Source organism: Campylobacter concisus (assembly GCF_902460415.1).
Taxonomy (GTDB): Bacteria; Campylobacterota; Campylobacteria; order Campylobacterales; family Campylobacteraceae; genus Campylobacter_A; species Campylobacter_A concisus_Y.
Map to the genome: position 1 here is coordinate 411134 of NZ_CABPTY010000002.1, position 55839 is coordinate 466972.

Here is a 55839-nt window from a genome sequence, read left to right on the forward strand (position 1 = left end):
ACTCGATACATTTAGGCAGCCAAATATATTAGGAAAATGGCAAATAACTACACCGGAAAAAAACAAAATTTTATTAATGGGAAAAATGAGAAACGACGTTATAGTAGATTTTAAATTTGACGGAAGTTTATATGTGGAAAATGAAAATTTTTCAAGTTATCTTTGGGAAAGCGGATTAAATGATACGATAATCACATATAGTAGAAGCGACAAATTTAAAAGCCAAAAATTTTCAGAAAAAAGATTTAAAATAATAGATCAGATAAATAATAATTGCTACCTGGCAAAGATGTATCAAACGAATGATAATATAGTTTTATGCAGATACTTAGAAAAACCAAAACCACAGCCAATACAACAGAAAAAGAAAATAGAAATAATAATGAAAAATAAGTAGTTATTTTTTAAGCATAAACAAGTTTAATATCAAGAGCATTTACAACCTTAAATATGCTTTCAAATCTAGGTTTTGACTTTGCTATATAAAACAAAGCCCTTTTAAATTCTTCGATATCGCCATAAACCAAAACTTGATTTAAATATTCTTTTCTAAGTTTATCGGTTGTTAAATAGTCTTCTAGATTAAATTTTGTAAATTCTTCTTTCAAGATCAAACCTTAGATATTTTTACACCAGCCCAAGTTACTAAAACAGCAAAAACAACTATTAAGAATAAACCAAATATTGACATTATAATAATCCTTTCATTTCTTTTAATACGTCTAAACATGCTTTTAAAAGATAACAAAATAAAATACTTACCAAAAAGATTGCAATGGTAGAGCAAAAATTTAAAATAAACCCATTTTTATCAAAATTAAGAAAGATAAAACCTATTAAACCAGCATCTAAAAGTAAAAGCGTGGTAAGAAAAGGCTTTAAGAAATCGAGTTTAATTTTTAAAAACTCCCATAAATTCTTATTTTCCATAACTATCCTTTGCAAACATTATAACATAAAATAAGTCCTTAACGCTCATAACCCGAAGGTCGGCGGTTCAAATCCGTCCTCCGCAACCAAATGCCTCATATCTTTATCATCTAAAAACTAAACGCCAACTCCCATACCGTCACGTATATCATCAACATTGAGATGAACGTAGTGTAGGCTACTTTTGATATCTGTATGACCCATAAAAGCCATCAGTTTATGAGCATTAAATCCCTTTAAACTCACTAACCTAGAAGCCACTGTATGGCGTAATACGTATAGTCCGTGAGTGTTGTTTTCTCCCTTATATCCTAGATGGTTTCTTACAGCCCACCACATACTATTTGCTGTATCGTGGTTTAGATGAGTTATGGGGCACTTGTTTAAGGGTAGGTCTTTGCAGTTATCATAAGCCCCTCGAGATACCCAGTAGTAAGCCATACGAAGCACTTGGTCGTCTTTTGTTTCAGTAAAGAGTTTGCGAGCCTTTAGCTATCTCTAAGCGTTGTTTTATGGCTTTGAAGACTAGAATAGTTTTGTTTTAATATGTAAAAAGAAAGATTAGTAAAAATAGGTTTCATAACTTTTAAATATAAAAAGAGAAATTCCCATCTACTATATGTTTTATGGATTATTAGTATAAATTTAAAAATGCAGGAGGGGCGAATGCCCCTAATTATTATTTTAAAGTTTGGATGTATTCAGCTACTGCTTTTACATCTTCGTCGCTCATTGGAGTAGCGATTGGTTTCATCATAGCGCCAAGACCAAATTTATTTGCTCCTGTTTTATAACCCTTTAGTGCCTCTTCGATAGCTGCTGCATCAAGAGATGTTAAAGCTGGAACTTTATTATTAAACATTTTTTCAGCTTTTGCACCATGACAGGCGATGCATTTTTTGTAGATAGCAGCACCATCTGCAGCAAAGGCAGCAGTTGAAAGTAGAGCCGCAACGCTAGAAACAATTAGTAATTTTTTCATTTTTCATCCTTTGTAAAAAAGTTTATGCATTATAGTACAAAAAGGTAAATTCGCAAGAAGCTAGTTAAAATATTTTGGCTATAATCACCAAATGAATAAAAATGAGCCTATTAAAGCACTTTTTCTAGATCGAGACGGCGTAATAAACGAAGATGCTGGATATGTTTACGAGATAAAAGATTTTAAATTTATCGATGGCATTTTTGATGCGTTAAGAGAATTTGCCAAGGCTGGCTACAAGCTCTTTGTCGTGACAAATCAATCAGGTATCGGAAGAGGCTACTACACGCAGGAGCAGTTTGAGACTCTAACTAAATTTATGCTAGAAATTTTCAAAAAAGAGCAAATTTTTATCACCAAAATCTACTTTTGCCCACATGCCCCAGAGATGGATTGCGCTTGTAGAAAACCAAATCCAAAGATGATACTTGATGCTTGCAAAGAGTTTAATATAGATATTAAAAACTCGCTCATGATAGGCGATAAGTCAAGCGACGTTGAGGCTGGCAAAAGGGCAGGGGTTGGTAGAAATTTCTTGCTTGATGGGATAAATTTTAAAAATGTAAAAGATGTTTTAAATAAGCTAAAAAAGGAAAAATCACTATGAATTTAAATGGAAAAAAGATAGTTATAACTGGTGGCGCTGGCTTTATCGGCTCAGCCTTGGCGCATTATTTTGACGAAAATTTTAAAGATGCTCACGTGCTTGTCGTGGATAAATTTAGAAACGACGAGACATTTAGCAACGGCAACCTAAAAAGCTTTGGTCATTTTAAAAATTTACTAGGCTTTAAGGGTGAAATTTACGCCGGCGACATCAACGATTCTAGCACGCTTGAAAAGATAAAGAGCTTTCGCCCAGACGTCATCTACCACGAGGCAGCGATCTCAGATACGACCGTAAAAGAGCAAGACGAGCTAATAAAAACAAATGTAAACGCCTTTGTAAATTTGCTTGATATCTGCGAGAGTTTGGGCGCAAAGATGATTTACGCTAGCTCAGGCGCCACTTATGGCAACGCAAAGAGCCCACAAACCGTTGGTGAATGCGAAGCGCCAAATAACGTTTATGGCTTTAGCAAACTAAGCATGGATAATATCAATAAAATTTACGCAAAGCGTGGCGTGAGCGTGGTTGGGCTGAGGTATTTTAACGTCTTTGGCAAGGGTGAGTTTTTCAAAAATAAAACCGCTTCGATGGTACTTCAGTTTGGCTTACAAATTTTAGCTGGCAAGACTCCAAGACTCTTTGAAGGCAGCGACCAGATCAAACGTGACTTTGTTTACATAAAAGATATCATTGATGCAAATATAAAAGCACTTGACGCGCCAAGTGGCGTCTATAACGCAGCTACTGGCAAAGCAAGGAGCTTTCAAGATATCGCTGACATCTTGCAGCATGAGATCGGCGTAAATTTAGGCAACGAATACATCAAAAACCCATTTATCGGCTCATATCAGTTTCACACAGAGGCCGACGTGGCCCCAGCTCGCGAGGCATTTGGCTTTAGCGCGACTTGGAGCTTAGAAGAGGCGATAAAAGACTACTTGCCAGAGATAAAGAGAATTTATAAGGAAGAGCTAAATGGCTAAGAGAGTTAAAATTTTAGTCGTTGGTGATCTCATGCTGGATCACTATATCTGGGGCAGCTGCGACCGCATCTCACCTGAAGCACCGGTGCAGGTGGTAAAGATAAATAACGAAACCTACACGCTTGGTGGCGCTGGCAACGTGGTAAGAAATTTGCTTTCCCTTGGCGCAAATGTGAGTGTGGCTAGCGTCTTAGGCGATGATGAGGCTGGCAAAAAGATAAAAGAGAAGCTTGCTGAGATAAATGTAAAAGATGAGCTGATCCTCACCGAAAAAGGGCGTGAAAGCTCGATAAAAAGCCGCATCATGGCATCTCACCAGCAAGTTGTCAGGATCGATAAAGAGAGTGTTGTCAAGATAAATTTAGAAGATGAGCTCGTCTTAAAAGTCAAAGAAAATCTTGCAAATTTTAAGGCTGTCTTGCTAAGTGACTACGGCAAAGGCGTGCTTAGCGAAAAGGTCTGCCAAGAGATAATAAACGAGTGCGTGAAGCTAAAGATCCCAGTACTTATCGATCCAAAAGGTATTGACTACTCAAAATACAAAAACGCAACTCTTCTAACGCCAAATAAAAAAGAGGCGAGCGAGGCTACAAATTTAAAGATAAAAGACAAAGCTGAGCTTGAAAAGGCGATAAAACAGCTAAAAGACGAGCTAAATTTGACCTATTCGATTATCACGATCTCAGAAGAGGGCATCGCGCTATATGATGACAGGCTACACATCTTTGCCGCCAAAGCAAAAGAGGTCTTTGACGTCACTGGCGCTGGGGATACGGTGCTAGCTACACTTGGCTACATGCTAGCAAACGGGGCTGATATAAAAGAGGCGATAAAGATAGCAAACCTTGCAGCAGCCGTCGTCGTGGCTAAGATAGGTAGCGCAACGGCTAGCTTTAGCGAGATCGAGCAGCTGCTAAATAGCTCATTTGGGGCAAATTTCGAGCACAAGCTTAAAAGCGTTGAGGAGCTAGAAGAAATTTTGAGCCAAAAGGGCAAGAAAAAGGTCGTTTTCACAAATGGCTGCTTTGATATCTTGCACGCTGGGCACGTAAAATACCTAGCCCGTGCAAGAGAGCTTGGCGATCTTTTAGTTGTCGGGCTAAATTCTGACGCTTCAGTTAAGAGGCTAAAAGGCGAGGCAAGACCTATAAACTCACAAGATGATAGAGCCTGCGTGCTAAGTGGGCTTGGGTTTGTCGATTATGTCGTGATATTTGACGAGGATACGCCATTAAATTTGATAACAAAGATAAAGCCTGACGTGCTTGTAAAAGGGGCTGATTATAAAGACAAAGAGGTCGTTGGCAGTGAGATCGTAAAAGAGGTCAGGCTAATTGACTTTGTCGAGGGCAAAAGCACAACAGGGATAATAAAAAGGATAAAAGATGCTAAAAACAATGATAAAAAATGAACTCGAGGCTCACCAAAAGACCTTTAGCGAGCATGTAAATTTACTTGATAGCCTAGAGCGCGCTTGCCAGATGGTAGCTGATACGCTAAAAAATGGCAAAAAGGTGCTAATATGCGGCAATGGTGGCTCTGCGGCGGATGCTCAGCACTTTGCAGCCGAGCTAACTGGCAGATATAAAAGCGAGCGCCAGCCACTACCTGGTATCGCGCTAACCACTGATACTTCGGCACTTACGGCCATTGGTAACGACTACGGCTTTGACTATGTATTTTCACGTCAGTTTGAGGCTTTAGCTCGCTCTGGTGACTTGCTCGTGGCGATCTCAACAAGTGGCAACAGCAAAAACGTCCTTGAAGCTATAAAAAGTGCCAAGAAAATGGGCGCATCAGTGCTTGGACTTAGCGGCAAAGGTGGTGGCGCTATGAATGAGGATTGTGATCTAAATTTAGTCGTTAGCTCAAGCGATACTGCAAGGATACAAGAGTCGCACATATTTTTTATTCACACGATCTGCCAGGCTGTAGACGAGGCTTTTAGGGGCTAAAATGCAAGAAGCGATGGATAAATTTTTAAATGATCCTTGCCAGCAAAATGAGATAAATTTGATAGCGGCTTTAAAAAAAGCTACCTTTTTTGCTCCGGTGCTTTTAAACCAAGCGCTCGCAAAGCCTGATGGTGGCGTAGTTTATGAGGAGGAGGGCTCAAATATCAAATTTATCCTACTTGAAGATGAGGGCGAGAAGCTTAGCTATTTTCCGGCATTTACAAGCAAAGAGGCGATGAAGCTTTGGCGAAATGACAGCGAGCAAGAAAGCATAGAGATAAGTCTAAAAGAGTATCTTGCGATGCTAAAAGAGAGTAGCTATGCTGGCGTCGTGGTTGATGCTTTTAGCTATGATTTTATTCTTAAAAAAGAGCAGATAGAAAAAATTTTAGACTAAAATTTTCATAGTTCTATTGCCAAAGTCGCTGATTTGCTATTTAGCAAGTTTTTATTAATTTTAAGCTAAAATCAGTCAAGCTAAATTTAAGGAAAAAAATGAAAGACAATCTACTTGAATTAACCCAAGATATCGCATCAGTTGATATCGAAGAGTCTATAAAAACTAGCTATCTTGACTACTCCATGAGCGTCATCGTCGGACGTGCTTTGCCTGACGCTAGAGACGGACTAAAGCCAGTACATAGAAGAATTTTATACGCTATGGATAATCTTGGCGTTGGCAGCAGAAGTGCCTATATGAAGTCAGCTCGTATCGTCGGTGAAGTCATCGGTAAGTACCACCCACATGGTGATACAGCGGTTTATGACGCACTTGTTCGTATGGCTCAGAAATTTTCTATGCGTTATCCAGTAGTTGACGGACAAGGAAACTTTGGCTCTATAGATGGCGACAGCGCAGCTGCGATGCGTTATACAGAAGCTAGAATGACAATACTTACTGAAGAGCTTTTAAAAGATATCGACAAAGACACGGTTGATTTCGTGCCAAACTACGATGATAGAGAGGTTGAGCCAGATGTACTTCCAAGCCGTGTGCCAAATTTATTGCTAAACGGCTCAAGCGGTATTGCGGTTGGTATGGCGACAAATATCCCACCACACAGCCTTGATGAGCTAATAGACGGTCTTTTGCTACTTCTTGAAAACAAAGAGGCTACACTTGAAGAGGTGATGGAATTCATAAAAGGTCCAGACTTCCCAACTGGCGGTATCATCTTTGGCAAAAAAGGCATCATAGAAGCCTACCGCACAGGTCGTGGCAGGGTCAAACTAAGAGCCAAAACTCACATAGAAAAAAAGCCAAACAAAGACGTCATCGTCATCGACGAGCTACCATATCAAACAAACAAAGCAAGGCTTATTGAGCAAATCGCTGAGCTTGTAAAAGATAAGCAGATAGAGGGCATCAGCGAGGTTAGAGATGAGTCTGATAAGGACGGCATCCGCGTAGTCATTGAGCTAAAACGCGACGCTATGAGCGACATCGTGCTAAATAATCTCTTTAAATCAACCACGATGGAGAGCACTTTTGGCGTTATTATGCTTGCTATTAATAACAAAGAGCCAAAGGTATTTAACCTTATCGAGCTACTTAAGCTATTTTTAAATCACAGAAAAACAGTTATCATTAGAAGGACGATATTTGAGCTTGAAAAAGCGCGCGCAAGAGCCCACATTTTAGAGGGTCTAAAGATAGCACTTGATAATATCGACGAGGTGATCGAGCTTATTAGAAATAGTGCTGATACAGCGGTTGCTAGAGAAGGCTTGATGAGTAAATTTAACCTCTCAGAACTTCAAGCAAACGCTATCCTTGATATGCGTCTAAGCAAGCTTACAGGCCTAGAGAGAGAAAAACTAGAGGCCGAGCTAGCCGAGCTTATGGCTGAGATCGCAAGACTTGATGAAATTTTAAAGAGTGAGACATTGCTTGAAAATTTGATCAAAGAAGAGCTTCTTGAGATCAAAAATAAATTTAAGGTACCAAGAATTACTGAGATCGTTGATGACTACGATGATATCGACATCGAAGATCTCATACCAAATGAAAATATGGTCGTAACCATAACTCACCGCGGCTACATCAAGCGTGTGCCAAGCAAGCAGTATGAGAAGCAAAAACGCGGTGGCAAGGGCAAAGTAGCGGTCACGACATACGATGATGACTTTATAGAGAGCTTTTTTACTTCAAATACCCACGATACGCTTATGTTTGTGACTGACCGCGGACAGCTATACTGGCTAAAAGTCTATAAGATCCCAGAGGGAAGCCGCACAGCAAAGGGCAAGGCAGTTGTAAATTTGATCCAGTTGCAGCCTGATGAGAAGATCAAAGCGATCATCCCAACGACTGACTTTGACGAGAGCAAATCGCTAGCATTCTTTACTAAAAATGGCATCGTAAAACGCACAAATTTAAGTGAGTTTAAAAACATTCGCTCAGTTGGTGTAAGAGCGATAAGTCTTGATGAGAACGACGAGCTAGTAACTGCGCTCATCGCTCAAACATACGATGATATGCCAGTAACTGACCCAGAAAATGAGCTAAGCGTTGAGACAGAGGTGCTTGAAGTTGAAGAGCTTCAAAACGAGATCGACGAAGATAATGTAAATGCCGAAGAGGATGCAAACTCAAGCGATGAGACAATGCTATTTGTTGTTACTAAAAAGGGTATGTGTCTTAAATTTAAGATCAGCAAAGTTCGCCAAATGGGAAGAACTGCACGCGGCGTAACTGGCATTAAATTTAAAGAGCCAGGCGATGAGGTCGTAGGTGCAGCAGTAATTGAAAGCAATGATCAAGAAATTTTAAGCATATCTCAAAAAGGTATCGGCAAGCGCACAACCGCTGATGAGTACCGCTTGACAAACCGCGGCGGCAAAGGCGTCATCTGCATGAAGCTAACAAGTAGAACAGGCGATCTTGTGGGCGTTGTGATGGTTGATGAAGAGCAAGATCTAATGGCTCTGACATCAAGCGGCAAGATGATCAGAGTTGATATGCAAACCATCCGAAAAGCAGGACGTAATACAAGCGGTGTGATCGTCGTAAATGTCGATGGCGATGATGTTGTAAGTATCGCAAGATGCCCTAAGGCAGATGATGGCGAGGATGAGGAAGAAGCACCAAACGAAGATATGGGGCTTTTGGAATAAATTTTGCTATTAAATTTTAAATAAAAGCATAAAAAAGGTTGTTTATGAAGGTTAAAATTTTATCTTTTGCTTTAATGATCGCTATTTTTGGTGGTTGCTCATTTAACGGCTTTATGGGCGAGCCAACTAGCACATCAAACCGCAACGTAGTCATCCAAAAGGTCGATAAAGACGATCTTAGAGAGGTGATGAAAAAAGAGAAGATGATATATGATAGTGCTCCAAAAGAGACCACTTTTAGAGCCACAGGCGAGGGCATAGCTCCGCTAAATTCGCTCTCATACGCTCAATCAGTCACTCTTGCAAAAAGAGCGGCGATGGCGGATGCTTATTCGCAGCTTGCTGGCAAGCTTTATGGCGTAAAGATTAACGCTGAAGACACCGTAAGAGACGCGATGCTAAACGACTCATCTATCACTTCAAAGGTTCAAGGTCTTGTCAAAAACGCAAGGATCGTGAATGAAAATTTCAAAGACGGGCTTTATAAGGTAAATATGGAGCTTAAGATAGACGAAGATAAGTGGCGAGAAGTCTTTTCTTACTAACGATACTTTTAAATTTTGCCTTTTGCTTGGAAGAATTTATCTTCTGGGCGAAGGTCGATACGAAAAATCAAATAGTTGCCTTTGAAGAAATTTCATTTTCAAAGGCGATGACTTTAACACCAAATCCAAAACCAAAATTTCTTTGCCAGATAGACGCTTTTAAAGATGAAAATACCACAGCCCTTGGCTTTTTAAATTTACATAAAGATGAAATTTTTGACTGCTTTGCCTTAAAAAAAGTGATGATAAAAAATGAGCTTAATGTCAAAAATGTGCAGATCTCAAACGCTTCAAATTTGAAAATTTTGCCAGTTAGATTTATGGTGGAATTTAAGCCAAAATCCGCTATCATCGGCACACTTCAATAAAAAAGAGATCAAATGAATATCGTCATAGTAGAAGATGACATCAATATGCGAAAGTCGCTTGAGATCGCACTTGGCGAGTATGAAGAGCTAAACATCAAGAGTTACAAGAGCGCAGTTGAAGCTCTAAAAAAGCTAAGCGACGACACTGATCTAATCATCACCGACATAAACATGCCAAAGATGGACGGACTTGAGTTCATTAAAGAGTTAAACGGCAAATTTGACGTCATCATAATGACTGGAAACGCCACACTCAACAAGGCGATCGAGAGTGTTAGGCTCGGCGTGAAGGACTTTTTAACAAAGCCATTTGACGTCTCAACGCTTTACGAGGCGATAAAAAGGGTGCGGACACTAAAGCAAAAGACTCCAAAAACCATAAAAAAAATAGAAACAAAAAGTGAAAATAACGGCTTTTTAGCCACTTCAAAAGCTCTTGAAGCGACACTAAATATCGCGCTAAAAGCTGCAAGGACTGATGCTTCAATAATGCTTAGTGGTGAAAGTGGCGTTGGCAAGGAGATCTTTGCTAAATTTATCCACGCAAACTCACCTAGAAAAGATGCGGCATTTGTCGCTTTAAATATGGCTGCGATCCCTGAAAATTTGATAGAAAGTGAGCTTTTTGGCTTTGAAAAGGGTGCATTTACTGACGCTGCGACTACCAAAAAAGGGCAGTTTGAGCTAGCAAATGGCGGAACGCTATTTTTAGATGAGATCGGCGAGATGCCTATAAATTTACAGCCAAAATTGCTTCGTGCCTTGCAGGAGCGAGAGATAACAAGACTTGGCGCTACAAAGAGCGAAAAGATCGACGTTCGCATCATCTGCGCTACAAACGCAAATTTAGAGCTTGCTATGAAAGAGGGCAGATTTAGAGAGGATCTTTTTTATCGCCTAAACACGATCCCACTTTTTATACCGCCACTTCGCGAGCGAAAAGACGAAATTTTACCTATCGCGCAGGATGCTTTAGAAAAATGCTGCAAAGAGTATGGCTTTGAGGCTAAAAATTTCTCAAAAGCGGCAAAAGAAGAGCTTTTGAGCTACGACTATCCAGGCAACATAAGAGAGCTCATTTCAGTCGTGCAAAGAGCGGCGATACTAAGCGAGGGTGATGAAATTTTGCCAAATGATCTATTTTTACAAGCCAGAAGCAAAAAATAGCCATAAATTTAAGTAAAATTACGAAAATTAAAAAAATAAGGAGAGCAGATGAGAAAATTTAACGTAGCAGTCATTGGTGCTACTGGAGCGGTCGGCGAAGAGCTTTTTAGAGTGATGGAAGAGGTTGAGTTTCCAGTTGGAGAGCTTTTGCCGCTTGCTAGCGCAAAAAGTGCTGGCAGCGAGATCGAATTTAATGGCAAATATTACAAGGTAAAAGAGCTAACCGAAAAGGTTTTTAGCGAGCACGAGATAGATATCGCATTTTTTAGTGCTGGTGGCTCAGTCTCAGAAAAATTTGCCAAATTTGCAGCTGATAGTGGCGCAGTAGTCATCGATAACACCAGCCATTTTAGGATGGATAAAGATATCCCTCTTGTTGTGCCAGAGTGCAATCCAAGCGACATTGCTATGTGGAAAAACCGCGGCATCATCGCAAATCCAAACTGCTCGACTATCCAAATGGTGCAAATTTTAAAACCACTAAACGACGCTTTTAGTATCAATAGAGTTGATGTCTCTACATACCAAGCAGCAAGCGGTGCTGGCAAAGAGGGTATGGAAGAGCTTGTTGTTCAGATGCAAAAATTCTTTGAGTTTAAGCTTGATGAGTGTGAGCCAAAGGTATTTGCACACCGCCTAGCACTAAATGTGATCCCTCACATCGACGTCTTTTTGGACAATGACTACACAAAAGAAGAGATGAAAATGGTCAATGAGACGCAAAAAATTCTTCACAAAGATATAGAAGTTAGCGCTACCTGTGTGCGTGTGCCAGTGCTTAGAAGCCACTCAGAGGCGATCACTATCCACTTTGATAAGGATGTAAGTGCGGATGCAGCAAGAGAAATTTTAAGCAAAGCTCCAAGCGTCGTTGTAGTCGATAATCCAGCAAATAAAGAGTATCCAATGCCTATCATTTCAAGTGATACAAATGAGACTTATGTCGGTAGGATCAGAGTTGATAATTACAGACCTAATGTGCTTCATCTTTGGTGCAGCGCTGATCAGATCCGCGTAGGGGCTGCGACAAATGCTGTCAGGATCGCGCAAAAGTGGATCGCGATGCAAGAGTAAATAAAAAGGATTTTTATTGCGTAAGATATTTGAAAAAATTTTGCTTGCAAGCAACAGCTTTACACTTTTTCCAGTAATTTTTGGACTTTTAGGTGCGATCGTGCTTTTTGTTATCGCAAGTTATGATGTTGGAAAGGTGCTTTTAGAGGTTTATAGATATTTCTTCGCCGCAGATTTTCACGTTGAAAATTTTCACTCAGAAGTCGTTGGCGAGATAGTTGGAGCGATCGATCTATACTTGATGGCGCTTGTTCTTTATATATTTAGCTTCGGAATTTACGAGCTTTTCATCTCAGAGATCACACAGCTAAAGCAGTCAAAGCAGAGCAAGGTGCTTGAAGTGCATTCGCTTGATGAGCTAAAAGACAAGCTTGGCAAAGTGATCGTCATGGTCTTAATCGTAAATTTCTTCCAAAGGGTGCTTCACGCAAACTTCACAACTCCGCTTGAGATGGCATATCTTGCGGCTTCTATCCTTGCACTTTGCCTTGGACTTTACTTCCTTCACAAGGGAGATCACTAAAATTTTAAGCGTTTTTACGCTTAAAATTTCCCCTACATCTTTTCTTTAGCTATTTTTAGGTAATATACCTTTAAAAATTTAAAGGAAATTTAATGATTTTTATAGACGCTTGTCTTAAAAAACCTACCCCTTATACGCCTGTTTGGATGATGCGCCAAGCCGGTAGATATTTGCCAGAGTATATGCGAGTACGCGCGCAAGCAGGGGATTTTTTATCTCTTTGCAAAGACTACAAAAAGGCTAGCGAAGTTACGCTTCAACCAGTTGAAATTCTTGGCGTTGATGCGGCGATTTTATTTAGCGACATTCTCGTTGTGCCTCTTGAAATGGGCATGGATCTACGTTTTGAAAAGGGTGAGGGCCCAGTTTTTACAGAGCCTTTGCGTGATAAAGCCGCACTTGACGCACTTAGTATCGAAAAATCGACTAAAAATCTAGCATACGTCTATGATACGATCAAACTTACAAGAGCAAATTTAGCCAAAGATAAGGCGCTCATTGGCTTTTGTGGCGCACCTTGGACGATAGCTACATATATGATCGAGGGTGGTGGCAGTAAAACTTATGCAGTTTGCAAAAAAATGCTCTATCAAAATCCAGAATTTTTACATCAAATTTTAGAAAAAGTGACGCAAGCTCTCATCCTTTACGTCAAAGAGCAGATAAGAGCAGGCGTAAATGCCGTGCAAATTTTTGATAGCTGGGCGGCCGCACTTGAAGAGCAGGCTTATTTTGAGTTTGGATTTAACTACATTAATAAAATAGTTGATAGTGTTAAGGCTGAATTTCCAGAAATTCCAGTCATCGTTTTTCCAAAAGGAATAAGTGGCTATCTGGATAAAATTTCAGGAAAATTTGACGTTTTTGGCGTTGATTGGAGCACGCCGATCGAGCTAGCAAAAGAAAAACTTAGCCCAAGATACGTCCTTCAAGGCAATATGGAGCCAACAAGGCTTTATAGCAAAAAGGCGATAGATGAGGGCATAAATAAAATTTTAAGCACGATGAAAGGCGTGCCACATATTTTCAACCTTGGGCATGGAATTTTGCCTGATGTGCCAGTCGAGAATGCAAAATATTTTATAAAACAGGTACAGACAAAAAGTGCAAGGTAACAAGCCTTGCATCGTCTTTGGACCGATAAATTCTCGCCGTTTTGGCATGAGCCTTGGTATAGATCTAAGCCCTAAACAAAAATCATGTAATTTTGACTGTGTTTATTGCGAGCTAAGTGGCGCTAAAGTAGTCAATGCGATAGAAAATCCGCCAAGTGTTAGTGAAATCATAAGTGCTTTAAAAGAGGCTTTAAAAACTCATCAAAACATCGACGTCATCACGCTTACAGCAAATGGTGAACCAACTCTTTACCCGTACTTAAAAGAGCTGATAGCAAAAGTAAATGAGCTAAAAGGTGGCGCAAAAACACTTATTTTGAGTAATGGCTCAGGCGTGCGTGACCCAAAAATTTGTGAAGCACTACATGGGCTTGATATAGTGAAATTTAGCCTTGATAGCGCGGTGCAAAGCACTTTTAAAAAGATAGACCGCAATAAAAGTGGTATAGAAGTAAATGAACTTATAAAAGCAATGGCTAAATTTCGCAAGGAATTTACTGGCGAGCTTGTGCTTGAAATTTTAGTCGTGGCTGGATTTAACGACAAAAAAAGTGAGTTTGAAGCACTTAATGTGGCGATAAATGAGATAGCTCCGCACCGAGTGGATATTGGCACGATAGATCGTCCACCAGCTTATAATGTAAAGAGTGTAGATGCCAAAAAACTAGAGGAGCTAGCCAAGCAGATAAGTGGTGTACCGGTTAATATAGCTAAAGCTCACAAAATAGAGCAAAAGTATAACTTTAGTGAGGAAGAAATTTTAGAAATGCTAAGGCGTCGTCCGCAAACTATCGCAAATGTTGAAGAAAATTTCTCAGAGCACTCAAAGCAAATTTTAAACAAGCTCTTGCAACAAGATGTGGTTTATCTAGCCGATGTTGCTGGGGTAAAATTTTACAAACTAAGAGCATAAATGAAAAGAATCCTTACAATACAAGATATCTCGTGCGTTGGTAAATGTTCCCTTACCGTTGCACTTCCAATAATTAGCGCTCAAGGCATTGAGGCGTGCATATTGCCTACTGCGCTACTTTCGACTCATACTGGCTTTAAAAATTTCACATTTCGTGATCTGACTGATGAATTTGACGCAATAACACGAGTATGGCACAAAGAAAATATCGCATTTGATGGAATTTATACCGGATTTTTAGGTAGCTTTAGTCAGCTTGAGCTGATAGAGAAAATTTTTAATGAGTTTAATGACTCTACTTCACTAATACTTGTAGATCCTTGCATGGGCGACAATGGCAAGCTCTACCATGGATTTGATGAAAAATTTGTTATGAAAATGCGTGAGCTTTGCACAAAGGCTCACGTCATCACGCCAAATATAACTGAAGCAAGCTTTATGTGCGGGATGCCGTTTTTAGGCAGTGACTATAAGCAAGATTATATTTTAGAGTTGCTTGAAGGCTTAGCTAGCTTTGGAGTTAGAAAGATTGTGCTAAAGGGCATTAGATACAAGCAAAATGAATGTGGCATCATAGCTTACGACACAAAGACAAAAGAGAAGGTAGAGTATTTTCACGAATTTTTGCCATTTCACACGAGTGGAACTGGAGATATATTTGCTTCTGTGCTTTTTGGCTCGCTAGTAAATGGCGAAAGCATGCAAAATGCCATCAAAAAGGCAGCAAACTTTGTGCTTAGCAGCATTAAAATCACGCTAAAAGATAAGAGCCGCACATGGTATGGTGTGCAGTTTGAAAAGATACTTGGCACTCTTGCAAAATAGGCTGGCAAACTACTTATTTAAAATTTTTAATAACACAACGATATGGCAAAGATTTATATCTTTGCTAGCTGTTAGAAGTGCTATATCGCCATGCTCTTTTTCTAGTTTTTTTAGCATTTTAAAGCAAGATTGCGCTTTTTCATTATCAAGCTCGAGCTCAAATTTCTCACAAAACTCATCAAATCTGGCTTCTCTATCTTCATGAAACCACTCTCTTAAAGCAGTGCTTGGTGTGATATCTTTTAACCAAAGGAAATTTGAAAATATCTCTTTTCTTATGCCTCTTGGATAGAGTCTATCAACAAAAGCCGCCTTCATATCCAAACTATCATCTTTGATAAAATCATAAATTCTATAAGCTTTAAACATGTTGTGATTGTAGTCCTATAATGTTTATAAATAAAAAAATATTCTTATTTATCTTATATTTTTTATACTTGTTTAAATTTTAAGGTTTGTAAAATTAAAGCTCAAATTTTTGATTGTGGTGATAAGAATTAAACTAGGGCTATAAAATAGTCCTAAAAAGAATAAATTTAAATTAAAGCTCGTTTTGATAAAATCCCAACATAAAAATCACTAAAAGGGTTATCATTATGAGAGGCTATAAAATTTTCTCAGGAACGGCTAATATTGAGCTTTCAAAGAAAATTTCGCAATATCTTTCACTTCCTCTTAGCGAGGCAAGCATAAAAAGATTTAGCGATGGAGAGATCAGCGTGCAAATCGGCGAGAGCGTGCGCGGAAAAGATGTTTTTGTCATTCAGCCAACATGTGCACCGACAAATACAAATTTAATGGAGCTACTTATTTTAACTGACGCTTTAAGACGCAGTAGTGCAAGCTCTATAACAGCGATTGTGCCGTATTTCGGCTATGCTAGACAAGATAGAAAAGCAGCTCCTAGAGTACCGATCACTGCAAAACTAGTGGCAAACATGATGCAAACAGCAGGTATCGATAGGGTCGTCACCATGGATCTTCATGCAGGGCAAATTCAAGGATTTTTTGATATTCCGGTTGATAACCTTTATGGAAGTATTATTTTTAATGACTACGTAAGAGCTAAAAATTTACCAAATCCAATCGTTGCAAGCCCTGATGTAGGTGGCGTTGCTCGTGCTAGAGCCTTAGCTAAAAATCTAAATCTTGACATGGTTATCGTAGATAAGCGCCGCGAAAAAGCAAACGAGAGCGAAGTGATGAATATAATCGGCGACGTAAATGGTAAAGATGTGATTTTAGTTGATGATATGATCGATACGGCTGGCACGATCGTAAAAGCAGCTGAAATTTTTAAAGAGCGTGGCGCAACTAGCGTTATGGCATTTTGCACGCATCCAGTCCTTAGTGGGCCAGCTTACGATAGGCTAAGACTAGGCTTTTTGGATGAGTTGGTGGTAACAGATACGATCCCTCTAGCAGAGGAGCTACCTTGTATAAAAGTGCTAAGTGCTGCTTCTTTATTTGGCGAAGTGATACGCCGTGTATATCACAATGAAAGCGTAAATAGCTTATTTTAATTAAATTTTGGCTTTTTCTTGAGATCAAGACCAAAGCCAAAATTTCTTTATCTATTGTTTTTAGAATTACTTGATTAAAATTTTAACTCTGATAAATCAAAATTTATAGTAAAAAGATAAGCTCTATTGATAGCTGGGATTTTGTGGATTCTGGCTTTTTCTTTAAAAATTTTTGGCATTACGGCTTTGCGAAATGGCGTCACTAGGACTTGCTCACCAGCGTAGCCAATAGCAATCTTGCCGCTTAGAACCACGCTTGTTTGCTTGTTTAAATTTTTATCTAGTTCGTCTTTTTGAGCTTTGCTTAGGAGCACATTTAGTCCTTTTGCGACTACATCAACGCCTCGTATCACATTGCTATCATTTTTTATGATAAAAATTTCATCGCTTATTTTTGTGATATTTGGCATTAAAATTTGTTTATCGGCTTCTAAAAACTCAAAGCTTTTTTTTACGCCATTAAAATAATTATCTAAAAACGGTTCGCTAAAATTTACCCTTACGAAGCTTCTTTTAAACTCGCCTTTTAAATTTGTCTCATCGATAAAATAGCGTAAATTTCTCTCATCAAGATAATTTTGAAGCTCTTTTTTGCGTAAACTTAAAAGCGGCCTAACTAGCCAAAAGTGCTTTCTTTTTTCAAGCTCACTCATGCCAAAGAGCTCTTTTAGCCCAGCACCTTTAGTAAGTTGCATCAAAAACCACTCAAATTTATCGTCAAACTGATGGGCTAAGATAAGATTGTCATAACCGTAATTTTGGCAAATTTCGCTAAAAAACTCATATCTTGCATCACGTGCGAGTTTTTCAAAATTTGACTTATCTAAAAAAACGCTTTTTGTATAAATTCTTTTACCAAATTTATCCGCGAGCTCTTTTGCGCTTTTTATCTCGTTTTTGCTTTGCTCTCGCACATTATAATCAACCATTGCTAGATCAAATTTGATCCCAGTTTCGTCTAAAATGTAAAAAAGAGCAGTGCTGTCTATACCGTGCGAGAAGGCAAGTAGGTTTGTACCAAGACCCAGTCTTTCTCGCACATTTTTGCTTATCATTTTACTTTTTTGATGATTCGTGCGACTAGTTTTTGATCGACCACATCGCTTACTTCACAAAGATAGAGCGAGCCTATCTCAAGCTCTTTGACATCGCTTTCATTGATCAATATTTCGCCGTCTATATCTTTGTCCCAGATATCTTTTTTAGCTGCGTAAAACATCTCGCCCTCGCTGCTGATGCCCTCAAGGGATGCAAAAATTTCTTTGCAGATCTCTTTTTGTAGGCTTTCGTTGATAGATTTTTTGGTTATCTTTTCTATCTTGCTTAGCCTTTTTGAGATGATCTTGGCTGGAATCTGCTCCATGTCAAAAGATGCAGTGTCCTCCTCCTTTGAGTAGGCAAAGGCTGAAATTCTATCGAATTTAAACTCTTCTAAAAATTCACAAAGCTCCTCAAAATTCTCCTCGCTCTCTCCTGGATGACCCACGATGACACCAGTTCGCAAAAACGAATTGTCAGCATTTCTCATTAAACTTAAAAGCTCTTTTATCTTTTTTGCACCGCTTCCACGCTTCATTATTTTTAGCATATCTTCGCTGATGTGCTGGATCGGCATGTCAAAGTAGTTGTGAAATACAGATGAGGCGATGATACGTTCAATTAGCTCCTTGCTGGTCGTACTTGGGTAGAGGTAGAGTATCCTAGCACTTCTTACGCCCTTTATCTTTTCTATCTCGTCTATTAAATTTATTAGCCCATCGCTAATGCCGTGATCGCGCATATATGAGCTCGAGTCTTGAGATAAAAAGCTAAAATCGTAGTAGCCTTTTTTGACTAAATTTTTAACCTCATTTACGATATTTTCGAGTGATCGTGATTTTAGCTTGCCTTTAAATGTCGGTATCGCGCAAAAGCTGCATTTTTGGTTGCAGCCCTCTGAAATTTTGATGTAGGCATGGTAGTTTGAGCCAGTTATCACACGCTCTTCGTTTGCTTGCAGATATGTCTCTGGGCTAAATAAATTTTGCTTTTTTAAAATGATCTCATCAATCTTGTCATAGTCAGCCACGCCGGTAAATAGATCAACCTCAGGCAGCTCCTTCATAAGCTCATCTTTATAGCGTTGCATAAGACAGCCAGTAACTACCAATAAAGAGCCATTTTTACGTGCTTCATGCATCTCAAGTATGGTTTGTATGCTCTCTTCTTTGGCGGATTTGATAAAGCCGCAGGTATTTACGATGATGACGTCAGCGTCACTGATATCATCCGTAATGTCGTAGTTTTGCAATCTACCAAGCATTATTTCTGAATCAACTAAATTTTTGTTACAGCCAAGTGAAATTAAGTGAAGTTTTGGCATTTTTATATCCAGATATTATCTATCAGTCTAGTTTTACCAACGTAAGCTGCTACTAAAATGATGGTGTTATTTTTTTCTATTTTGGAAATTTCATTTAAATTTCTATCCGTAATAGCGACATAATCAACCTTTAATGGCTCTAGTACTTCAAGCATCTTTGTTTTGATCTCACTTGCGTCTTCCTCGCCGTTTTGGATCAAATTTTGTGCTTTATTTAGCGATCTTGAAAGTCTTAGAGCATTACATTTATCTTCATCGCAGATATAGACGTTTCTGCTTGAAAGCGCTAAGCCGTCTGGCTCTCTAACGATATCACAAGCCACTAGGCTGGTATTAAGAAAAAATGTCTTTATCATGTTTTGTACTATGATTAATTGTTGTGTATCTTTTTTGCCCATGTAAACGCTATTTGCACGAGTTAGGCGAAATAGCTTGTTTAGTACCCTTAAGACGCCATCAAAGTGTCCAGGTCTAGTTTTGCCCTCTAAGATGGCTGAAAATTTCTTTGGAGCGACGATTAGAGGTTCATCTTCAAAGTAAAGCTCACCAGCATCTGGGATAAAAATAGCGCTAACGCCATTTTGCTCGCAAATTTTAATGTCATTTTGCTCGTTTCTTGGGTATTTGTCTAGATCTTCGCCTGGTAAAAATTGAGTTGGATTAACGAATGTTGAGACGATACTTATCTCATTTTCGCTCACGCATTTTTTGATAAGGCTAACGTGTCCGTTATGAAGCGCGCCCATGGTCGGCACAAAACCGATCTTTGCGCTTGTGCTAGAGGCGAAATTTTCAAGTTCTTTTATAGTTCTTATGATTTGCATTTTGACTCTTTTTGTTTAAAAATTTAACTTGGTATTTTAACAAAAAAGGATTAAAAGGGCGTAAATTTAAAAATGTAAGCAACTTTTGGCTAAAATCGGCAAAAATTTATGGAGAAAAACTTGGATAGTTACGAATACAACGAGCTTTTAAAGAAGCTACAAACAAAAGTTGAAAACATAGGCTCTATCGTAAAGCCTGAAGAGATCAAGGCTAGGCTAAAAGAGATCGAGGACACCGAGCAAGACCCTGATTTTTGGCAAGATATCGCAAGAGCTGGGGCGCTAAATAAAGAAAAGACAAAAATTTCAAATATGCTTGCAAAATTTAACGACGCTAATCAGGCAGTAAGCGATGCAAAGGAGCTCTTTGAGCTAGCAAATTCTGAAAATGACGAAGAGACTATAAATTCTCTTTTTGATGACGCTAAAAATTTAGATGAAAAGATAGTAAATCTTGAAATTTCTATGCTTTTAAGCGGCGAAGATGACGGCAAAAACGCGATCGTATCGATCCACCCTGGAGCTGGCGGCACTGAGAGTAATGACTGGGCGAGCATGCTTTATAGGATGTATCTTAGATTTTGCGAGCGCGAGGGCTTTAAGGTCGAGACTCTTGACTTTCAAGAGGGCGATGAGGCTGGGCTAAAGGATGTTAGCTTTATCGTAAAAGGCGAAAACGCCTATGGGTACTTCAAGGCAGAAAATGGCATCCATAGGCTCGTTCGCACAAGCCCATTTGATAGTGCAGGGCGCCGTCATACAAGCTTTTCTAGTGTCATGGTAAGCCCTGAGATAGATGATGACATAGAGATCGAGATCGAGGAAAAAGATCTAAAGATAGATACTTATAGAGCAAGCGGTGCAGGTGGTCAGCACGTAAACAAGACTGAATCTGCCATCCGCATCACGCATATACCAACTGGCATTGTCGTGCAGTGCCAAAATGACCGCAGCCAGCATAAAAATAGAGCCACAGCGATGAAAATGCTAAAATCTCGTCTTTACGAGCTTGAGCTGATGAAGCAGCAAGAGGCGAGCAACAGCGTCGAAAAGAGCGAGATCGGCTGGGGACATCAGATAAGATCATACGTGCTTTTCCCGTATCAGCAGGTAAAAGACAACCGCAGCGGCGAGGCATACTCACAGACTGATGCGATACTTGATGGTGACATCAAAAAGATGATAGAGGGCGTTTTGATCGCTCAAAAGGCTGAGGCGTAATAAATTTACAAAAAGAGATGGGAGCTAAAATTTCATCTCTTTTAGCTTTGCACAAGCTTCTTCTTTGCCTTTAAAGCAAGCCTCATCAAGATAAATTCTTGCTTTTTTATAGTCATTTTTGCCTAGGTAGATGAGTCCTAAATCGTAGCTAGCCTCGCTCGAGCCAAGGCTTGTAGCTTTTTCATAAAAATATATCGCTTTTTCTAAATTTTTGTTTACACCAAGTCCGTACTCGTAGATATATCCAGCACTTCTTAGGCCGTCTATGTTGCCGTATCTGCCAGCTGTTTCAAACCAAAAAAGTGCTCTTAAAATATCTTTACTAAAGCCTTTGCCGTCACGAAAACATGCGCCAGTTTGTTGCATGGCTAGAACATTTCCATCTTTTGCGTAGTCGTAAAATCTCTTACAAGCTTTTGGATAGTTGCCTTCATTGTATAAATAGATGGCGTCTGCAATCTGCAGGGCTTCTGGATCAAGCGGTGGTTCGCTAAGGCCAAGTTTTTGTGAAATTTGCTCTACTGAACATCCCCAAAATAGCAAAATACTAAATACAAAAATGATAAATTTTTTCATATTTGTCCTTGAAAATTTAGGGGATTTTATCCAATTTTATCTTATAATGTTCGCAAATTTTAAGCAAAAGGAACAATATGGATCATAATGCACTTTTAATCCAGCTTGGCTATAACGTCAATGAAACAACCACTGCGCAAATGTGTAGAATTTTAAACAATACTGATGGTCTTTTGCCAAAGAGCATAATTGAACTAAATGATCATTTAAAACCACACCTTTGTTTTGTGGCGATGAGTGGAAGTGAAGATAGACTAAAGATAAAAAATGTAGCTACCGTTAATGAAATAAAAGAGCGAGTCGATGAGATTATAAAAAACTGGGCTAATAAATATAAAATGGAACTAAAAAAGATAAATGAAACAACTTACTATATAATGGGAAAGATAAGGGACTAAAAATGAAATATGATATTGTAATTATTGGTTTTGGAAAAGCTGGCAAAACACTAGCAGTTAAAGCTGCCGCACTTGGCAAAAAAGTGGCTCTTGTAGAAAGATCACCAAAGATGTATGGAGGCACTTGCATAAATGTTGGCTGCATACCAACCAAACGTCTAATAACAGCCGCTAAAGAGGCAAAATTTGTAAATAATAGCGTTGAAAGCGAATATTACACGCTTAGTGTGGAAAATAAAAATAAACTAATTTCAGCTTTGAATGCTAAAAACTATGCAATGCTAAATGATAAAGAAAATATCGATGTGATCGATGGTGTTGGCTCATTTGCTAGTGAAAATAGCGTACTTGTAACAACGCCAAGTGGTGAGAAAAAGATAATAGAGGGCGATTTTATTATCATAAATAGTGGCTCAAAAGAGGCAGATGCTCCTTTTGAAGTTGTAAGCTCAAATGTATTTTCAAGCCAAACTTTGCTTGATCTAAAAAATTTACCAAAGCATTTTGTCATTATCGGTAGTGGTTTTATCGGTATAGAGTTTGCATCAATGTTTGCAAATTTTGGCTCAAAAGTGACTATCGTAGGGCGTTCAAAACTACTTAAAAACGAAGATGATGATATAGCTAATAGCGTAAAAGAAGCTCTTAGAGTCCAAGGCGTTGAAATCTTAGAGGGTTGCGAGATAGAGTGCATTAAAGAAAATGTATTAAATTTTAAGCAAAATGGTGAGCAAAGATGCCTTAGAGCTGATGCATTTTTGATCGCACTTGGCAGAGTAGCAAATGTGGATGATTTAAATTTAAAAGCTGCTGGAGTTGAGCTAAATGAAAAAGGCTTTATAAAGACAAATGAAAACCTTCAAACGAATGTACCAAACATCTATGCGGTAGGCGACGTACGCGGCGGAGAGCTTTTTACTTATACGAGCTTAGATGATTTTAGGATAGTTTATTCACAAATTTTTGGTGATAAAAAGAGAAATACTAAAAATAGAAGTATTCACGCAAATGTGCTATTTACCGACACTCCGCTAGCAAGAGTTGGAGTAAATGCAAAAGAGGCTAGCAAGCTTGGGCTAAATTTTAAAGAGCTAAAGCTTAGCATGGCAACAGTACCAGGCGCAAAAGTACTAAATCACGATGTAGGCATGCTAAAAGCTATCGTTGATGCACAAAGTGGAGAAATTTTAGGAGCTAGCTTTCACTGCATCTATGCAAATGAGCTGATAAATGAAATTGCAATTGCTATGAATTTAAAAGCAAATGCAAATTTCTTTAAAAATCAAATTTTCACTCATCCAAGTATCAGTGAAGCACTAAATGACTTATTTGGACAATTTTAAAAGGAAAAGAATGAAAAAATATTTATTGCTTTTATTGGCTTTATTTTTCACTGGCTGCTTAAACGTGATTGGTGTAGGACAAAAACAAGATGATTCGTGGCAGCAACCAAAGGATGAAAAAATAGTGCAAAATAAAGAGCAAATTTCAAGAAATGCGATCGAAATTTTAATACCAAAATGCGAAGAAGGCGATACGGAAGCTTGCAACGATTTGGGTGTAAATTACGAGCTTTTAAAAGAATATGAAAATGCTTTAACAAATTATAAAAAGGCTTGCGATGCTAAGGTGCAAGTCGGTTGTGCAAATTTGGGCACTCTTTATGAGCTTGGACTCGGAGTCAAAAAAAATCCAAAAAAGGCAATTTCGATTTATAAAGAAAGTTGCAATGGCGGAGGCATGCAAGCTTGCTATCATTTAGGCAATGCTTATAGAAAAGGTGAGATCGTTAAGCAAGATTATTACTTAGCAATGCAAGCTTATACAAATGCATGCAATGCTGGCGATTTGCCAAGTTGTGCTAATATCGGAGCGATGTATGAGCTTGGTCTTGGTGTCAATAAAGACGAAAAAAGGGCTTATGGAATTTATAAAGTCGCTTGCTTTCGTGGGCTAAGCAAGGCATGCCCGCAGATGAAAAGACTAGGCACAAAGCTAGGAATGTAAGTGAAAAAGGTTTTAAATTTTGGTCTTATTTTGGCTATGGGCTTTATGCTTAGTGGTTGCTGGTCGTGGCAAAAGATGGTAAGCTTTGGCTTTTGGCAAAGTGATGAAGAGGCGAGGGCAGAGCGTCTTGAGCTTGAAAAAGAGAAGATGGTGCAAAACTGCGAGAGCGGAAATAGCATCGACTGCAACAATTTAGCCGTAAATTTTAGCAACGAAAAGGACTTTGTAAAAGCAAAAGGCTACTACGAAAAGGCTTGCAATGCTGGTCTTGCGACGGCTTGTTCTAATTTGGGTCAAATTTATGAGCAAGGGCTTGTTGATGAGCAAAAAGATATGGAAAAAGCCTTAAGACTATATAAACTAGCTTGTGATAGCGGTGATGGCGTTGGCTGCTATAACGAAGCAATGGGGCTAAAGTCTTACATCGAAAGCGAAAATTTAAAAACTCATAAGATAGATAGAAACAAGGCTGAGGCTAGAGTGCTAAGGCTTTTGGCTAAGAGCTGCGAGCTTGAGTATGCTCAGTCATGCTTTTTGCTTGCAAAGCTAAGCGGCAATGAAGCAAAGGCAGACGCACTTTACAAAAGAGCTTGTCAGCTTGGCAAATGTGTGGAGAAAAAATAAGGGATAAAATGCTTTTTAACTCATATGTCTTTATATTTGTATTTTTACCACTTGTATTTTTTGTATATTTTTTTCTAAATAAAAAGAGACTAAGCACTCTTGCAAAAGCTTTTTTGGTAAGTGCTAGTTTATTTTTTTATGCTTATTGGAGTGTTTATTATCTACCGATTTTACTAGGAAGCATTATCTTTAACTTCTTGATTTCAAAATTTCTAGCAAAACATCAGAGTAAAGCTATTTTGATTTTTGGTATAGTTTGCAACCTCGCTTTACTTGGATATTTTAAATATGCTGATTTTTTAATTTCAAATTTAAACGCTATAGCAAATACAAATTTAAGTCTACTTCATATCGCTTTACCGCTAGCACTTAGTTTTGTCACATTTCAGCAAATAGCATATCTAGTGGATAGTTATAACAAGCAGACAAAAGAGAATAGTTTTTTAAACTACTGCCTTTTTATAACATTTTTTCCACAGCTTATTGCTGGTCCGATAGTGCATCACAAAGAAATGATGTCTCAGTTTGCAAATAAATTTAATCTTATAAAAAACTATAAATTTATAGCTCTTGGGCTTTTTGTTTTTAGCATAGGGCTATTTAAGAAGAGTGTGGTTGCTGATACTTTTTCGATTTTTGCAAATGCTGGATTTGATGTGGAAGGAAATTTGACTTTTCTGCAAGCATGGGCGACGTCGCTTTCGTATACTTTTCAGCTTTATTTTGATTTTAGTGGTTATTGCGATATGGCGATAGGTCTTGCGCTGCTTTTTAACATAAGGCTTCCTATAAATTTTAACTCCCCGTATAAGGCTTTAAATATTCAGGATTTTTGGCACAGATGGCATATTACGCTATCGCGTTTTTTAAGAGACTATATCTATATCCCGCTTGGAGGAAATAGGGGGGGGCAGAGCCGTACCTATCTAAATTTGTTTTTGGTGTTTTTAATAGGCGGTCTTTGGCATGGGGCTGCTTGGACATTTGTTGTTTGGGGTGCTTTACATGGTGTTGCTATTGTCATTCACAGATGTTGGCAAAAGTTAAATTTTAAGCTAAATAAAATCATTGCTTGGATCATTACCTTTAACTTTGTAAATTTTACATGGATATTTTTTAGGGCAAAAAGCTTTGAAGATGCCATGAAAGTGATCCGAGGGATGTTTTTTGGTGAGTTTAAAATAGGCGTTAATTATCTTGAGATGTTTTTTATCGTTTTGGCTTTTTTGGTTGTTTTACTTTTTAAAAACTCTATGCAAATAGCATTTGATAAGAAATTTAAATTTACTATCTGGCAAATTTTTGCAACATCTTTCTTCTTGTTTATATCAATCTTAGCAATTAGGCTTAATAATGCGAGTGAATTTTTATACTTTAGATTTTAAGAAAAAAATATTTCTGTGCCTGTTTTTAGTGGCTTTTGCTATGGTTGGGCTTGATGTTGTGCTTTATGTTTTTGCGGGAAATAGCACAAGTAAGACAAATTTTGTTGATAATAAAATTTCAAAAGCGGAGCACTTTAAACTAAATAGTGAAAAGCAAAAGGATATTGTTTTTGTTGGAAGTAGTAGAACGCTTCATCATATATCAACAAATGTTTTTAGCGAAAACAATATCAGTATTTATAACTTCGGTGTATCTGGAAATTTCATTAGAGACTATCCATATATTTCAAATGTTATCAAAAAAGTTGGTGCAAAAGAGGTTGTTATTAGTCTAAGAGTTAGTTTTCTTTTTGATAACTATGCAGAGTATGGATCTAAAATTTATACTACTGATGAACTTGTTGCAAATTTTGGTACAGATAAAATGACCTTTCTGAAAACACTACCTGATTTTTTTGCAAGACCACATCTATTTTTGAGATATTCTGAAGGTATATATAATAGGATAGTTGGGTTTTATGGGAAATTTACTCCAGATAACAAAACTAAAGCAAGTAGTTTTAAAGCTAAAAATACTTTTGATGTAAAAGCACATAGTGATTGTGATTTGATCAACATAAATGAGATAAATTCAAATGCTACAAAAAATAAAAAAATTATCTTTGTAAAATGTAGTAATGGAGATATTATTCTTTTTTCGGATGGATTGTCAAGAGAATATTATGGTAGGACGATCGAGCTAAAGGGGTTAAATCAAAACACTATAAAATATTTTCAAAATTATGTAATTGATCCACTTGTAAAAAGTGGCATAAAGGTTGTTGTTATATTAGAACCTATATTTGATGGTGCCACTATAAAATATGATATAAATGAGATAATGTCAGCTATTAAAAATGCTAAAGTTATTGATCTAACAAATTTTAAAATTAACGATGATGAGTTATCAGATATGGGGCATCATTTAAACTATCTTGGCAGAAAAAGATATAGCGAGTTTTTGGTTAAACTTTATCTTGATGGTAGACTTTAAGCTTTTACTTCAACCCAAAAACTTTTATATTAAAAGTAGTATGGATTTTATCCTTTTCGCCTTTCATGACGATAGGAAATTCGGTCTTTACGATACTATCATAGCTGCTAAGCGCATCTAAAAAGTCATAAAATTTTTGTGGTGTCCTTAGAGAGCTAGTTACATTTAGGCGAAATCTAAAAAATTTCTCACTAGCGTTATTATCACTTTCTTCTATTTTGCTAAGGCTCACTTCACTGAAAAATTTGGAGGCAAAATCTATAAATTTATCTTTATCAAATTTATTCTCAAAAGCTGAAATGATAGCTCCATCTTTTTGTTTAGTTGCTTCAAGGGCTTTAAATTTAGCTTCAAATTCATTTTTTACTTTTGTATAAGATGAGGTCTGTGAATAATTTTGTCTAGTTAGGCTTTTAAATTCTTTTATATTTGGCACGATAAAACCAAATATCATAATGAAGCAAACTACAATAAAAGCAAATATAAAAAGTAAAAGCTTGACGGGATCTATTTTTTCTAAGCTCGTATCTTTTTTACTCATTATATCCCTCAGAATTATCAATTTTATTTGTACTTATAAAGCCATACCAGCCGTTTTTACTTTGATAAAAGCTAGTATTAGAAGTCGTAAAAATAGATCTTAAAGGTGAAGCTAGAAGCTGATTAAATACATCTTTTGTCGGCGTTATACCACGAATGATGAGTGAGTTTTTATCCATAAAAACCTCTTCAAGCGTTATGCTGTCAGGCACTAGATCAAAAAGATTGTGCAAGCTTTGCTTTAGAATAGAATTTGACGTGAAAATATCATTTGCAGATTCTATTTGTACAGCTAGTTTAGCCGAAATTTCATCTGTTGTGACTATTTTTTGACTAAGTTCTTTTTGCTCATTTGATAAAAAATTTATATTTTTTTCAATTGAATAATTTTTATAAAGTATAAAGAAATTTGTTGCCAAAAGAGCTACAAACACAAAGCTTATAAGGCTTAGCCAAATTTTGCTAAAGATAGATATAAGTGGTCTTGGTTCTGGAGCAATAAAGCTAAATCTCATAATATTATCTCTTCTTGCATGATTTCATTCATAATATGATTTGTATTCACTGGATACACTGAAGTCTCCACTAAAAGCTCGGATTGCAGATATTGTAAAAAGGTTGCACTTGTTTTTGTATTTTCAAAAACAATGATTTGTTCAATAAAATCACCGCCGTAGAGAGGATTTTCGTAAAATTCTTTTACGGCTTTTACGATGTAATCAAACATCTTCATGTCATACCCAAAAATAGCAACCGATTTTTCTACATTTGTAGAAGCTGGCATGTTTAGTTCATAATTTAGGTCTTCAAATTCTTTTTGTTTATCATCACTTAAAAAATCGTCTAAACTTTTAAAATCATCAAGAGATGTTGCGTCATTTTCCTCTTTAATGATTAAGTTGTCAATATCTGTTATATCTTCTTCTTTTAGGCTTTCAGCTTCCTGGTTGGTTTCTTCAATGCCAGACATATTTAAAAAAGTGGATAACTTCATTTGTTTATCTTTAAAGATCGCAAGTGTAAAAGAATGTGCATGGATATAAAGATAAAGTGTAGTTTTTGGAGAAATTCCGCGTTTTAAAAGCTCGTAAAAGAGTATGGCGATAGGTGAGTAGATGAGATCTACACTATCTTGTCCAAATAAATTTTTATATTTTTTTATAGCATTTAAATTTGCATAAATACTCCAGCTATCCTGCATGATAAGGCTTGTAAGATTTTTAGTATTTATATTAAATTTTTTGTATTCATCAAAGCTAGTGCTAGGAAGCGCGCCTTGCGAGTCGTCATTAAAAAAAACTGAAACATATATACCAAAATATGTTTTTTCTTGCTCTTCTATATACTTTATGATTTTCTCATCGATACTATCGATATTTATATCTGTAAATTTAGCATTTATAGTTTTTAAAAGTTTGCCATTTCTAAAGACTTGACCGAAGAATATGCACTCATTGCCCTCCAACACGACGCTTAAAAAAAGGTTAGAAAAAAGCTTTTTGACGCTAAAAGACATAAATCTCCTAAATTTAGTGCATAATTTTCGTTATGGTAGCTAAAAAGGGATTAAATAAGTTTAAAACAGCTCGTTTTTAAGCTTAACGAAAATCTCTTTTGTATTTAAAGCTTCATTTTTTAGCTCACTATCAAGTAGGACCGAGTTTTCAAGGTCGTCAAAATCCTCTATCATCACATCACACATCATCTTAATGCGTTCGCTATCAGCCTTGCTGACGCTACTTTGGCTCATTTTTTTGATACGCTCAAGATACTCTTTGCCGTTTTTTATGTATGAGCTAAATTTGATAGCAGCCTTGCTTTGGTTTAGTACAGTATTTGCCATTTTGTTATAAATATCTATATCAAGTGCTTTTTGGCTTAAATTTAAGGCCTTTTCGTATTCTTTGTTTTCGTATAAAAATTTTGCTTTAAGGGCGAGTTTATAGGAGTTATCGCTATAAAAAAATAGTCCGAATAAAACAATTAGAAAGATGGCTATAAAAATAGATAGTTTATTTTTCATAAATTTCATCCAAAATTTCTTTTATCTCGTCGCTTATTTGCGGATTTTTATGCGCGTACTTTTTCCACCAAATTTTTAAATTTGATCTAAAATCCTCTTGGTTTTGCTTCACGCTCTTCCCGCCATCATTTTGTGAGGCTTGCCAAAGTTCGTTTTGTATCTTCTCTTTTGCATCTTTTTGCTCCAAATTTTCCACATTAAAAGGAGCTGAGAGGCTAAAATTTATAGTTGAAAATGGCTTTGGAAGTATCATCTTATCCCAGCTTTTAAACTCCCAAAACGAGCTTGCTTCAAAATTTAGAGCATAAATTTCGCAAGATGACTTTTGTGCGATCACCGCAGCTCCGTCTGCCACGCTGTGCCTTGGTCCTCTTGGGCCATCTGGCGTGATGATGACGTCGTGGCCTTGCTTTATCTCTCTTAAAGCTTCTATCAGTGCTCTTGCGCCGCCTTTTGAGCTGCTGCCTCTAATGGTGCCGATGCCAAACAATTTGATTATTCTGGTGATTAGCTCGCCATCTTTGTGGTCGCTGATTATCACCTTGCCTTGTTTTCTATTTTGACTGCTCCACCAGCGCCTGTAAGCAAAGCTCATAAAGCTAAGCCTGCCGTGCCAAAAGACGACGACGCAGCCATTTTGCGGTAAGAAATTTGGAGTGTAGCTCTTTTTGCAGGTTAGAAAAATGAGCCACATTAAAATATAGATGAAAAAGACGCCAACATTTAGGGCGAGCTTTTCAAATGTATTTTTAAATTTGCAGCTCGCCATACAAAACCATTCGTTTTGGGTTTGTGATCTTGATTTTTTGTGTAGTGCCAAGAAGCTCTTCGCTGCCATCAACTTGAACTAAAAAGTTGTTAAAACTTCGCCCAGCAACGCCGCCATTTGCTCTTAGCTCTTCAAAATATACATCAAAAATTTTATCTTTTTGTGTCGCCACGATCTCGTCTAAAATTTCATTGTGGCGATTTTGTAGGCGAGTAAGCCTTGCTGAAGCGGTTTTATCATCTATTTGATTTGTAAAAGTAGCTGCCTTTGTAAGCGGACGAGGTGAATACTTAAAGCTAAAAATTTGCTCAAATCTAACTTGCTCAAGCACATCCATCGTATCTTCAAATTCACTATCGCTCTCGCCTGGAAATGCGACGATGATATCAGTTGATATGCTAACATCTGGGCACATCTTTCTAAGTCTTAGTGCGCGGTCCAAAAACCACTCTTTTGTGTATCCGCGCTTCATCTCGCGTAAAACTTTGGTGTTTCCGCTTTGAAGCGGCATGTGCATAGACTTGCAAATTTTTGGGTTTTTAGTGAAAATTTCAAGAAATTTATCATCCATGTGAAGTGGATGCGGACTTGTAAATCTTATCCTTTCAACGCCATCTATCTCGCTTATCTTTACTAGTAAATCGCTAAAATCGATATTTTCTTGCGCTCCTGAAAATCTTTTACCGTAGTTATTGACATTTTGTCCTAGTAAAAATATCTCTTTTGCGCCGCTGTTTGCAGCCTTCTCTACCTCTTTTAGTATAAGACTTGAAGGGATAGAAATTTCATCGCCTCTAGTGTGTGGGACGATGCAGTAGGTACACTTTTTGTCGCAGCCGATTGAGATATTGATGTGGCTTTTATACGGCGAGCCTCTAAATTCGCCAAATGCATATTCGCTCTCGTCGTGGTTGATATCGGTTGAGATAAATTTAGGCGTATTTACCGCCTTTGTGATCTTGCTGACATTTCTTGCGCCAAGGACAAAATCAACATAAGGTGCGCGCTTGAAAATTTCACTACCTAAATGGCTTGCAGTGCAGCCACAAACGCCTATTTTAGCACCTCTTTTTTTGGCTTTTTCAAAGGCTCCAACCTCGCTAAAGAGCTTATGAACTGGCTTTTCGCGAACCGAGCAGGTATTTATAAGGATTAAATCAGCTTCTTCTATATTTTGTGTTAAGGAGTAGTCTTCTTTTTGTGAGAGCTCGGCTATGATATGCTCGCTGTCACGAACATTCATAGCACAACCTAGAGTTTGGATAAAGAGTTTTTTACTCATTAAAGTATATGCACTTCATACATATAATCGCTATCATCAAGCCCGTATTTTACGGTTCTGTGATAAACGCTTAGCCCTTTTTCTTCAAAATGCTCTACTAAGGCGATTAGTTGTTTGTGCGTGTTTTCTTTATCAAAATAGAAAATTTTCTGACCCTCTTTTTCGACAGCTGCCTCTATTTTTTCTAGTGAAATCGTTTTTGGCTTTGCGTCTAATTCGGCTCTTGCAAGTTTTAGCTCCATTTTTAATCCTTTCAAAATCTTAAATTTTAATCGGTCAATATATCCAAAACATCATAAAAAAAGGATTAAATAAAAGTTAATAATAAGCTTAAAGTTATTAAAAGTATGGCTTATGTATAATTTCAAAACTTCACGAAAAATCCCCGAAATTTATCGTTACAATGGAGAAAAAATGGAAAGAATTTCAGATATCATCGAGTCAATTGCAAATGAGAAAAATTTAGAGATAGAAGATGTAAAAGAGCGCGTTATAAGAGCTTTGATAAACACTGCAAAAAGAGTTTATGGCGAAAATTATGAGTATGACGTGAGCATCGATGCTAATAAAAATTTAAAGCTTTATCAAAAAATTTCAATCGTAGCAAACGACGATGAGAGGCTTGAAGAGGATAATGAGCACTTTTTAAGCTTAAAAGAGGCTAAAAAGATAGATAGTGGCGTAGAGATCGGAGATGAGCTCACATATGAGCTAAGCCTTGATAACCTTGGCAGAACCGCAGCTCAAACGCTTCATAAGGAGCTTGAGTATCACATTCAGCGCCTAGTAGAAGAGAAAATTTTACAAAAATATAATGAAATGAGCGGCCACATGGTCTTTGGACCAGTTGTTAGAGTCGATAATGACGAAAACACATTTATCGAGATAGACGAGCTTCGTGCCATCTTGCCACGTAAAAACCGCATAAAAGGCGAGAAATTTAAAGTGGGCGACGTTGTAAAGGCGGTCATTAGAAAAGTTTTTACAGATAAAAATTTAGGCATAAAGGTCGAGCTTTCAAGGACTTCACCTAAATTTCTTGAAGCGCTGCTAACTTCAGAGGTGCCCGAGATAAAAGACGGTGGCATCATCATACAAGGAAGCGCTAGGATCCCTGGCGAAAGAGCTAAAGTAGCGCTCATTTCAACCACTCCAAATATCGATCCAGTCGGCGCAACTGTTGGCACAAAGGGTGTTAGGATAAATGCTGTAAGTAAAGAGCTTCACGGTGAGAGCATCGACGCGATCGAATACACTACCGAGCCAGCGATCTTGGTGGCTCGCGCTATGGCGCCTGCGATCATCACATCTGTAAAGATCGAAGAAAACAAGGCGATCGTAACGCTTGCAAGCGAACAAAAGAGTAAGGCGATCGGTAAAAACGGCATAAATATCCGCCTTGCAAGCATGCTAACTGGCTATGAGATCGAGCTAAATGAACTTGGCTCAAAAACTAGCAGCAGTGGCGAAAATGGCGAAATGGTTAAAGATCTAAAAGCACTCTTTGGTGATAACTAATGAAATTTCAAATAAGAAAAGCGACTGAGGGCGATATAGACGTGATATGCGAGCTTGTAAGAGAGCTAGCAAGCTATGAGAATTTAAGCGATCAAGTCACTTTTACAAATAAAATTTTTGCAGACTCTGTCTTTAATAAAAACCACGCAAAAGCCCTTGTCTGCGAGAGTGAGAACGGGGTGATAGGATATGCTATCTATTTTTACACATTTTCTACATTTTTAGGACTTGGTGGGATCTATCTTGAGGACATTTACATCAAAAAAGAGTTTAGAAGTCAAGGCATAGGCAAGGCATTTTTTAAATTTTTAGCTCAAATTTGCAAGGATGAAAATTTAAAAAGACTTGAGTGGTGCTGCCTAAACTGGAATGAGCCAAGTATTAAATTTTATGAAAGTATGGGTGCTAAAAATCAATCACTTGAGTGGAGAAACTATCGCTTGGACGGCAAAAATTTAGAAAAACTTTTAAATTTATAGTTCGTTTTAAATAAAAAGCTCAAATTTACTTTTAAATTTGAGCTTGTGAGCGATTAAAATTTATATGTATATCCCAAATAAAGACCTACATTTGTGTCTTTTATTTTTGCATTATCATATTTTGCTATAGAGCTATATTTTGTTCTATCAGCTTTTAAACCAAATTCAACTGCATTGTTTTCGTTGATAGAGTATTCAGCACTAATTCTTGCACCTAGTATCCAGTCATTTGTATTAGCTTTTTCCGAGCCATCATGAATGTCAAATATATCCATTTCAAGCTTTAAGTAGCCAGTGTAGCCACCAAGAACTAGTTTTATGTCCTTTGTTAACTCTGGTGTATAGTCTGCGCCTACTATAAATTTATGTGTACTCCATTTTATTGCTGTACCGTCTTCATCGCCAAGTGACTTTTTTGCTTGAAAGTCGTAAATGTAAGCTCCATAAACTCTAAAACTATCAAAATCATAGCCAGCTTTTAGTCCAAAATTTGATGAGCTTATCAAACAGAGTGAGATGCTTGTAGGCGGGATATGTTATATAAAATTTAAAGCGAGATGATATAAGTTTTTAAAAGGTGGTTAGCCCACCTTTTGTTATTTTATTGCAATTATTTTTGTATCTTTTTGTTTAAGCTCTAGACTACCATCTACATTACATCTTGGATTTAAAGTTTCTAGTGTTGCCAAAACTTCTGTTTTATTACCTTCGCCTATGTCATCATATTTTTTTAAGATATACATATGTGGTGTATTTTTGGGTATGCTACCTTTTGGCATACTAAAAGCCACGGCTTTTACGTTAAATTTTTCTAGATCAACCTTTGTATCTTTATCGACTATCAGATAACCTTTAATACCATCTTCTTTTAATTCATTTTTCTTGGTCTCTATATTATATTCCCAGTCAAAATTTATCCTTTTATAAACCTTTACTTCGCCTTTAAAATGTTTGATACTACCCATATCAGCTTTACAAATTTCAGCCAAAGTAGTTGGCTCACCACATCCAGTTAGAGCAAAAGTAAGTGTTGCTGTAATGACTGAAAAAACGACTTTTGTTTTCATATTTTTCCTTTTTATAAAAGTTAGAAATTCGGATTTTACAAAAAAAAAAAAAATAAAACTGAAAAAATTAAACTAATAAATTTATGAAATATTTTTTGATAAATTTGGTGTAAAAAAGAAATTTGAGCTCAAAGCAAGCGCTTCAAGCTCATTTAAATTTACTCATTTAGGATAGAGAGAAGCTCTTTGTTGTCTTTTGTTTTTAGCATTTTTGCGTATAAGAATTTAAGCGCTTCGACATCGTCCATTGTAGCGATCGCAGAGCGAATAGCCCAAATTTTTTGAAGTTCGTCAGGTTTTTGAAGTAGTTCTTCTTTTCTGGTGCCTGATTTTAGTACGTTGATAGCTGGATAAATTCTGCGGTCAGAGATATTGCGGTCAAGCACGATCTCGCTGTTTCCAGTGCCTTTAAACTCTTCAAATATAACTTCGTCCATGCGTGAGCCAGTGTCTATTAGCGCGGTTGCGATGATGGTTAGTGAGCCGCCATGTTCGATGTTTCTAGCTGCACCAAAAAAGCGTTTTGGTTTGTGAAGCGCGTTTGCGTCCACACCGCCTGTTAGCACCTTGCCGCTTGGTGGAGTTACTGTGTTGTAGGCACGTGCTAGACGGGTTATGCTATCAAGCAATATGATGACATCTTTACCCATCTCAACTAGACGTTTTGCCTTTTCGATGACAAGCTCTGCCACGCGGACGTGGTTAAGCGCTGGCAGGTCAAATGTCGAGCTAAATACCTCGCCTTTTACGCAGCGCTGCATATCGGTAACTTCTTCTGGTCTCTCATCGACCAAAAGCACCATGAGCTGGGCTTCTGGATGATTTTTGGCGATGCCGTGAGCTAGCTCTTTCATAAGCTCAGTTTTACCGCTTCTTGGAGGTGCGACGATGAGACCACGCTGACCCTTACCAATAGGTGTAAAAAGATCAAGCACGCGGCCAGTTAGCTTCATCGGATCATACTCTAAATTTAGCTTTTCAGTTGGGAAAAGTGGGGTTAGGTTGTCAAATAATGGCCTCTCTTTTGCGTCTGCTAGAGGCATGTAGTTTACTGCTTCAATCTTTAAAAGGGCGTAGTATTTTTCCTGATCTTTTGGCTCTCTTACTTGGCCGGTGATGATGTCGCCCACACGAAGTGCAAATTTACGGATCTGAGAGTTTGAGACGTAGGCGTCGTTTGAGCTGTCGCTTAAATTTGCATCAACAGCCCTTAAAAAGCCATAACCTTCATTTGTGATTTCTAAAATTCCAGTAAATAGTATAAAGCCGCCTTGTTTTGTCTGGGTTTTTAGTATCTCAAATATCAAATCCTGCCTGCGAAATTCTCGTGGATTTTCGACACCGACGCTATTTGCGATCTGTACTAGCTCATCTAAACTAAGCGTTCTTAGCTCTTCGATCTTGTGTCCGTCTACTGGTATGTGTGTTCTTGATGCTTGATGTTTTTTTGTAGTTTTTGTATTTTGAACAGCACTTTGCTCGGTTTGGTTATTTTCCATATTTCCTCTTTAAATGCGGGGATAATTTTGCAGAATTTCTAAGTTTCAAAAAGAAGTTTTTGAAAGTTTTGGCATTTTATAAAAATAAAACTTTGTTGTCAAGAAATGGCATAAAATAAAATTTTTGCTCAAAAATGGTTGATTTGCTATAATCTCGCCATTTTATAACGATAATAAAAGAAGAAATTTATGCCTATTTTTGCAGTTTGCCTACCATAAATTTATATGGTGCGTAATAGGCATGTGATGCAATAATATTAGTAAAAATTTTAGATAAAAGAAAGTAAAAATGCCACAAAGTAGATGTGCTCATTGTAGATTAAAATTTGATGAAAACGTGATGATCTCAAATGAAAGCGGACTTAAATTTTGCTGTGTTGGTTGCAAAGGTGTTTATGAAATTTTAAATGAAAATGGGCTTAGTGAGTTTTATGAACGTCTTGGTAAAAATACACTTACACCGGCAAGCAACGGTGCAAATATCAAAAATTTAGCGACAAATTTTAGTGAGCTTGTGACAAAAGAGGGCGACTTTAGTCAAATTTCATTTTTAATTGATGGCATCACTTGCTCAGCTTGCATCTGGCTACTTGAAAAGGCACTTTTTAGCTTACCTGGCGTCTTGGAGGTAAATATCAACTCGCTTAATCAAAAAGCGGTCATTGTTTTTGATGAGCAGGAGCTTTTAATAGAGCAAATAATTGAAAAAATTTATGCCGTTGGCTACGTCCCAAAGCCATATGCTACGAGTCAAAAAGAGGACGAACTAGCTAAGAAAAGAAGAAATTTTTACACAAAAGCGCTAGTTGGTATCTTTGCTACGATGAATATTATGTGGCTAGCCATTGCTCAGTATAGTGGGTATTTTAGCGGCATAAGAGGCGATATAAAAGATATTTTAAGCTTTGCGCAGTTCGTGCTGGCAACGCCTGTGCTTTTTTATACTGGTAGCGAGTTTTTCAAAGGGGCAAAGATAGCCATAAAAAATGCTTCGCCAAATATGGATTTGCTTGTTATCACCGGAGCTAGCATTACTTATATTTACTCCATTTTTGCGATGTTTACGAGGAGTGGCGAGAGCTATTTTGACTCGGTTGCAATGATCATCACCTTTGTTTTTATCGGTAAATTTTTAGAAATTTTGGGTAAAAAAAAGGCGCTTGAGACTTCAAATTTCTTAAATGATATGCTGCTTACAAAGGTATGTATTTTGGAGGATGGCAAAGATGTTTTAAAAGAGCCAAGAGATGTAAATTTGGGCGAAAAGATCGTGCTTAGATCAGGCGAGAGGGCGCTACTTGATGGAGTAGTGCTTAGCGGTGAGGCAAGCATGGATAGCTCAAGTCTAACGGGAGAGAGCCTGCCTGTGACCTTGGGAGTGGGGCAAGAGGTAAAAAGTGGCGTCATTTGCCAAAATGGACAAATCATCTACGAAGCAAAGGAAATTTTTAAAAATTCTTATCTAAATCAGCTTATAAATTTACTCCAAAATGCAGAGCTAAAAAAGCCAAATATCGAGCTAGTAGTCAATAAAATCGCTTCTAAATTTTCTCTTAGCGTGCTGACTTTGGCATTTTTTACATTTTGGTTTTGGTACTTTAAATATGGCTTTTCAGAGGCTATTGTCACGGCTGTTAGCGTCATCGTGATCGCTTGCCCTTGTGCGCTTGCGCTTGCCACGCCAGTTAGTAGTGTCTGTGCCCTTGGTGTGGCCTTTAAAAATAGAGTACTTTTTAAAGAGGCTAAATTTTTTGAAAGCCTTGCAAAGTGCGATGTAGCGGTATTTGACAAGACTGGCACGCTCACAAAGGCAGAATTTGAAGTTAGTGATTTTTTCATAAAAGAGAGCATAAGTTTAGATGAAATTTATTCGCTAGCTCTTATATCAAATCATCAAATAAGCGTGGCAGTGGCTAAATTTCTAAAGCAAAAAGGCGCAAGGAAAATAGAGCTTAAAAATATAAATTTAAGCGTGGCAAAGGGTGTTGAGGCTGAAATTTCAGGTAAAAAATTTTATGCAGGAAGCAAGCGATTTTTAGTTGAAAATGGTATTAGCTTTGATGAAACTGAAGAAAATGTGAGCTTTTTTGTGGGACTTAATGGTGAGCTAGTGGCGAAATTTTACCTAAAAGATAGCATAAAACCTGAAGCAAAGACCTTGATATACGAGCTAAATAGCGCTGGCATGAAAGTGTGTATCTTAAGTGGCGACGTGCAAAAAGTGGTAAAAAATGTGGCAGATGAGCTTGGCGTGAGTGAGTTTAGAGCAGAGATGTTGCCTGAAACGAAAGCTAAATTTATAAGCGAACTAAAAGAGCAAGGCAAAAAGGTGCTAATGGTAGGGGACGGTATAAACGACGCAGCAGCGCTTAGCCTTGCTCATGTTGCCATTTGTATGGGAAGCGGGGCGGCAATAAGCTTAGAAAGAAGTGATGTAGCGCTACTTGATGATAGTTTAAAAAGTCTAGCAAAGGCCATAAAAATCTCAAAATTTACTTACAAAACGATAAAGCAAAATTTGCTCTTTTGCCTTCTTTATAATGTTCTTGCTCTGCCATTTGCCGTATGTGGCTACGTCATTCCGCTATTTGCTGCGCTTTTTATGTCGCTTAGCTCGCTAAGTGTTATCTTAAACTCGCTTTATATTGTTAGAAAATTTAAGGAAAAATAATGGATAGCGCGACACTTGCGATGCTGGTTTTTATCTCGGTTTTGATGGGAGCATTTTTGCTTTTTGGCGTACTTTGGGGGATAAAAAATAAGCAATTTGAGGACTACCGAAAATTTTTAGACGGAGCAAATTTGGACGATGAAGATGCGCTAAATGAAGCTTATGAGCTAGAGCTTCGCAAAAAAGAAGCTCTAAAAAAAAGAGCAAAATCTAATAAAGATAAAATTTAGCTCTCAATCGTTGGCTCACCAAAAAGTCTATTAGCCTCTTTTAGCACACCTTGTTCTCTTTGCCTTTGAAGCTCTTCTGGCGTTTTTAGCTCTTTGTTTAGCATCAAAGCAAAGTTGTTTTTCTCGTTTTGCGGCTCGCTTTTTATCTCGGTTTTTGGCTCATTTTTAGTTTCAATGTTATTTGCATTTAGTCTTGAAATTTCCTCATCAAGCTCGTCTAATTCGCTTTTTTCATTATTTTCTAAAGAGGCTTTAGGCATCTTAGTTTGTGCTTTTTGTTCATCACTCTTTGCATTTACTATCTTCGCATTTTGTCCAAAAAGCGTACGCAATATCTCGTTTAAAATTTTCCAATTTTTCTTAAAATACTCTAGATTTTCATCTTTTGCATTTACTATCAGTCCAAGCTCATTGTTATTAAAGAAGCTAAATTCTACAAATTCTTTAAAAAACTCGCCAAGATCGTAATTTCTATCATAAATTTTTGTTAAAAAGAGTTCATATGGACCTTGCATTTTAGCAGGAGCTGCTTGGCTTTTTTGAGTGATGACTTCTGTGATTTGAGTGAAATTCTCGTTATTTTTTGAGATCGCTTCATTTATAGCATCATCGATATCTTGTAAATTTAGTGCTTCTATCATCATAAAAAGCATTAGCATTAGCACAAAGCCATTGTCGCTACTTACATTTAGCATACCTTTAGCTTGTGCCAAAATTCTAAAAAATCTTTCATAAACAAGTAAAGAAATTTTTGAGTCGTTTTCTATAAATTTTTGCTTTAAATTTGCCAAAATTTCATCTATTATCATCTCTGGATCGTGGCTTTCAAGCTCGCTTACAAGCACTCTGATAGCATTTTTATCGTGATTTAAAACATGAGTTATTATCTCTTCGATCTTTTCTGGATCAAGAAGCCCTAACATCGATGCTACGCCATTTGCCGTGACATTATTTGCCCCGTAAATGATAGCTTGATCAAGAAGTGTCAAAGTATCTCTTAGCGATCCTCCGCCACTTCTTGCTAAAATTTCAAGCGCCTCTTTTTCATAGCTAATGCCTTCTTTGCTTAAAATAAACTCAAGATGTTTAATGATGCTGTATCTGCTTATTTGCTTAAATCTAAAATGCTGCGTCCTTGAAAGCACGGTAGTTGGAAGCTTTAATGGATCAGTCGTTGCTAGGATAAATTTTACATAACTTGGTGGCTCCTCAAGCGTTTTTAAAAGGGCATTGAAAGCCTCTTTAGTTAGCATATGTACTTCGTCAATTATAAAAATTTTATATCTTGCCATTGCCGGAGCATATTTTGTTTGCTCTATTAGCTCTCTTATATCATCTATCTTTCTGTGGCTAGCTGCGTCCATCTCGATGATATCCATGTGACGTGACTCATTTGCCATTATGCATTGTGGGCATACTTCACATGGCTTTGAAGTAGGTCCTTTTTCGCATACTAGAGCTTTTGAAAATATCCTAGCACTTGAAGTTTTACCACTACCTCTAAGCCCAGAAAATAGATATGCGTGGCTTATGCGACCCTCGTCAAGTGCATGTATTAGGCTTTTGCTAACTGCTTCTTGACCGATGAGTTCATCAAAATTTTTAGGGCGATATTTTAAAGCTAGTGCTTGCAATGCGGTATCCTTTTTATAAAGTTCAAGGATTTTATAAAAAAAGGCATAAATTTATGATTATTTATCCTTTTCATATAGTTAAAATTTTCGATCTTTTAGATTGCTTTTAGTTAAATTTTAGATAATTGGTAATTTAAAAAGGATGAAAATGTCTGCATTTTGGAGTGGATTTTTTACAAGTTTATCTTTAATATTGGCTATCGGCGCGCAAAATGCATTTGTTTTGAAGCAGGGTATAAAAAAGGAACATGTTTTTGCAGTTTGCTTAATATGCGCACTTGGTGATGCCTTGCTTATATTTGCTGGAGTTTTTGGTTTTGCAAAAGTGCTACAAAAATTTGAGTTTTTTAAACAGGTTGCCATATATGGTGGTTTTATCTTTTTATTTGTCTATAGTCTAAAGAGTTTGTATGGTGCATTTAAAAATCCCAAAAGCCTTCTTCCTAGTGCGCAACACGAGTCAAAATTTAGCAAAATAGTGCTTTTGACGCTTGCTTTTACTTGGCTAAATCCTCACGTCTATCTTGATACGATGCTTTTAATAGGATCTATTTCAACAAAATTTGGAGATGAAAATATAATTTTTGGCATCGGTGCTAGTCTTGCATCGCTATTTTTCTTCTTTTCTTTAGGATATGGAGCAAGAGTTCTCGCTCCAGTTTTTGCAAAAGAATTTTCATGGAAAATTTTAGAAATTTTTGTTGGGATTATTATGCTTCTAATCGCTTTTAGTTTACTTTTTACTAAAGTATAGATAAGATACATAAAATTTTACGCTAAATATTTTGTATTTTTATATGTATTAAAAATTTACATATTATTAATGTAAGATGCATTGATATGTACGACGGAGATTTTATGTTTTAAATTTGATTAAAAAAGTCTCCAAGCCCAAAATGAGCTTGGAGATTGCGTTTTAGCAAGAGAAGCAAGTTTTAAACTCATAAGCGGTTGGGCGCGCTTCGTAAGGCCAAACTTGAGTTTCAAATTTGAAGTGTTGATAGGTGTCTATGAAAAGATCGGTCATTATTGGCTTTAAGTATTCATTATCGCGAATCAGCGCTTCAAGGCTACCACGAAGTGTGTGTGGAAGCTGCTCGATGCCACGCTCTCTGATCTCATCAAGATGGAGTTTAAATAAATTCTCATCCATCGGACCAACCGGCTCGTATTTGTGTTTTACGCCGTCAAGGCCTGCCATTAGCATCGCTGAGAAGGCTAGATAAGGGTTTGCTGTGCTATCTGGAAATCTCATCTCAGCCCTAACTGACTTCTCGCCAGCGCCGTAAGGTATGCGGATGCTAGCTGAGCGGTTTTGACTAGAGTAGGTGAGGATAGATGGCGCTTCAAAGCCCGGAATTAGGCGTTTGTAGCTGTTTGTGCTCGGGTTTGTGAAAGCTGCAACGCTTCTTGCGTGTTTTAAAACGCCTCCGATGTAGTGTCTAGCAAAGTCACTTAAATTTGCGTAGTTGCCCTCTTTGTAGAATAAATTTTTGCCATCTTTCCAGACTGATTGATGCACGTGCATGCCGCTGCCGTTGTCGCCGTAGAGTGGTTTTGGCATAAATGTAACTGTCTTGCCATTTAGGTGAGCCACCATGCGAACGACATATTTATAAATTTGAACATTATCGGCGGCTTCGACTAAGTTACCAAATTTCACGCCGATCTCACCTTGTCCTTGAGCGACTTCGTGGTGTCCTAAAAAGACTTCAAGGCCAACTTGCTCTAGAACTTGCATCATTTCAGCTCTTAGATCTACCATGCTATCTATCGGCTGAGTCATCAAGTAGCCGCCTTTTCTGCGTGGGCGATGACCTGTGTTGTAGCTATCTTTAAAGTCAGTAGCGTCGTTCCACTCGCCTTCTTCGCTATCTACTTGATACATCGCGCAGTTTGGGCTATCGATGATTTTGACGTTATCAAAGACAAAAAATTCATTCTCAGGGCCAAAGTAAGCCTCATCGCCAAGTCCGCTATCTTTTACGTATTGCATTGCTCTTTTAGCAATTGAGCGAGGGCATTTTTCATAAATTTGACCTTTGTAAATGTCGTAAATATCGCAAAAAACAACAACTGTAATATCAGAAGTAAATGGGTCTAAAAATGCAGTTGTAGCTTCTGGCTTCATTATCATATCGCTCTTATCGATTGGTTGCCAGCCATGCATAGAGCTAGCGTCCATTGGGATGCCATTTATAAAATTTTCTTTCGTAACAGCTTTTATGTTGTAACTAATGCTATGCCAAGCACCACCTAAATCAGTAAATCTAAAATCAACAAATTTGACTTCATTTTCTTTACAAAAATCAAAAAAATGATCTATATTTTGGACGAATTTTCCCACTTTTTTCTCCTTTTAATTTTTAAATTTTTCGTATTCTATCATAAAACCTAATATTTAAGATTAAATTTATATTTTATTTGAACCCAATCTAAAATTTTACTAATTCTCTATCTCTATTTTTAAAAATAGCACATTTTGAATAACCTAAATCTCTAGCTATTTGCTCGCAAATTTCGCCATTTTTACCGATATCTTCTTTTGTGTGAGCATCTGAGCCAAAAGTTATAGTTATATCTTTTTCGGCTATAAGCTCTAGTAAATTTACGCTTGGATATTGCTCGCCGATAGGCTTTCTAAAGCCAGCGGCATTTATCTCAACAACTAAATCTGCTTCTTTTATCGCATTTACTGCATTTTTAGCCAAAATCCTAACATCCTTTTTTGGTAAAAATTTAAAAAGTTTTAAAAGATCGATGTGCCCCATAATGTCAAATTTGCCAAGCTTAGCCGATCTTTCTACATGATCAAAATACTCTTGCCAAATCTGATCTAAGTCTTTGCCCTCGTAGCCTCCGATAAATTCTGGATTGTCAAATGCCCAGCCGTTAAAAAAATGCACAGAGCCTATCAGATAATCGACCTTTCTAGCAAAAACTCGCTCATCCATAAACCCATCTAAAAAATCCATCTCATAGCCAAGCAAAATTTCTATCTCACCGCTAAATTCATCTCTTAAACGTAAAATTTCATCTTCATAGCCTCGCATTTCATCAAAGCTCATTCTGTAAGCTTCATCGTAGTTCATTGGTGCGTGATCGCTAAAGCCAAAGTATTTTGTGCCAGCTTTTATTGCATTTTGTACATACTCTCTCGGCTTGCCAACTGCGTGCTTGCAAAGTGGCGTGTGGTTGTGAAGATCGACAGTCATTATATGCCTTTTAAGGTCGTTTATTTTTAAAAATGCTATCTAAAAATTTATAAATTTAAAGATAAAAGCATTGCCTTTAAACTTACTTTTTATTTAAATCCTATATAATCAAGCCAAATTTTATTAGGAGCTTTTATGACCCAAGAGGAACTTGACGCACTTATGGCAGGTGGGCTAGATGATGAGTTAGATAATGCTAAAGAAGATGCTGGCCAAGAGGTTGCGGACGTCAAAGAGGATACGGACGAGGTAGCAGAAGTTGCAGAAGCAATCGATACTAAAGATGAACCACAGTCAAAATCAGAAAGTAATTCAAAGAATGCAGAAAATTACAGAGTAAGTGCAGATGGCGTTTGGCCACCACCACCACCGACTGAAGACCATAAAATGGTTCATCAGCTTGATGACGTAACAAGAGATAGTGAAGAAAAAGCTACTCAGATGTTTGATAAGCTTGAGACTATAAATAACTTTTTTATGGATGCTGAGAGCGACTCAAATAGCCTAAAAGACACAATAAACTCAAATATTGAGCTATTTACGACGCTAAGTGAGAAATTTCCAAATATCGCTGCATTTAGCGAGGCTTTAGAGAAAAACAACTCACTTCTTGGCACGATCGATAATATCATCGGAAATTTACAAATGGGACAAGATGAGATCATGATGGCTATGGATATGATGCAGTATCAAGACATCCATAGACAAAAGATCGAGCGTGTTATCAATGTTATGAGAGCGCTAAGTAAATATATGAATACCTTGTTTGAAGGTAAAATCGACGATGATAAGCGTGTTAGCTCTGCTGTTCACATCGCTGGTGATACAACGACTGAAAATCTTGTCAGCAACGACGATATCGAAGCTTTGATAGAAAGTTTGGGTAAAAAATAGTGCTAAAAAGGCCTGAGCTTTTATCTCCAGCTGGAAATTTAACAAAACTTAAAATAGCCCTTGAGTATGGAGCTGATGCCGTTTATGGCTCAGTGGCTAGTTTTTCACTAAGGACTAGATCAGCAAGGGAATTTAACCTTGAAACATTCAAAGAGGCGATAGACTACACACATGCAAAGGGAAAGAAATTTTATGCGACCATAAATGCCTTTCCTTTTAACTCTCAGATAGAACCGCTAAAAAGGCACTTGCAAACTATTTCGGCGATGAAGCCAGACGCCTTTATTATCGCAACTCCAGGCGTTATGAGTCTAGCAAAAGCCATCGCTCCTGATGTCGAGATACATCTCTCAACTCAGGCAAATGTCATGAACGTGCTTGATGCAAAAATTTATCACGATATGGGCGCAAAACGTATCGTCGTAGCACGTGAGATGAACTTAAAAGATGTTATAAAGATAAAAGAAGAAATTCCAACTCTTGATATCGAAATTTTTGTACATGGCTCGATGTGCTTTGCCTACTCTGGCAGGTGCTTAGTAAGCTCAGTGCAAAGCGGACGTATGTCAAACCGCGGCAGCTGCGCAAACGACTGCAGGTTTAAGTATGAACTTTACGCTAAAAACGAAGAGAGTGGCGTACTTTTCCGCTTAGAAGAGGATGAAAACGGCACTCATATTATGAACTCAAAAGATCTTTGCCTCATCTCTCACATCAAAGAGATCGTTGATAGCGGCGTTATTGATAGCCTAAAAATAGAAGGCCGCACAAAGAGCGAGTACTACGCAGCTTGCACAGCAAGAGCTTATAAAATGGCGATAGATGATGCTATGGATGATAAATTTGACGCACAAATTTATGAGAATGAGATAAATACACTAAAAAACCGCGGCTTTACGGATGGATATTTGGTGCATAGGCCTTATGAGAGAATAGATACACAAAATCACGTTAGCAGCCTAGAAGAGGGCACGCATCAGGTAAATGCAATAAGCGAAGATGGCGAGTTTTTTAAGTGCAAATATAAAATTTTTCCAGGCAATAGCTACGAGATCGTGGCTCCTACTGGATCGGTTATAGAAGATAGTGAAAATAAAATCTCAAAGGTTTATTCACAAGAGGGCAAGAAAATTATCAAATTTAAGCAGCTCATCACCAAAAAAGGTAAGGTTATGAGTGAAATTCATAGTGGCAATGAAAATGAGATAAACATCGGCGTTAAGCTGCCAAAATTTAGCTTTTTAAGGGAGAAAATATGAAATTTGTTTCTATTATAATGGGAAGTAAAAGCGATTATGAGATCGTTAGCGAGGCGGCAAAGACTCTTGAAAAATTTGGTGTAAAATATGAGTTGATAATAAGCTCAGCCCACAGAAGTCCAAAAAGAACTAGTGAGTACGTAGCAAATGCCGAGAAAAAGGGTGCAAAAGTATTCATCGCAGCTGCTGGTATGGCGGCTCACCTAGCTGGAGCGATCGCCGCTAATACTACAAAACCAGTGATTGGCATACCAATGGCAGGCTCGGCTCTAAGTGGTGTTGATGCACTTTACTCAACTGTGCAAATGCCAAGTGGCATGCCAGTAGCAACTCTAGCTATTGGCAAGGCCGGTGCTATAAATGCAGCCTATTTGGCGGTGCAAATTTTAGCTCTTGAAGATGACAGTCTGGCAAGTGCCCTAAAAGCCGATAGAGAGGCAAAGATAAAGGCTTTAGAGGAAGACTCTTCAAAGGTTGAAGTGATACTGTAAAAAGGAGAAGCGGTGCAGACCTATCTTGGAGTTGATGAATTTTGCAAACTTGTGCACTTGGAGCGTGAAGTTATCGAAGATATGATAAATCGTGGCGTTTTGAAAACCAAAGAGGAAAATGGAGAAATTTTGATAGAAGCGAGCGAAGGAACGATGAGCGTGGTGCCTAGTGTTTCGCAAAATTTATCTATGCAACCGCAAGGCCAAGATGGTATCAGCTTTGTTGAAAAGACGATTGGAACGATATTAAATTTACACGAAAAGGTACTTGACGCAAAGGATGAGACGCTTGAAACCCTAAGAAATGAGAATAAATTTTTAAAAGAGGCGCTTATTTCTATGCAAGAGCTCTATGACGAAGATAGAAAAACGGTCGAGACGCTTACAAAACAGCTTAAAATTTCACAAGATGAAGTTGAATTTTTAAAACGAAAATACAAGCTAATGTGGAACCAAGCGGTTGAAAATTTTAACGGGCAAAAGTAGTTTATGAAGATTATAAATTTAGAGGATAGCTTTGAAATTTACGGAGTAAAAACTCGCACTAAAAATGAAGATGAGATAGATGGCAATGGTAAAATTCCAGCTCTATGGTCTAAATTTATGAGTGAGCACTGCGATGGCAAGAGTGAAATTTATAGCGTTTACTGCAACTACGAAAGCGATCTTAACGGACATTACGATAACTTCATCGGCACAAGATCAAGTCACAAAAGTGATGAAATTCTAGAGATAAAAAGTGGCAAATACGCCGTTTTTAGTTTTGTAAGAGAGCCGCAAAACGTTGCAAAATTTTGGGGTGAAATTTGGAAATATTTTGAAAGTAGTGAGCTAAAAAGAGCCTATGAAACGGACTTTGAGCTTTACGGCAGCGACGAGATAAAAATTTTTATATCTATTTTAGGTTAGAAAAAATGAATAAAAAAAATAATAGTTCAATCTTAAGTTTTATCGAAAATTTTGGTAACAAATTACCAAATCCAACTATGCTTTTTATCTATCTTTCGATTATTACTATAATAATATCGTTTGTGTTAGAAAAAATGGGCGTTGGCGTAAGCTATCAGGCTATCAAAGACGGACAAATATCACAGCTTAATGCAAATGTTATAAATTTGCTTTCTGCTGATAGTCTTAGATCTTTTGTTTCGTCTGTGCTTAAAAATTTTACTAGTTTTTATCCTTTGGGAGTAGTCTTTGCAATTATTCTAGGTATTGGTATTGCAGACAAGTCTGGACTTTTATCAGCACTTATGACAAAGATTGCCTTAAAATCTTCCAAAATATGGGTAACTCCAATCGTTATTTTCCTTGGCGTAATGTCAAATGTTGCTTCCTCAGTTGGCTATGTTGTACTAATCCCGCTTGGAGCTATTTTATTTGCTGGATTTGGTCGCCATCCAATTGCTGGACTAGCTGCTGCTTTTGCTGGTGTTAGCGGTGGCTGGTCGGCAAATTTATTAATCGGTACAAATGACCCTATGTTTGCGGCATTTTCTATGCAAGCAGCTAGCGTATTAAATCCAGATTATGTAGTGTTAGCAACTGCAAATTGGTACTTTATGATAGCTTCGACATTTTTGATCGTCTTTGTTGGCTGGTTTGTAACAGATAAAATCGTAGAGCCTAGGCTTGGTAAATTTGATTTTTTGGGTGATTTTAGCCTAAAAGAGCATAGTGAGATAAGTGCAGAGCAAAAACGTGGCTTAAAATTTTCACTAATAGCATTGATTGTTTTTGTGATTTTACTACTTGTGGCTATTTTGCCTTCTGGCTCTTTATTTGGAGCAAAAGGCAATGAAAGCTTTATGAAATCTACTTTTATGCATTCTATTGTTGTTTTTATGATGTTGCTTTTTATAGTGGTAGGTGTCGCTTACGGTGTAGGTGCTAGGAGTATAAAAAGCAGTAATGACGCCATAAAATTTATGGAGCAATCTATTTCTGAGCTATCAGGATTTTTGGTTTTGATATTTTTCGCAGCTCAGTTTACATATCTTTTTAATACCTCAAATATTGGGCTAGTGCTTTCTATCAAAGGTTCTATTTTTCTAAAAGAGATTGGATTAACCGGACTTAGCCTTATTATAGTTTTTATTTTCTTGATCGCTTTTATAAATTTATTTATAGCTGTTGATTCTGCAAAGTGGGCGATGATGGCTCCAATTTTTGTACCAATGTTTATGAATCTTGGACTCTCGCCAGAGCTTACACAGGCTGCTTTTAGAATAGGCGACTCTACTACAAATATCATAACGCCTTTGATGCCGTTTTTTGTTTTGATAGTAGCTTTTATGCAAAAATACAATAAGGATTTAAAAATCGGATCAGTAGTTTCTATTATGCTTCCTTATACGGTTGCATTTTTAATTTCTTGGACAGCATTAATGTCGTTTTGGTACATTTTTGATCTACCACTAGGACCTGGTGCAGTTATACACTATGTAAAGTAAAATTTTAAAAGGAAAGCAATGACATTTTCACAAATAATATTAACCCTTCAAAACTATTGGCAAGAGCAAGGTTGCGTTATACTTCAACCATACGACATGCCAGCTGGTGCGGGCACATATCACCAAGCGACATTTTTAAGAAGTCTCGGACCAAAGCCGTGGGCGACTGCATATGTAGCTCCAAGCCGCCGTCCGACTGATGGTAGATACGGCGAAAATCCAAACCGCCTAGGCGCTTATTATCAGTTTCAGGTGCTTATAAAACCAAGCCCAGAAAATATCCAAGAGCTTTATCTAAAAAGCCTTGAAAAGCTTGGGTTAAATTTGAAAAATCACGACATCCGCTTTGTCGAAGATAACTGGGAGAGCCCGACGCTAGGTGCTTGGGGACTTGGCTGGGAGGTCTGGTTAGATGGCATGGAAGTGACGCAGTTTACGTATTTTCAACAAGTGGGCGGCATCGCATGCGAGCTGATCTCTGGTGAGATAACATACGGACTTGAGCGTTTGGCCATGTATCTCCAAGATTTAAATAGCGTCTATGACATCGTTTGGGACGACAGGGATGGAAGCATCGTAACCTACGCCGACGTTCACAAACAAGGTGAGTATGAGTGGAGTAAATATAACTTTGAAGTAGCAAACGTAGATATGCTTTTTAACCAGTTCGAAAACGCATTTAACGAGTGCAAATGCTGCTTAGAGGCTAAAATTTCGCTCCCTGCGTATGATTACTGCATGCTTGCAGCTCATACATTTAACGTCCTTGATGCGCGTGGGGCGATAAGTGTTACACAAAGGCAAGACTACATCTTAAAAATCCGCGAGTTAGCCAAAGAGTGTGCGCTAACATATAAAGAGAGCCTGGAACAAAAGTAAAATTTAATGAAAATAGCTGAAATTTATAAAATTCTAGATGAAATTTGCCCGTTTGCGAGCCAAGAGTCTTGGGATAATAGTGGCCTTCAAGTTGGCTCATTTGATAGCGAATTTGAGCGAATTTATCTAAGTCTTGATTTGGATAGCGAACTTTTGCAAAATGTCTTGCCAAATTCGCTCATCATCACTCACCATCCGCTCATTTTTAAGGGACTAAAAAGCCTAGACTACAGCCTTTATCCAAGCTCACTCATAAGGGAGATGATGATAAAAGATATCTCGCTCATCTCGCTTCACACAAATGCTGACCTTGCATTTTTAAATGAAAAATTTGTGATGCAGGTTTTGGGGCTTGAAATTTCAAACAAAGAGAGCTTTTTGATCTACTCTGATGTGAAGATGAAATTTAGTGAGCTTTGCAAATTTGTAAAAGAAAAACTTGGGCTAGAAAATTTAAGAGTAGTTCATGCAAAAGATGAAATTTCTAAAATTTGTATCTGTACAGGAAGTGGCGGAGATCTCATCCAAGATGTCAAAGCAGACGCCTTTTTAACAGGCGATCTAAAGTATCACCAAGCTCTTTATGCAAAGGAAAACGGGCTAAATTTAATCGATATAAATCACTATGAAAGTGAACGTTATTTTGGTGATTTTTTAGCAAAATATTTGCAAAATCTAAAAATTGAAGTTATAATACGCAATTCTAAAAATCCATTTACATATTGCTAACAAAAAAAGGAAACATTATGAATAAATACTTACAACAATTAGTTGAATTATCTGACCTTGATAAACAAATAGATGGCTTTATACCACGCATTCAGGATATAGAAAAGGCTTATAAAAATATAGAAGAAGAGTGCGAAACTATAACGGTTAATATAGAAAGACTAGATGAAGAGGTAAATGACTTAAAGTCTCAAAAATCAGGCACAAATGCCCATATTGCTGAGTTTAGTGCGAAGATAAAAGATGTGGCTAAAAAAAGCTCAAGCGCAAAAAGCGAAAAGGAGATAAAAGCTCTAAGTCTTGAAGAAGATATTGCAAAAGAGCAACTTGAGGCTGCAAATGAAGAGATCGCTAGACTTGAGAAGCTAATAGATAGTAAAAATAGTCAAAAAGATGAGCTTGGTGCAAAAAAAGCTGAACTTGAAGAGAATTTAAAAAATATAAAAAGCAAAACTTCATCTGAACTTGAAAATATCGGGAAAGAACGTGAAGAAGTTTATGCTAAAAAAGACAAGCTTATCGCCACTATGAATCAAAAAATTCTCGCATTTTATGAAAAAATTAGAAAATGGGCTCATAACACAGCTGTTGTTCCTGTAAAAAAACAAGCTTGTTATGGTTGTTTTATGCAGATAAATGACAAAACTTTCTCTGCTGTTATCAAGGGCGAAGACATCGTTACATGTCCGCATTGTGGCAGAATTTTGTATAAACAAGAGCAATAACACGTTTCGTGATAATAATATATTATTTTTTAGCCTCAATACTCTACTTTTTTGGGGCTATTTTTCTACTTTTATTAAGTTTCAAAAAAAAATACCATAGATCGATCCCAGCACGTTTTTTTCTCTTTAATAACCCTAAATTTCAAGATGTAGATGTGCATTTTCATGCTTGCTCGTTTGGCGAGGTGCAAGCGCTTAAGCCTTTGATACAAAAATTTGATAGCAAAGCCATAAGCGTGGTGACAAATACGGGCTTTGAAGCGGCAAGCAAAATTTGCTCTAACACAAGATTTTTGCCATTTGAAATTTTCTTGCCATTTTGGTTAAAAAAGAGCAAAACTTTAGTCATTTTTGAGGCTGAGCTTTGGCTCATGCTAGTTTTCATAGCAAAGCTAAAAGGCAGCCGCGTGATCCTCATAAACGCTAGAATTTCAGATAGAAGCTACAAAAGCTACTTAAAATTTGGCTTTTTTTACAAATATCTTTTTAAATTTATAGATAAAATTTACGCCCAAAGCGAGCTTGATAAAGAGAGACTAAAAACGCTAGGGGCAGGTGAAATAGAGGTTGTTGGCAACATAAAAGCTGCGTTTTTGCCAAGTGTAAGTAAAATTTATGAAAAGCCAAAAGCTAGAGTGATCGTGCTAGCAAGCACGCATACTGGCGAAGAAGAGATGATTTTAGGTAATTTAAATTTAAAAGAAAACGATCTTTTAATCATCGCACCACGCCACCCTGAGAGATTTGCAGAGGTTGAAAAGATTTCAGGCGATTACGCTAAAAAGCATGATTTTAGCTTTGCTAAATTTAGCCAAACACATAAATTTGATGCTAAGGTAAATTTGCTTGATACTTTAGGCGAGCTTGTAAATGTCTATGCTATTAGCGATATAGTCGTACTTGGAGGCAGTTTTGTGCCAAATATCGGTGGGCACAATCCAATCGAGTGCGCGCAATTTAACCCAGTGATAATTAGCGGCGAGTTTATATTTAATCAAAAGGCGCTATTTGGCCTAGTTGAAAACATCTACATCGCAAAGGCCAGCGAGATCGGCGACATCATAGATAGTGACGCCAAAAAGAGCAAGATCGCCGTGCAGGCCAGCGCTGATGCGATCATAGAAGATATAAGGAGTACTTTATGAGTGAAGAAAAAGCGTATAAAATTTTAGCCAAACAAAAAAATATCTCAAACAACGAGGCAAAGGAGCTAATCGACAGCGGGCTAGTCTATGCCAAGGGGCAAAAGGTGATGATCGCTCGTGCGCTAATGAGCGAAAATACTAAATTTAGCGTCGAAGAGATGCCAAAGCCAAGCGTTATCTTTGAAGATGAAAATTTAATAGCCATCAATAAACCAGCTGCCATAACTAGCGAAAAAATCAGCCAAATGTATAAATTTTCGCTTCTTCACAGGCTCGATAAAGATACGAGTGGCGTGCTGCTTCTTGTAAAAAATAATGAATTCGCAACGCTTGCGATAAATGAGTTTAAAAAAATGAAGGTTGAGAAAATTTATGTGGCCGCAGTTAGGGGTATCATGAGCGAGGAAGTGGTCGTAAATGAGCCGATCTTAACGATAAAAAATAAAAATGGCGCTTTTTCAAAGATATCAAAAGATGGCAAAGAGGCGATCAGTGAAATTTCACCACTCATGGTTGTGGGCAAAAAAACGCTTGTAAAAGTTGCCATAAAAACAGGCAGAACACACCAGATAAGAGTGCATTTGGCTAGCTTAAATTTACCTATCGTTGGCGATGAGAAATACGGCAAAAATAGGTCAAACAGAATGTTTTTGCATGCTTATTCTATCGCTCTTTTAAACTATAAATTTAAAGCGCCAATCTCAAGAGAATTTAACTCTCTTGGATTTGAGCTATCTAATAAATTTGAAATTTAAAGAGCAATAAAGAAATTATTTAGTAATATACGCCCTTTAATAACAACTTAGAAAGGTGATTAGTGTTCGAACAAATTAGTGAGTCTTTTAGATTAGCTGTTAGCAAGATACGTTTTGTAGATGACGAAAAAGCTCTAAAAAACGCACTTGATGTGCTCAAAAAAGCTCTTTTAAAAGCTGATGTTCACCATAAAGTCACCAAAGATCTGCTCACTTCTATCGAAAGCGAACTAAAGCAAACTGGTGTTGGTCAAAAGAATTTCTTAGATGCGATCAAATCAAATTTGACGACTATTTTAACAGCTCCTGGCAACCAAGGCTTTGTCTATGCGCCAGTTGCACCGACCATTGTTTTGATGGCTGGTTTGCAAGGTAGTGGTAAAACAACGACAACTATCAAGCTTGCAAACTATCTAAAACTAAGAAAGAAAAAAGTTTTAGTTGCGGCTTGTGACTTGCAAAGATTAGCGGCGGTTGAGCAGCTAAGACAGCTCTGCGTTGCAAACGAGATCGATCTTTTTTATATAGAAAATGAAAATAATCCTATAAAAGTGGCAAAAGAAGCATTAGAAAAAGCAAAAATTGGTCTTTACGATGTGCTTTTAGTGGATACCGCTGGTCGTCTCGCGATCGATGAGAAGTTGATGCAAGAGATAAAAGATGTAAAAAATGCGATAAATCCACATGAAATTTTCTACGTAGCTGACGCTATGAGTGGTCAAGATGCTGTAAAAACAGCTGCAAGTTTTAATGAAATTTTAGGAATTTCTGGAGTTATTCTTTCTAAATTTGACTCTGACTCAAAGGGTGGCGTAGCTATTAGCATCGCAAAACAGCTAAATATTCCACTTAGATTTGTCGGTACTGGCGAGAAAGTAGCTGATATCGAGAGCTTTATACCAGATCGTATCGTAAGCCGCATAATGGGCGAGGGCGACTTAGCTACTTTGGTCGAAAAAACATCGACCATTATCGATGAAAAAGAGGCGAAGCGTCTAAATCAAAAGATAAAAAAAGGTCAGTTTAACTTTAATGACTTTTTGGATCAAATGGAAAGCGTTAAAAAGCTTGGTAGCATGAAGTCTTTGATGGGTATGATACCTGGACTTTCAAATATTGCAAATCAGATAAAAGATATAGACCTTGATAATTAAAAAGAAATTTTACATATTAAGGCTATGATAAACTCTATGACGCAAAAAGAGCGTGAAAATCCTGAACTTTTGAATAATAGTAGAAAAAGACGTTTAGCGGCTGGTTCTGGACTTTCTCAGATAGAGGTGAATCGATTTTTAAAGCAGTTTGAAAATGCCTCAAAACTTGCTAAGAAATTTTCAGGAAAAGGTGGAACAAAAGGACTTGCAAATATGCTTTCTCAAGCAAAATTAAAAAGACTTGTTTGATAAAAGGGTTTAAATTTGGATATTTGTTATCTAAATTTAAGCTTTATTTAAAAACAAGAGGAGAAATATAATATGGCAACAGTAGTAAGACTAACAAGAATGGGACGTAAGAAAAGACCTTTTTATCGTATAGTTGTTACAGATAGTAGAAAAAGACGTGATAGTGGCTGGATAGAAAGTATTGGCTATTACAATCCTATGGTTGAGCCAAATGTTATAAATTTTAACAAAGAGAGATTAGATTACTGGAAAAGCGTTGGTGCTAAACTTAGCGATAGAGTTGCACAAATTACAAAATAATGGTTAAAAATTTTTTATACGAATATGCCAAGTTGATTGCTGATTTTCCTGATAAAGTAAGTGTTGATCGCCAGGAACTTGGTGAAAATTTTGCTGAGATAATTATAAGTGCTGATAAGGTTGATACAGGAAAACTTATCGGTAAAGATGGTAAAATGATAAATGCTATAAAGACCGTTATTATTGGTTGTAAAGCCAAAGATAATACAAGTTATAGGGTAACGGTAAAAGCTATTGAATAGTGATATTGTTGAAGTCGCTACCATTGGAAGATGCGTTGGTTTAAAGGGCTACTTAAAGCTTCACAATAAGAGCGACTTCCCAGAACAGTTTAAAAAAGGTGCAACCTTTTTTGACAAAAACAATGATCAGCTCGTCATAAAAGACTATAATAGACAAAAAGAGCTGGTTTTATTTGAAAATTTTGATGACTTAGATCTTGCTAAAACGCTTGTAAATAGAACTATATATACCACAAAAGAGCTCACTAGAAAAAACTGCAAATTAAAAAAAAATGAATTTTTTCAGTTTGATATTATTGGCTTAAAAGTTATAGAAAATGGTGAAATTTTGGGTATTGTAGAAGATATCCAAGATAATTTTGCAAATTCACTTTTATATATAAAAACAGATGAAGAGCTTACCTTGGGTAGTAAACCAAAGAATTTTTACATTCCATATTTGAAGCATTTTATTGAAAGCGTAAATTTGGATGGTGGAGAGATTTTAGTAAAAGGTGCTAGAGCCATTTTAGAAAATTCATGAAATTTACGTTTATTACACTTTTTGAAAATTTAGTTAAACCTTATTTTTGTGATT

Annotated in this window: 65 protein-coding genes and 1 pseudogene (1 of these 66 running past the window's edge); 44 read left to right on the forward strand and 22 right to left on the reverse strand. The window is 37.3% G+C overall.

Features of this window, described 5'->3' with window-relative positions:
* Positions 1–397, forward strand: a 397-nt coding sequence (locus FZ940_RS06080) for a hypothetical protein (RefSeq protein ID WP_222862000.1), incomplete at its 5' end; no start/stop codon positions are given.
* A 7-nt stretch (positions 398–404) separates the two neighbouring features.
* On the opposite strand, the gene FZ940_RS06085 is transcribed toward FZ940_RS06080, so the two are convergent.
* The 4 genes from FZ940_RS06085 to FZ940_RS06100 form a co-directional block, all read right to left on the reverse strand.
* Positions 405–608, reverse strand: a complete 204-nt coding sequence (locus tag FZ940_RS06085) for a helix-turn-helix domain-containing transcriptional regulator (RefSeq protein ID WP_148821916.1) — start codon at positions 606–608, stop codon at positions 405–407.
* Between the two features lie 82 nt (positions 609–690).
* On the reverse strand, positions 691–930 hold the full coding sequence (locus FZ940_RS06090) for a hypothetical protein (RefSeq protein WP_072594132.1): 240 nt from the start codon (positions 928–930) through the stop codon (positions 691–693).
* A 117-nt stretch (positions 931–1047) separates the two neighbouring features.
* A complete protein-coding gene (locus tag FZ940_RS06095; RefSeq protein ID WP_148821917.1) occupies positions 1048–1371 on the reverse strand; it encodes a tyrosine-type recombinase/integrase in 324 nt (107 codons plus the stop codon).
* A 238-nt stretch (positions 1372–1609) separates the two neighbouring features.
* Positions 1610–1912, reverse strand: coding sequence for a c-type cytochrome (locus tag FZ940_RS06100; RefSeq protein WP_103582705.1), 303 nt, complete (start codon positions 1910–1912; stop codon positions 1610–1612).
* Positions 1913–2003: 91 nt separating this feature from the next.
* On the opposite strand from FZ940_RS06100, the gene gmhB reads away from it, so the two are divergent.
* The 14 genes from gmhB (at position 2004) to FZ940_RS06170 (ending at position 15107) form a co-directional block, all read left to right on the forward strand.
* Complete coding sequence (gene gmhB / locus FZ940_RS06105) at positions 2004–2519, forward strand: D-glycero-beta-D-manno-heptose 1,7-bisphosphate 7-phosphatase (RefSeq protein WP_148821918.1); 516 nt, start codon at positions 2004–2006, stop codon at positions 2517–2519.
* On the forward strand, positions 2516–3505 hold the full coding sequence (rfaD, locus tag FZ940_RS06110) for an ADP-glyceromanno-heptose 6-epimerase (RefSeq protein ID WP_148821919.1): 990 nt from the start codon (positions 2516–2518) through the stop codon (positions 3503–3505). The genes gmhB and rfaD overlap by 4 nt, the downstream gene beginning before the upstream one ends.
* Complete coding sequence (gene rfaE1 / locus FZ940_RS06115; RefSeq protein WP_148821920.1) at positions 3498–4916, forward strand: D-glycero-beta-D-manno-heptose-7-phosphate kinase; 1419 nt, start codon at positions 3498–3500, stop codon at positions 4914–4916. Before rfaD ends, rfaE1 begins: the two co-directional genes overlap by 8 nt.
* Positions 4891–5460, forward strand: coding sequence for a D-sedoheptulose 7-phosphate isomerase (gene gmhA / locus FZ940_RS06120; RefSeq protein ID WP_148821921.1), 570 nt, complete (start codon positions 4891–4893; stop codon positions 5458–5460). The genes rfaE1 and gmhA overlap by 26 nt, the downstream gene beginning before the upstream one ends.
* Position 5461: 1 nt before the next feature.
* A complete protein-coding gene (locus tag FZ940_RS06125; RefSeq protein ID WP_107697794.1) occupies positions 5462–5857 on the forward strand; it encodes an SseB family protein in 396 nt (131 codons plus the stop codon).
* 98 nt (positions 5858–5955) lie between these two features.
* Positions 5956–8577, forward strand: a complete 2622-nt coding sequence (gene gyrA, locus FZ940_RS06130; RefSeq protein WP_148821922.1) for a DNA gyrase subunit A — start codon at positions 5956–5958, stop codon at positions 8575–8577.
* A gap of 44 nt (positions 8578–8621) precedes the next feature.
* Complete coding sequence (locus tag FZ940_RS06135) at positions 8622–9122, forward strand: LPP20 family lipoprotein (RefSeq protein WP_107784922.1); 501 nt, start codon at positions 8622–8624, stop codon at positions 9120–9122.
* Positions 9098–9490, forward strand: coding sequence for a hypothetical protein (locus FZ940_RS06140; RefSeq protein ID WP_107784921.1), 393 nt, complete (start codon positions 9098–9100; stop codon positions 9488–9490). The genes FZ940_RS06135 and FZ940_RS06140 overlap by 25 nt, the downstream gene beginning before the upstream one ends.
* A 12-nt stretch (positions 9491–9502) precedes the next feature.
* Positions 9503–10657: a sigma-54-dependent transcriptional regulator gene (locus FZ940_RS06145; RefSeq protein WP_107784920.1), complete on the forward strand. Its 1155-nt coding sequence runs from the start codon at positions 9503–9505 to the stop codon at positions 10655–10657.
* Between the two features lie 48 nt (positions 10658–10705).
* The gene (locus FZ940_RS06150; RefSeq protein WP_107691093.1) at positions 10706–11731 is read left to right on the forward strand and encodes an aspartate-semialdehyde dehydrogenase; all 1026 of its coding nucleotides are present in this window, start codon (positions 10706–10708) and stop codon (positions 11729–11731) included.
* 16 nt (positions 11732–11747) lie between these two features.
* Positions 11748–12254, forward strand: coding sequence for a YqhA family protein (locus FZ940_RS06155; protein WP_148821923.1), 507 nt, complete (start codon positions 11748–11750; stop codon positions 12252–12254).
* A 92-nt stretch (positions 12255–12346) separates the two neighbouring features.
* Positions 12347–13369 (forward strand): uroporphyrinogen decarboxylase, encoded by a 1023-nt coding sequence (gene hemE, locus FZ940_RS06160; protein ID WP_148821924.1) that lies wholly within the window; start codon positions 12347–12349, stop codon positions 13367–13369.
* Positions 13370–13415: 46 nt separating this feature from the next.
* A complete protein-coding gene (locus tag FZ940_RS06165) occupies positions 13416–14282 on the forward strand; it encodes a radical SAM protein (RefSeq protein ID WP_148822108.1) in 867 nt (288 codons plus the stop codon).
* Positions 14283–15107, forward strand: a complete 825-nt coding sequence (locus FZ940_RS06170) for a pyridoxamine kinase (RefSeq protein ID WP_103589391.1) — start codon at positions 14283–14285, stop codon at positions 15105–15107.
* A 9-nt stretch (positions 15108–15116) separates the two neighbouring features.
* On the opposite strand, the gene FZ940_RS06175 is transcribed toward FZ940_RS06170, so the two are convergent.
* Positions 15117–15476, reverse strand: coding sequence for a DUF488 domain-containing protein (locus FZ940_RS06175; RefSeq protein ID WP_087579994.1), 360 nt, complete (start codon positions 15474–15476; stop codon positions 15117–15119).
* Positions 15477–15703: 227 nt separating this feature from the next.
* On the opposite strand from FZ940_RS06175, the gene FZ940_RS06180 reads away from it, so the two are divergent.
* Positions 15704–16630, forward strand: coding sequence for a ribose-phosphate pyrophosphokinase (locus tag FZ940_RS06180; protein WP_072594149.1), 927 nt, complete (start codon positions 15704–15706; stop codon positions 16628–16630).
* A 74-nt stretch (positions 16631–16704) separates the two neighbouring features.
* Here FZ940_RS06180 and tilS read toward each other — a convergent pair whose 3' ends face one another.
* Genes tilS through panC form a run of 3 tightly spaced genes read right to left on the reverse strand, consistent with a single transcriptional unit; the run spans position 16705 to position 19816 of the window.
* The gene (gene tilS / locus FZ940_RS06185; protein ID WP_148821925.1) at positions 16705–17685 is read right to left on the reverse strand and encodes a tRNA lysidine(34) synthetase TilS; all 981 of its coding nucleotides are present in this window, start codon (positions 17683–17685) and stop codon (positions 16705–16707) included.
* Entirely contained in the window at positions 17682–18992 is a 1311-nt protein-coding gene (gene rimO / locus FZ940_RS06190; protein WP_148821926.1) for a 30S ribosomal protein S12 methylthiotransferase RimO, read from the reverse strand. Before rimO ends, tilS begins: the two co-directional genes overlap by 4 nt.
* A 2-nt stretch (positions 18993–18994) precedes the next feature.
* The gene (gene panC, locus FZ940_RS06195) at positions 18995–19816 is read right to left on the reverse strand and encodes a pantoate--beta-alanine ligase (RefSeq protein ID WP_148821927.1); all 822 of its coding nucleotides are present in this window, start codon (positions 19814–19816) and stop codon (positions 18995–18997) included.
* Positions 19817–19936: 120 nt separating this feature from the next.
* Here panC and prfB point away from each other — a divergent pair, with 120 nt between their 5' ends.
* Positions 19937–21037 (forward strand): peptide chain release factor 2, encoded by a 1101-nt coding sequence (prfB, locus tag FZ940_RS06200; protein WP_148821928.1) that lies wholly within the window; start codon positions 19937–19939, stop codon positions 21035–21037.
* Positions 21038–21061: 24 nt separating this feature from the next.
* Here the strand turns inward: prfB and FZ940_RS06205 are convergent, their stop codons facing one another.
* Positions 21062–21613: a tetratricopeptide repeat protein gene (locus FZ940_RS06205; protein WP_148821929.1), complete on the reverse strand. Its 552-nt coding sequence runs from the start codon at positions 21611–21613 to the stop codon at positions 21062–21064.
* 77 nt (positions 21614–21690) lie between these two features.
* Between FZ940_RS06205 and FZ940_RS06215 the strand changes: the two genes are divergently transcribed.
* From FZ940_RS06215 to FZ940_RS06240, 6 genes are read left to right on the forward strand one after another with little or no spacing between them, the layout of a single operon-like run.
* Positions 21691–22011, forward strand: coding sequence for a hypothetical protein (locus tag FZ940_RS06215; RefSeq protein WP_054196551.1), 321 nt, complete (start codon positions 21691–21693; stop codon positions 22009–22011).
* Between the two features lie 2 nt (positions 22012–22013).
* On the forward strand, positions 22014–23354 hold the full coding sequence (locus FZ940_RS06220) for a dihydrolipoyl dehydrogenase family protein (protein ID WP_148821930.1): 1341 nt from the start codon (positions 22014–22016) through the stop codon (positions 23352–23354).
* Positions 23355–23364: 10 nt separating this feature from the next.
* Positions 23365–24018, forward strand: coding sequence for a tetratricopeptide repeat protein (locus FZ940_RS06225; protein WP_148821931.1), 654 nt, complete (start codon positions 23365–23367; stop codon positions 24016–24018).
* Positions 24019–24642: a tetratricopeptide repeat protein gene (locus FZ940_RS06230; protein ID WP_148821932.1), complete on the forward strand. Its 624-nt coding sequence runs from the start codon at positions 24019–24021 to the stop codon at positions 24640–24642.
* A gap of 8 nt (positions 24643–24650) precedes the next feature.
* Positions 24651–26027, forward strand: a complete 1377-nt coding sequence (locus FZ940_RS06235) for an MBOAT family O-acyltransferase (RefSeq protein WP_148821933.1) — start codon at positions 24651–24653, stop codon at positions 26025–26027.
* Between the two features lie 40 nt (positions 26028–26067).
* Positions 26068–27060 (forward strand): hypothetical protein, encoded by a 993-nt coding sequence (locus tag FZ940_RS06240; protein WP_148821934.1) that lies wholly within the window; start codon positions 26068–26070, stop codon positions 27058–27060.
* Positions 27061–27064: 4 nt separating this feature from the next.
* Here FZ940_RS06240 and FZ940_RS06245 read toward each other — a convergent pair whose 3' ends face one another.
* Genes FZ940_RS06245 through FZ940_RS06275 form a run of 7 tightly spaced genes read right to left on the reverse strand, consistent with a single transcriptional unit; the run spans position 27065 to position 31916 of the window.
* Positions 27065–27601 carry a hypothetical protein gene (locus FZ940_RS06245; RefSeq protein WP_021090534.1) on the reverse strand — a complete coding sequence of 179 codons (537 nt, stop codon included), beginning with the start codon at positions 27599–27601 and terminating at the stop codon, positions 27065–27067.
* Entirely contained in the window at positions 27594–28115 is a 522-nt protein-coding gene (locus FZ940_RS06250; RefSeq protein ID WP_084041405.1) for a PilN family protein, read from the reverse strand. The genes FZ940_RS06245 and FZ940_RS06250 overlap by 8 nt, the downstream gene beginning before the upstream one ends.
* Complete coding sequence (locus FZ940_RS06255; protein ID WP_148821935.1) at positions 28112–29116, reverse strand: DUF8341 domain-containing protein; 1005 nt, start codon at positions 29114–29116, stop codon at positions 28112–28114. Before FZ940_RS06255 ends, FZ940_RS06250 begins: the two co-directional genes overlap by 4 nt.
* A gap of 60 nt (positions 29117–29176) precedes the next feature.
* Positions 29177–29623 carry a hypothetical protein gene (locus tag FZ940_RS06260; RefSeq protein ID WP_148821936.1) on the reverse strand — a complete coding sequence of 149 codons (447 nt, stop codon included), beginning with the start codon at positions 29621–29623 and terminating at the stop codon, positions 29177–29179.
* The gene (locus tag FZ940_RS06265; RefSeq protein WP_148821937.1) at positions 29613–30392 is read right to left on the reverse strand and encodes a lysophospholipid acyltransferase family protein; all 780 of its coding nucleotides are present in this window, start codon (positions 30390–30392) and stop codon (positions 29613–29615) included. Before FZ940_RS06265 ends, FZ940_RS06260 begins: the two co-directional genes overlap by 11 nt.
* On the reverse strand, positions 30373–31674 hold the full coding sequence (gene miaB, locus FZ940_RS06270) for a tRNA (N6-isopentenyl adenosine(37)-C2)-methylthiotransferase MiaB (RefSeq protein ID WP_148821938.1): 1302 nt from the start codon (positions 31672–31674) through the stop codon (positions 30373–30375). Before miaB ends, FZ940_RS06265 begins: the two co-directional genes overlap by 20 nt.
* Positions 31674–31916, reverse strand: coding sequence for an HP0268 family nuclease (locus tag FZ940_RS06275; protein ID WP_002941786.1), 243 nt, complete (start codon positions 31914–31916; stop codon positions 31674–31676). Before FZ940_RS06275 ends, miaB begins: the two co-directional genes overlap by 1 nt.
* 172 nt (positions 31917–32088) lie before the next feature.
* On the opposite strand from FZ940_RS06275, the gene nusA reads away from it, so the two are divergent.
* Both nusA and FZ940_RS06285 read left to right on the forward strand, forming a co-directional pair.
* Positions 32089–33192, forward strand: a complete 1104-nt coding sequence (nusA, locus tag FZ940_RS06280) for a transcription termination factor NusA (protein WP_085657417.1) — start codon at positions 32089–32091, stop codon at positions 33190–33192.
* Complete coding sequence (locus FZ940_RS06285) at positions 33192–33671, forward strand: GNAT family N-acetyltransferase (protein ID WP_148821939.1); 480 nt, start codon at positions 33192–33194, stop codon at positions 33669–33671. Before nusA ends, FZ940_RS06285 begins: the two co-directional genes overlap by 1 nt.
* Before the next feature lie 53 nt (positions 33672–33724).
* On the opposite strand, the gene FZ940_RS06290 is transcribed toward FZ940_RS06285, so the two are convergent.
* The 3 genes from FZ940_RS06290 to rho all read right to left on the reverse strand — a co-directional run bounded on the left by FZ940_RS06290 (position 33725) and on the right by rho (position 36237).
* Positions 33725–34177 (reverse strand): TonB-dependent receptor, encoded by a 453-nt coding sequence (locus tag FZ940_RS06290; protein WP_262367606.1) that lies wholly within the window; start codon positions 34175–34177, stop codon positions 33725–33727.
* Positions 34178–34267: 90 nt separating this feature from the next.
* A complete protein-coding gene (locus FZ940_RS06295; protein WP_148821940.1) occupies positions 34268–34738 on the reverse strand; it encodes a hypothetical protein in 471 nt (156 codons plus the stop codon).
* Between the two features lie 158 nt (positions 34739–34896).
* A complete protein-coding gene (gene rho, locus FZ940_RS06300) occupies positions 34897–36237 on the reverse strand; it encodes a transcription termination factor Rho (RefSeq protein ID WP_148821941.1) in 1341 nt (446 codons plus the stop codon).
* Between the two features lie 289 nt (positions 36238–36526).
* Between rho and FZ940_RS06305 the strand changes: the two genes are divergently transcribed.
* Together FZ940_RS06305 and ccoS are read left to right on the forward strand one after the other, a co-directional pair.
* Positions 36527–38908 (forward strand): heavy metal translocating P-type ATPase, encoded by a 2382-nt coding sequence (locus FZ940_RS06305; protein WP_148821942.1) that lies wholly within the window; start codon positions 36527–36529, stop codon positions 38906–38908.
* Positions 38908–39138: a cbb3-type cytochrome oxidase assembly protein CcoS gene (ccoS, locus tag FZ940_RS06310; protein WP_087578757.1), complete on the forward strand. Its 231-nt coding sequence runs from the start codon at positions 38908–38910 to the stop codon at positions 39136–39138. Before FZ940_RS06305 ends, ccoS begins: the two co-directional genes overlap by 1 nt.
* Here ccoS and FZ940_RS06315 read toward each other — a convergent pair.
* Complete coding sequence (locus FZ940_RS06315; RefSeq protein ID WP_148798521.1) at positions 39135–40772, reverse strand: DNA polymerase III subunit gamma/tau; 1638 nt, start codon at positions 40770–40772, stop codon at positions 39135–39137. The two genes, ccoS and FZ940_RS06315, sit on opposite strands and share 4 nt — an antisense overlap.
* Positions 40773–40920: 148 nt before the next feature.
* On the opposite strand from FZ940_RS06315, the gene FZ940_RS06320 reads away from it, so the two are divergent.
* The gene (locus FZ940_RS06320; protein ID WP_148798523.1) at positions 40921–41526 is read left to right on the forward strand and encodes a LysE/ArgO family amino acid transporter; all 606 of its coding nucleotides are present in this window, start codon (positions 40921–40923) and stop codon (positions 41524–41526) included.
* Positions 41527–41688: 162 nt separating this feature from the next.
* On the opposite strand, the gene glnA is transcribed toward FZ940_RS06320, so the two are convergent.
* On the reverse strand, positions 41689–43119 hold the full coding sequence (gene glnA, locus FZ940_RS06325) for a type I glutamate--ammonia ligase (RefSeq protein ID WP_148821943.1): 1431 nt from the start codon (positions 43117–43119) through the stop codon (positions 41689–41691).
* An 88-nt stretch (positions 43120–43207) separates the two neighbouring features.
* On the reverse strand, positions 43208–43987 hold the full coding sequence (locus tag FZ940_RS06330; RefSeq protein WP_148821944.1) for a histidinol-phosphatase: 780 nt from the start codon (positions 43985–43987) through the stop codon (positions 43208–43210).
* 135 nt (positions 43988–44122) lie between these two features.
* Here FZ940_RS06330 and FZ940_RS06335 point away from each other — a divergent pair, with 135 nt between their 5' ends.
* The 16 genes and pseudogenes from FZ940_RS06335 to trmD form a co-directional block, all read left to right on the forward strand.
* Positions 44123–44881, forward strand: a complete 759-nt coding sequence (locus FZ940_RS06335) for a chemotaxis protein (RefSeq protein ID WP_148821945.1) — start codon at positions 44123–44125, stop codon at positions 44879–44881.
* Positions 44881–46140, forward strand: a complete 1260-nt coding sequence (locus FZ940_RS06340; RefSeq protein ID WP_148821946.1) for a peptidase U32 family protein — start codon at positions 44881–44883, stop codon at positions 46138–46140. The genes FZ940_RS06335 and FZ940_RS06340 overlap by 1 nt, the downstream gene beginning before the upstream one ends.
* Entirely contained in the window at positions 46137–46631 is a 495-nt protein-coding gene (gene purE, locus FZ940_RS06345; protein WP_103560332.1) for a 5-(carboxyamino)imidazole ribonucleotide mutase, read from the forward strand. Before FZ940_RS06340 ends, purE begins: the two co-directional genes overlap by 4 nt.
* A gap of 12 nt (positions 46632–46643) precedes the next feature.
* Positions 46644–47117: a DUF3972 domain-containing protein gene (locus tag FZ940_RS06350; protein WP_087584427.1), complete on the forward strand. Its 474-nt coding sequence runs from the start codon at positions 46644–46646 to the stop codon at positions 47115–47117.
* 3 nt (positions 47118–47120) lie between these two features.
* Complete coding sequence (locus tag FZ940_RS06355; protein WP_148821947.1) at positions 47121–47540, forward strand: GyrI-like domain-containing protein; 420 nt, start codon at positions 47121–47123, stop codon at positions 47538–47540.
* A 5-nt stretch (positions 47541–47545) separates the two neighbouring features.
* Complete coding sequence (locus FZ940_RS06360) at positions 47546–49084, forward strand: AbgT family transporter (protein WP_148821948.1); 1539 nt, start codon at positions 47546–47548, stop codon at positions 49082–49084.
* 18 nt (positions 49085–49102) lie between these two features.
* Positions 49103–49963: a glycine--tRNA ligase subunit alpha gene (gene glyQ, locus FZ940_RS06365; RefSeq protein WP_148821949.1), complete on the forward strand. Its 861-nt coding sequence runs from the start codon at positions 49103–49105 to the stop codon at positions 49961–49963.
* Positions 49964–49969: 6 nt separating this feature from the next.
* On the forward strand, positions 49970–50692 hold the full coding sequence (locus FZ940_RS06370; protein ID WP_148821950.1) for a Nif3-like dinuclear metal center hexameric protein: 723 nt from the start codon (positions 49970–49972) through the stop codon (positions 50690–50692).
* 17 nt (positions 50693–50709) lie between these two features.
* Positions 50710–51417 (forward strand): zinc ribbon domain-containing protein, encoded by a 708-nt coding sequence (locus FZ940_RS06375; RefSeq protein WP_054196578.1) that lies wholly within the window; start codon positions 50710–50712, stop codon positions 51415–51417.
* 8 nt (positions 51418–51425) lie between these two features.
* Entirely contained in the window at positions 51426–52562 is a 1137-nt protein-coding gene (waaA, locus tag FZ940_RS06380; protein WP_148821951.1) for a lipid IV(A) 3-deoxy-D-manno-octulosonic acid transferase, read from the forward strand.
* Complete coding sequence (locus tag FZ940_RS06385) at positions 52559–53317, forward strand: RluA family pseudouridine synthase (protein ID WP_148821952.1); 759 nt, start codon at positions 52559–52561, stop codon at positions 53315–53317. The genes waaA and FZ940_RS06385 overlap by 4 nt, the downstream gene beginning before the upstream one ends.
* Positions 53318–53379: 62 nt before the next feature.
* Positions 53380–54720, forward strand: a pseudogene (gene ffh, locus FZ940_RS06390) (signal recognition particle protein).
* A gap of 72 nt (positions 54721–54792) precedes the next feature.
* The gene (rpsP, locus tag FZ940_RS06395; protein WP_009293992.1) at positions 54793–55020 is read left to right on the forward strand and encodes a 30S ribosomal protein S16; all 228 of its coding nucleotides are present in this window, start codon (positions 54793–54795) and stop codon (positions 55018–55020) included.
* Positions 55020–55262 carry a KH domain-containing protein gene (locus FZ940_RS06400; protein ID WP_072594183.1) on the forward strand — a complete coding sequence of 81 codons (243 nt, stop codon included), beginning with the start codon at positions 55020–55022 and terminating at the stop codon, positions 55260–55262. Before rpsP ends, FZ940_RS06400 begins: the two co-directional genes overlap by 1 nt.
* On the forward strand, positions 55255–55785 hold the full coding sequence (gene rimM, locus FZ940_RS06405) for a ribosome maturation factor RimM (protein ID WP_107793044.1): 531 nt from the start codon (positions 55255–55257) through the stop codon (positions 55783–55785). The genes FZ940_RS06400 and rimM overlap by 8 nt, the downstream gene beginning before the upstream one ends.
* A protein-coding gene (trmD, locus tag FZ940_RS06410; RefSeq protein ID WP_107793043.1) for a tRNA (guanosine(37)-N1)-methyltransferase TrmD crosses the window boundary here: on the forward strand, positions 55782–55839 show its 5' portion. It continues 635 nt past the right edge of the window; 58 of the gene's 693 nt are visible here — the first part of the coding sequence; it begins with the start codon at positions 55782–55784; its stop codon lies off the right edge, out of view. Before rimM ends, trmD begins: the two co-directional genes overlap by 4 nt.

Coding starts and splice junctions, on each gene's coding strand:
- FZ940_RS06090 (WP_072594132.1), bottom strand. CDS start 930: ATGGAAAATAAGAATTTATGGGAGTTTTTAAAAATTAAACTCGATTTC.
- FZ940_RS06095 (WP_148821917.1), bottom strand. CDS start 1,371: ATGGCTTACTACTGGGTATCTCGAGGGGCTTATGATAACTGCAAAGAC.
- FZ940_RS06100 (WP_103582705.1), bottom strand. CDS start 1,912: ATGAAAAAATTACTAATTGTTTCTAGCGTTGCGGCTCTACTTTCAACT.
- gmhB (WP_148821918.1), top strand. CDS start 2,004: ATGAATAAAAATGAGCCTATTAAAGCACTTTTTCTAGATCGAGACGGC.
- rfaD (WP_148821919.1), top strand. CDS start 2,516: ATGAATTTAAATGGAAAAAAGATAGTTATAACTGGTGGCGCTGGCTTT.
- rfaE1 (WP_148821920.1), top strand. CDS start 3,498: ATGGCTAAGAGAGTTAAAATTTTAGTCGTTGGTGATCTCATGCTGGAT.
- gmhA (WP_148821921.1), top strand. CDS start 4,891: ATGCTAAAAACAATGATAAAAAATGAACTCGAGGCTCACCAAAAGACC.
- FZ940_RS06125 (WP_107697794.1), top strand. CDS start 5,462: ATGCAAGAAGCGATGGATAAATTTTTAAATGATCCTTGCCAGCAAAAT.
- gyrA (WP_148821922.1), top strand. CDS start 5,956: ATGAAAGACAATCTACTTGAATTAACCCAAGATATCGCATCAGTTGAT.
- FZ940_RS06135 (WP_107784922.1), top strand. CDS start 8,622: ATGAAGGTTAAAATTTTATCTTTTGCTTTAATGATCGCTATTTTTGGT.
- FZ940_RS06145 (WP_107784920.1), top strand. CDS start 9,503: ATGAATATCGTCATAGTAGAAGATGACATCAATATGCGAAAGTCGCTT.
- FZ940_RS06150 (WP_107691093.1), top strand. CDS start 10,706: ATGAGAAAATTTAACGTAGCAGTCATTGGTGCTACTGGAGCGGTCGGC.
- hemE (WP_148821924.1), top strand. CDS start 12,347: ATGATTTTTATAGACGCTTGTCTTAAAAAACCTACCCCTTATACGCCT.
- FZ940_RS06165 (WP_148822108.1), top strand. CDS start 13,416: ATGAGCCTTGGTATAGATCTAAGCCCTAAACAAAAATCATGTAATTTT.
- FZ940_RS06170 (WP_103589391.1), top strand. CDS start 14,283: ATGAAAAGAATCCTTACAATACAAGATATCTCGTGCGTTGGTAAATGT.
- FZ940_RS06175 (WP_087579994.1), bottom strand. CDS start 15,476: ATGTTTAAAGCTTATAGAATTTATGATTTTATCAAAGATGATAGTTTG.
- FZ940_RS06180 (WP_072594149.1), top strand. CDS start 15,704: ATGAGAGGCTATAAAATTTTCTCAGGAACGGCTAATATTGAGCTTTCA.
- tilS (WP_148821925.1), bottom strand. CDS start 17,685: ATGATAAGCAAAAATGTGCGAGAAAGACTGGGTCTTGGTACAAACCTA.
- rimO (WP_148821926.1), bottom strand. CDS start 18,992: ATGCCAAAACTTCACTTAATTTCACTTGGCTGTAACAAAAATTTAGTT.
- panC (WP_148821927.1), bottom strand. CDS start 19,816: ATGCAAATCATAAGAACTATAAAAGAACTTGAAAATTTCGCCTCTAGC.
- FZ940_RS06205 (WP_148821929.1), bottom strand. CDS start 21,613: ATGAAAAAATTTATCATTTTTGTATTTAGTATTTTGCTATTTTGGGGA.
- FZ940_RS06215 (WP_054196551.1), top strand. CDS start 21,691: ATGGATCATAATGCACTTTTAATCCAGCTTGGCTATAACGTCAATGAA.
- FZ940_RS06220 (WP_148821930.1), top strand. CDS start 22,014: ATGAAATATGATATTGTAATTATTGGTTTTGGAAAAGCTGGCAAAACA.
- FZ940_RS06225 (WP_148821931.1), top strand. CDS start 23,365: ATGAAAAAATATTTATTGCTTTTATTGGCTTTATTTTTCACTGGCTGC.
- FZ940_RS06235 (WP_148821933.1), top strand. CDS start 24,651: ATGCTTTTTAACTCATATGTCTTTATATTTGTATTTTTACCACTTGTA.
- FZ940_RS06240 (WP_148821934.1), top strand. CDS start 26,068: ATGGTTGGGCTTGATGTTGTGCTTTATGTTTTTGCGGGAAATAGCACA.
- FZ940_RS06245 (WP_021090534.1), bottom strand. CDS start 27,601: ATGAGTAAAAAAGATACGAGCTTAGAAAAAATAGATCCCGTCAAGCTT.
- FZ940_RS06250 (WP_084041405.1), bottom strand. CDS start 28,115: ATGAGATTTAGCTTTATTGCTCCAGAACCAAGACCACTTATATCTATC.
- FZ940_RS06255 (WP_148821935.1), bottom strand. CDS start 29,116: ATGTCTTTTAGCGTCAAAAAGCTTTTTTCTAACCTTTTTTTAAGCGTC.
- FZ940_RS06260 (WP_148821936.1), bottom strand. CDS start 29,623: ATGAAAAATAAACTATCTATTTTTATAGCCATCTTTCTAATTGTTTTA.
- FZ940_RS06265 (WP_148821937.1), bottom strand. CDS start 30,392: ATGGCGAGCTGCAAATTTAAAAATACATTTGAAAAGCTCGCCCTAAAT.
- miaB (WP_148821938.1), bottom strand. CDS start 31,674: ATGAGTAAAAAACTCTTTATCCAAACTCTAGGTTGTGCTATGAATGTT.
- FZ940_RS06275 (WP_002941786.1), bottom strand. CDS start 31,916: ATGGAGCTAAAACTTGCAAGAGCCGAATTAGACGCAAAGCCAAAAACG.
- nusA (WP_085657417.1), top strand. CDS start 32,089: ATGGAAAGAATTTCAGATATCATCGAGTCAATTGCAAATGAGAAAAAT.
- FZ940_RS06285 (WP_148821939.1), top strand. CDS start 33,192: ATGAAATTTCAAATAAGAAAAGCGACTGAGGGCGATATAGACGTGATA.
- FZ940_RS06295 (WP_148821940.1), bottom strand. CDS start 34,738: ATGAAAACAAAAGTCGTTTTTTCAGTCATTACAGCAACACTTACTTTT.
- rho (WP_148821941.1), bottom strand. CDS start 36,237: ATGGAAAATAACCAAACCGAGCAAAGTGCTGTTCAAAATACAAAAACT.
- FZ940_RS06305 (WP_148821942.1), top strand. CDS start 36,527: ATGCCACAAAGTAGATGTGCTCATTGTAGATTAAAATTTGATGAAAAC.
- ccoS (WP_087578757.1), top strand. CDS start 38,908: ATGGATAGCGCGACACTTGCGATGCTGGTTTTTATCTCGGTTTTGATG.
- FZ940_RS06320 (WP_148798523.1), top strand. CDS start 40,921: ATGTCTGCATTTTGGAGTGGATTTTTTACAAGTTTATCTTTAATATTG.
- FZ940_RS06330 (WP_148821944.1), bottom strand. CDS start 43,987: ATGACTGTCGATCTTCACAACCACACGCCACTTTGCAAGCACGCAGTT.
- FZ940_RS06335 (WP_148821945.1), top strand. CDS start 44,123: ATGACCCAAGAGGAACTTGACGCACTTATGGCAGGTGGGCTAGATGAT.
- purE (WP_103560332.1), top strand. CDS start 46,137: ATGAAATTTGTTTCTATTATAATGGGAAGTAAAAGCGATTATGAGATC.
- FZ940_RS06355 (WP_148821947.1), top strand. CDS start 47,121: ATGAAGATTATAAATTTAGAGGATAGCTTTGAAATTTACGGAGTAAAA.
- FZ940_RS06360 (WP_148821948.1), top strand. CDS start 47,546: ATGAATAAAAAAAATAATAGTTCAATCTTAAGTTTTATCGAAAATTTT.
- glyQ (WP_148821949.1), top strand. CDS start 49,103: ATGACATTTTCACAAATAATATTAACCCTTCAAAACTATTGGCAAGAG.
- FZ940_RS06370 (WP_148821950.1), top strand. CDS start 49,970: ATGAAAATAGCTGAAATTTATAAAATTCTAGATGAAATTTGCCCGTTT.
- FZ940_RS06375 (WP_054196578.1), top strand. CDS start 50,710: ATGAATAAATACTTACAACAATTAGTTGAATTATCTGACCTTGATAAA.
- FZ940_RS06385 (WP_148821952.1), top strand. CDS start 52,559: ATGAGTGAAGAAAAAGCGTATAAAATTTTAGCCAAACAAAAAAATATC.
- rpsP (WP_009293992.1), top strand. CDS start 54,793: ATGGCAACAGTAGTAAGACTAACAAGAATGGGACGTAAGAAAAGACCT.
- FZ940_RS06400 (WP_072594183.1), top strand. CDS start 55,020: ATGGTTAAAAATTTTTTATACGAATATGCCAAGTTGATTGCTGATTTT.